This is a genomic window from bacterium, from assembly GCA_030647555.1.
Lineage (GTDB): Bacteria > Patescibacteriota > Andersenbacteria > UBA10190 > CAIZMI01 > CAIZMI01.
Genome location: JAUSJG010000013.1, coordinates 1 through 57,671, shown reverse-complemented (window position 1 = coordinate 57,671; position 57,671 = coordinate 1). Strand labels below are relative to the sequence as shown.

The following is a 57,671-nucleotide window of genomic DNA, read 5'->3' as shown; positions in this document are numbered from 1 at the left end:
GCCACAAAAGCAGAGAAAGTTTTTTCGACACTGCTCATTGGCGACTGGTTCTCATACAACCTTGCATTGCAATTAGGCATCAACCCGTCCCCGGTAGACATGGTGGAAGAATTTAAGAAACTTTTAAAGCAATAAACAAAATAGGGAAAAATTAGGGATTTTCCTTTCGCAGGAGAATCTCTAATTTTATTTTCCTTTGTTTACGTAAGACCAACTCTGTAGTAAAAATATGGCAAGCCGGGGTGGTGAAATTGGCAAACACGCTACGTTCAGGTCGTAGTGCTCGTAAGGGCTTGCGGGTTCAAATCCCGCCCTCGGCACCATTAAAAGGCTTTTCTGAGCCTTTTAATGGTGCTAAACCGCAACACAACTGCTTGTGTTGCGGGGGATTTGAAACGCGCAGCGATGTTTTTGTTTGCCCCGCAGGGCAAGGCAAAAACCGCGAGCGGGGGTCGCGAAAAATTTTCGTCAGAAAATTTATTTGTGACCAACTCCCGCCCTCGGCACTCGAGATTTGTTTCGCTTTGCGAAACTATAAAATGTACACAAAACGATTCAACATCCTGTTGAGTCGTTTTGCACAAGAATCGAAGAACTCCGAGACTCTAGGCGCTCGAAAGCGCCGAGTCTCGGAGCTTCTCACTGACTAATAAAAAATGATCATTTTTGACAAAATTATCGCGCCATGTTACACTATCAAAGTACTTAAGGAATTTATATTCCTTACGGCACGTGGTAACACTGCCTCACAGCTCTCTAGAGTTGTTTCACCCTTGCTTCTAGGGTAGATCAGTTTGGCGATAATTTTTTGCCTTACATCCACCGAAAAACCGTTTTGTACAGATTAATTTTTTTATTTTATAGATAGAATGTTTACAGCAAGTTTCGCACCCCCAGCAGTACCAAGTATTCCAGGGAAAAATAACGGGCCGGTGCCCCAAAAAAATCGTGACAATCGTGGTCCCAAGAATTTTAACCGACCACACAAACCGCAACACACCCAACGCGGACCGGTGCGCCAAAATGCGACACCACATCAAAATACGGCCCCCGTCGGCAACGGCCCCCGCACACAACCAAATCGTACTAACTCCCGACGCCCGGAAAAGAATTTTAAGAAAAAAGGCGGGCCAACAATGTTGGTAACTCGCCGTGTCGAAAGCCCGTCATTGCCATTACGTGATGACAACGTTTTACGCGTTATCCCAATCGGCGGTTTTGATGAAACTGGTGCTCGCAATTGTATGGCCATTGAATACAAACGCGATATTATTATTGTCGACGCCGGTTTAATGTTTCCGGAAGAAGACATGCCGGGTATTGATTACATCATTCCCGATATTTCAATGTTAAGAGGACGCGAGCGCGATATCCGCGGTGTATTTATTACCCACGCCCACTTAGACCATATGGGAGCATTACCGCACATTCTTCCAAGAATTGGTAATCAACCGGTCTACAGTTCCATTTTTACATCAAAACTTATCCAAAAAAAGCACTTGGATTTCCCTTCACAAGCAAAACCAATTACGCAAGAAGTAAAAGCGGAAGACGTTTTACGTTTAGGTAATTTCGAAATCGAAGCATTTCACGCCCAACACAGTGTGCCCGACGCGATTGGACTCGTTGTCCGCACGCCTTCCGGTACATTGTTTATCACGGGCGATTGGAAATTCGATTCTAATCCGGTGCACGACGCGCCAACACCGCGTGGCCACATTGAATCAATTGGAAAACGTGGCGTAACGGTAATGTTTGGCGATTCTACAAACAGCAACGTCCCGGGCGGTACCATTCCGGAACAAACGGTAATGGACACCCTTGAAAAGATTTTCAAAGAGACGGAAGGTAGAATTATTGCCTCGACAACCGGCAGTAATGTTCGGAGAGTTCAACAACTAATGACACTGGCTGTTAATTATGGTCGTAAAGTGGCCGTGGAAGGTTTCAGCATGCGTACTGCGGTAGAAATTGCTCAAGAATTAAAATATATTGAGGTTCCAAAGGGCACGATTATTTCTTCGGAAGAAACGAACGGAATGTTGCCTTCCAAGGTCTTGATTATCTGCACCGGCGCGCAAGCCGAAGAACAGGCCGTACTAATGCGCATCGTTAACAAAGAACATCGCACTCTGGCCATTCAACAGGGCGATGCTGTTATCTTTTCCTCGTCCGCTATTCCCGGCAACGAACGGGCCGTGGGGCATCTGAAAGATTATCTTTCCCGTCAAGGAGCCGAAGTCTATCACAATCAAATGATGGACGTACACTCAAGCGGTCACGGCAAACAAGAAGATTTGAAAGAAATGCTCGCTATGGTAAAACCGGAATTCTTCGTTCCCGCTTACGGCGATTACTATCATCGCAAAGTACATGGTCGTTTAGCACAAGACGTTGGTGTCGCAAAAGAACGAATTCTTTATCCGGATAACGGACAAGTAATCGAAGTACGTCAGCATGAAGCCAAAGTGATGGAAGAACGTTATCCAATTAACTATATTATGGTCGATGGATTAGGTGTCGGTGATTTGGCCGATGTGGTATTACGTGATCGTCAAATTCTCGCCTCCGATGGAATTATCGTCGCGATTATCAAGATGGCGCACGCCAATGGTGAAATGCTCGGTAAGGCCGATATTGTTTCCCGCGGCTTCGTTTATATGAAAGAGCAAAAAGCGCTTATCGACGAAACCCAAAAGAAAATCAAGGAGATTATGGAAAAAACCTGCAGTAAGGATCAAAACCCTACTCCCCCAAATGAGGCCTATGTGAAATCCAAACTCCGCGATGATCTAGGACAATTCTTGTTCAACAAGACGCAACGCCGTCCAATGATTATTCCACTATTAATTGAAGTATAATAAATATTAAGAACAAAACAGCCCCTGCAAAACAGGAGCTGTTTTGTGACCCCTGTACCCTGACCCCTGTACCCTGCTATCCTATTCCTATGCCATACCCTTCCAACAAACGTGTTTTTTCGGGAATTCAGCCCACTGGTGTTCCCCACATCGGCAACTACCTTGGTGCACTAAAACAATGGGTTAATTTGCAAAAATCGAGCAACACCTGTTTTTGGTCGATTGTCGACATGCACGGCATTACTATGCCATACGACGTTGCGAGTTATAAAACAAAAGTTTTAACAACTGCCGCAACACTGCTGGCAATCGGTATTGATCCGGAAAAAAGTATTTTATTTGTGCAATCACACGTTCCCGCGCACACGGAAGCAACATGGCTTATGGCCTGTCAAACAAAATATGGGGAACTCCAACGCATGACACAATTTAAAGAGAAGGGTGAGAACCAACCATCAGTCAGCGCAGGCTTATTTGTTTACCCTGTTTTCATGGCAGTAGATATTTTGCTTTACCAAACTGATCTCGTGCCGGTGGGCGATGATCAAATCCAACACCTGGAATTAACCCGCACCCTCGCAACACGTTTTAACAATACCTACAACCACCTTTTCACTGTTCCCGAGCCATACGTGATTAAAGAAGTGGCGCGCGTAATGTCGCTCAAGGACCCGACAAAAAAGATGAGTAAATCCGGCAACCCTAACGACGCGATTTTCTTGACCGACTCCCAAGACGAAATTCAAAAGAAAATTCGCACCGCGGTCACGGATTCCGGTTCCACGTTTGATCCGGAAAATATCGGGCCAGCTCTAAAAAACCTCCTCTCTATTTACATTGCTTTTTCTGGGTTTAGTGTTGACGAAACAATGGTTAAATTTGGCGGAAAAGGCTACGCCGTAATCAAAAACGATATTGCGGAAATGTTAATCGAAAAATTAACCCCAATCCGCAATAAAGTACGCACGCTTTTGGATAATGAATCTTCTCTGATGGCCAACTTGCAACTCGGGGCGCGCCGTGCCAACGAAGTAGCCCAAAAGAATTTACGCGAGATGAAATCGCGCATGGGCTTTACGCAGATTTCGTAACGTCGTCGTGTCATTCCTGCCGAAAGCAGGAATCCGTCTTTGCGAGGCGCATCTGCGCCGACGCAATCTCGTGATAGTTATATTTTGGAGATTGCCACGCCTCGCCCATTCTAAGGAATGGTCGATGGCTCGCAAAGACAAACGCTTTACACAAAATCCCTAGAGGCGCCAATCTGATTACGAACATCATCGATGATCTCTTTGGCTTTCTTGAGTAATGCCACGCGTTTTTCGTTCACATTTCCTTCGTTGAGTTCGCCTTTTTCTTGCAGCAAAACGTGCAACCGGATGGCATTGGCCGTGCCGGACGGACGCAAGATGAAGCTACTCATTTTTTCATCGTCAAAGTAGAAACGCAAACCTTCATCCGGAAAACCTACCCAGTTGGCTTTATCATACTTACCTGTCCAAAATGCGATACTGGATTTTACCGGCATACCGCCAAACACAACTGGTTTACCGGCCTGTACATCTTCGTGCAATTTTATCGCAGACATCAAAACATCTCGTTTGTGTGTATCACCACGAAGTCCAGGATAAGCACCATCCATCGGATCAGCTTCGTAATAATTTACAAACATCCCAATCGCCGGATCCAAATACATCTGGTTCATAATCTCCAAGAGATTCAAGCCTTTATCTTTGGCGTATGCCGCCAGTTCAGTTAATAAGAGCGACGCAAAAGTACCATCTTTATCACGCACATGACCGCCTTCGCCCAAATCGCGATTCGATTTTGGCACACCACCAAAAATCGACATCCCCGCGCTTTGTTCAGCGGCCGCGACATTAAAGACGCGTTTTCCTGTCGCCATATCCGTCGCTTTGTAGAAAAACGAATGACACTTTGGATTATTCACATCCAAGCGACCCTCTTCGATTGGTGGTACGGACTTATTATCCCAAACGTAGCGAGCGGCACTTCCCAACATCACAAAACCCACCCAAGTATAAACAACTCCCAGTCCATATTTTCGTGCCACCCGCGCAATCATCTCGTTGGTGGTGTGCGTGAGACTAACATATTTTGTTTCCGCGTCGCGCACCGCGCCATATTTAAGTTTTTCCTGTTCCAACATATACCAAATTACCAATAGCCACGCGTCATCCGCCGGCAATAATACATAATCTTTTCCATCATAGTATTTCTGCAAATGCTCCGGTACTTTTACCACCAATCCGCTACGATCGGCATCAGGATCGGTAGAAATTAAAATATCCAAATCTTTCCAAGCGTCCGGATATTCATCTTTAAAAGCGTCGACCGCGACTTTTGCCGCACGATCGTCACCCGGGTCGGGTTGTTGTTCCTTACCAGGATCACTGCAAAACGCCGGGAACAATCCATTTAAATCACTGAAACGATGAATTACCTTTAGATCAACCACGCCCACTTCTTGCAAAAGCCAGGGCACAATGCGCCGTCCCGACCCATGATTAGCGCTATAGGCGACGGAAAGTCTGCGCGGATTGTCTTTTTGATTTTTTAACAAATCAATATTCTGCATAAACTTTTTCACTTGTGCAACGTGCAAGAGGTGGATGTTGAGAATCTGATCTTCGCGCCCAAGATAGTTAATACCTTCGCGCGGTTTTCCAACTGGAAAGCCTTTATTTTCACCGTCGGCAAAAACTTGCTCTGTTGTTTCACCACCAAGAAACCAAAGTTTCTCTTTCGGCACTTGTTTTAACTCCGCCAATTTAATATCGGCCGGAACGGTTTTATTGATAAAATTATCAAACATTTCGTCGCGCACGGTCATTTCTAACGAAGCGCCATGCGGGGCCGTAATTTTGAAACCGTTATAGCGATAATCGTTGTGACTGGCGGAAATAAATATTCCCACATCCGCTTTTAGAGTCGGCACGGCATAACAAATGTTTGGATACATGCAAGGCTCATCAAAAATATAGACTTCGTAGTCATGCGCTAAAAATACCTTTGCTACCAACCAGGCAAAATCTTCACCACGCACCCGACTATCACAACCGACAATCAATTTTTTAAAACCTTTGGTTTTGCCATAACGCGCGGCACCCAGTGCCGTCAATGCCACAACCACATCGTTAATCGTGGCCGGACCTTTCAAATAATCCGCTTCCAAGCCGTCTTTTTGCAAAGCCAAAATCGAGTCTTTATCGGACGCCATCAAAGCCCGTAATCCACCGGTCGCACTAAAAGAAGCCCGACGAATATAAGTATTTACCAGCTCTTCCCATTTGGCCGATTCAATCGCTTTTGTAACACCGTTGCGCAAATTTCGATCAGCCAAATCTAATGAATTATCCAAATACCAAGCGCGTAAATTCGGCAAGACACCGTCCAGAGCAATCTTGTAGTAATTTTCTGCAATATTTCCTTTATCCTTTTGTTCCGTTAAATAAGCTCTAATTCCTTGTTCGGCCTTGGCCAACAAAAATTCACGATCGACTTGGCCCGCGCCGGCCTCTTCTATATAGGCTTCGTTTTCTCTTGGTAAAATACTCATAAGCGTGATTAATAATTTATGAATAAAGGTTGAAGACGAATGATGAAGTTAGCAAATATCCCCGAGAAATACGCTCGACTTATTAGTATTTAATTAAAGGGGACTTACTCACAGTATTTGCAATAATACGCCCAAATACCCCAAAAGAAAAACCCGGCACGAGATGCACCGGGGTGTAAGAGGATTGCGAGAGTTTTTAGCTCGCGGAGATAACGAGGTGAGTCGCAAGTTTAACAATTCTCTGTTTGGCGATTCTTCGTCTCGCCAACCTCCTTCCTGGCGACCAACTCGCTTTGATTTGGTCCCGTTTCAATTCAATTTCTTTCTCGCTGTTCCGATCCTCTGTGTTGCTTTTCATTTTCATCATCCCTTTTGAAATTACTTCTGAAACATTCCATCACTTCAGGCACTCCTTTGATTTATAGATCGTCTCCTTTTCTAATACCAAAAAACATTTCTAGCAACTAATTAAAGATAGCACTAAAGCAACACAAAATCAAGGTTTTATCTGGGACCGTGCCCGCACGCCGGGGACGGTCCCTGATAAAACTTTTTATCTCCCCTTCACTGAAATTTCTTGCCACTGCTCGGCTTTGTCGCCATTACTGTGGACAGATGTTTGTTGTTCATTGGAGGTTAACACGCCATTAACATAAACCCGGACTTTTTGTTCCAAAGTGACACTCTTGAAGTCACCGGTCACTTCTTGATGTTGACGCACATTAACATTGTTATTTCCACCATAATTAACATTCACGTTTTGGCGATGATCATTATTGTTGTCGTGATGATGATTTTTGTCCGATTTATTCCAACGCTGTTGCACATCCGAAAGCCAATTTTCCAACTGCCACATTCCTTTTGCTTGCGCTTGTGTTCGATTCCAATTCAAATTACCCCAACCGTCATTGCTCGCCATCGCTAAACCGGGCGTCAGCAAAGAAAAAGCACCTAGGCCAAAAATCGATAATGTCAAAATTTTGCTTGTAATTGATTTCATATAGTCTTTCCTTCTTAATAATGTAACACTACCAGACGACAATTACAAGGGTTGTGACGTAGGGTACATGACGCTGATTGATGAAGAAACATCCCCCGTCGCTCTGATGAGCTATGGGGGATTGATTTTCTTCGCGAAGAAAATCAAAAAAAACCGTTGAACCTCGGGTGAGATTCAACGGCTGAACGAATAAACTTGGCGCACTGACGATCAGCGCGCGACTCCATGGCGCGAATGCCGTGGCGAATCAACGTGATTCGCCAGCAGATTAGGGTGAAACTTCTTCTTCCCATTCTGCTTAACCGGTTCGGCCTTCTGTACCACCGGTTCCGGCTCGGTCTGATTGGCCTCACCGAACTCCGTCCGCATCGCCTCGACCGCTTCGCGCGCCGGTCGGAGTAACTCGCGGTGGAACGCCGCGGCCTTGGTCTTCTCGACCGCCTTGTCGACTACCATGGCCATCGCCTCGACGTCGCGAAGCATCCGCGAGACGAAACTCTTCTCACCGCCCTGGTCGGCAATGAGTCCCTCGAGTAAACCGTAGTGCACTTCCGTGCGCTGGGCCTCCTCGAGAATCTCCTCGGCCTTCTTAAGCAGCGTCGGTCCCATAACCGAGAATTCCGCCGCCTGATCGCCGATCTTGATGACACGGCCGACCAGTTCGGCCACCTTCGCCACCGCGACGTCGGTTTCGGTCAATCTGGCGACCTGCTCGCGGGCACGCGCCAGCTTTTCTAGCTGATAAATCCGATGATTGATCAGCCCTTTCACCCAGCCGTGCACATTCCGCGCCCTCAACGCGTCATGCAACACTCCGGGATCTGCCTCGTCGTCATAGAGCGCTTCGGCCGCACGATCATGGCCGACGGTCTCGAGCATTTCGCCCGCATTCGTGCGGGCTCGCAAGTAGCACGGCTCGATCTCGTCGCGGATCTTTTTGATCAGGTCCGCCAGTTCATCGCGCTGCGCGACGGTCAACTTGGTCTCGGCGACATGAAAGTCGCCGTTGCAGAAGTGACCGTGCTCCATACGATCCAGCATCTGCTCGAACTGCTTCCGCAGTCCGGGCAACGGATCGGCGGGCACAGCCGACTTCGGCGGTACGGGAGGCAACTTTGCCCTCTCGATCATCGCCTTGACAGCACCCAAGCGGACGTTCAGTGCCCCCCGAATCCATTCGGGCAGAGCGTTGTTGCCGGCCACGAACGGTTCAAACATTGCGATGGCCTGCACGTTGGTGAGGACTACCTCACCTTTCAACGCGAACGCTAACGAATATTCGCCAAGGTCTTCCAAAACCCGGGCGGCGTTATCAATCCGCATCCGCGCCGTCTCCGGCTTGATACCGACCAAAAACTGCTGGAGTTCGGCCTGGGTGTCGGCGTCGAGGGCACCCACGACGCCCTGAATGGCGTCGTAGCACTCCTGCCAGCCGATCTGATCGGCCGTTTTCATAATCTTCAAAAACTCGGCGCGAGCGGTGGTGGCCTTAGCGGACAACGTGGCAGTGATGGAGGTCTTCATCGGAAGGTCCTTTCGTTGTGACGGTTCGTATCTCGCCCCGAAGGGTTCGACGTCACGCAGGGTAAATTAGACACGGGTACGAACTACACCGCATCTCTTCGTAAATCCCCACAAGGGGAGTTTGTTAATTGCGAATGATGTCCGCCAGCTGGCGGAGATGATTTCTGAATGATGAAACGCTGAACGACCGAATTCATTCTTCTTAAATCATAAATCATTAATCACAACCAAAAAACTCCCGATATGAAGGACTTACGCCAAATTGTGAAATGGCAGAGAAAATGAGTAACAGGCAATTTTACACCCACTGGAGAATTTTGTCAATAGGAGGGTATTTACCCGCTCTATTTATGGCTCATATTAGCCATTTTATGTAATACAACTTTGTTGTCAGATAAAGACAACCCAATTTTTAATTTGAAATTTGAAATTTTTAATCAATTTGAAATAATTTAATATCATAATTTGAAAACGCTGTTTTCGGTATTTCAAATTTATATCTTTCAAATTGATTTCAAATTAAAAATTTCAAATTTCAAATTAATTATCTTAATATATCAATAACAGTCTATTTTATCGAACTGATTCATAACCCCCCACCACACCTTTTTTTGACAAAACTATCTGCCACAACTGTATCCCCCGCGCGCGGAAACCACCGGCACAAGATAACAGGTAATAACGCCACATGCGATAAAATCTTTCGCTGTATTTGGTCTTGAGTTCCGGCCAATGTTGTTCAAAATTTTTGTACCAGGCCATCAGTGTTTTGTCGTAATCAGCACTAAAGTTGTGCCAATCTTCTACAATAAAATGCCTTTCAACAGCACCAGTAATTTGGTGCATGGAAGGCAATGCAGAATTTGGAAAAATATATTTACTGATCCAGGCGTCAGGTTGCCCTTTCGTTTCATTGCGACCAATCGTGTGTAATAAGAACAGTCCATCATCTTTAAGACACCGCTCCACCACCGCGAAATAATCTTTGTAGTAACGCGGACCGACGTGTTCAAACATTCCCAACGAAACAATTGCATCAAACTTTTCATTCACATCACGATAATCCTGCAAACGATTTTCGACGGTTAGGCCTTTACATAATTTGTTGGCCAATTCGACCTGTTCTTTAGAAACCGTAACGTTTACAACCGACGCCCCATATTTTTCCGCGGCAAACTTTGCAAAACTTCCCCACCCGCCACCGATATCCAAGACGCGCATTCCTTGTTTCAAACCAATCTTTCGGCAAACCAAATCCAGTTTTGCTTCTTGCGCTTCGTCTAAGGTTTGGGCGTCGCGCCAATAACCACAGGTATAGACCATGCGTTTATCAAGCATCGCCTGAAACAAATCATTCCCGGTATTGTAGTGTTTTTCGGCAATTTCAAAAGCCTTATTTTTATGACCGGCCGGGTTAAAATGCAATAAAGTATAAATAACCAAATCCATGCCGATATCCTGACGAACCTTTTTTGCCAAATCACCGCGCAAAATACGATTGATTAGTTCATCTATGGCCTCGCAGTCCCACCAACCATCCATATATGCTTCTCCAAGCCCCAAATTTCCCGACGACGCAACGCGTCGATAAAGACGCTCGTCATGCACCCGTATATCCCATGGTCGATCACCGTCAATTTTTACATCCACACTAGCCAATAATTCTGCTACAAAACCTTTGAGTTTATTTTGTGCCATATGGATTTTATACGCTTAAATTATGCTTTTGCCAAAGTGGCTTGCGGTAACCGCTCACCGGTCGATGGATTGCTGTCGTGATCACTTCCAAGGTGGCCATTTCCCCCTTCGCACAAGGCTACGGAGGACAGGCATGGCTTCCTTGGAAGTGGTTATGGTTCGCGTAACGTTACTACGATTATCAAACCCTAACCCACACCACTTCCGATGAAGTGCCTCCCCCGTTGCCAAGGCTATGGGGGACAGGTCGGCACCACATCGGAAGTGAGAGCGACGACTCAAATTTCTCCTTAACCGGTGAGCGGTTACCTTTACATAATCAATTTTATTAGCGTGATTTTTATTTAATTTCTACAGAAACGCCATACTTACGAATTTCGTTCGCAAGCGTGCTGAATTTGTCTTCAAGATCATCCAAGCCGAAAGGAATCGGCTCAACGGGAAATGGCGATTTTAATTGTACGGTAAGACGCAACAACATGCCCATTTCTTCCGAAACATTCTTGCCAAATTGAGGCGAGATAACGCAAATATCGACATCGCTCCATGGTTTCCAGCCACCGCGCGCGCGAGATCCAAACAACAAGACCTTTCGCACATCAACGCCCTGTTTTTTTACCAAATCACCAAACCTTTGTGCGATTTGAATCGCTTCTTGGTCGGGTTTATTTTCTATAATCATATTATTCGGCCAATAAAACATCCATCAGCCTTTTTGTTTCACCCACCCAGCGACTGACGTATTCAAAAGTAGCCTCTTCGTGCAAACGCAATTTATAATCTTCATAACGCCCGGCGATATTAAATTTTGATATTTCCGCAAGTATATTTTTATCATCATCACTCACACTAACTTTTGCCTCTTCCGCCAACCAGTTTAAATCATGTACTGGTGGAGAGGGAACCTTGTTCACATCGACATAACAAGCTTTTAACGCCTTTTCTAGTGTTAAATGGCAAAAGAAAAGAGTATGCACATAACGTTTTGATGCCATTAAAGCCTCCGCGGTTTTCCACGCTTCTCGCGCCCCTTCTTGCCAATAAATCACTAAATTTTCTTCCGTCATGCGCCAATAATATCGCAAATTAACCCATTAAACAATAGCAAAAAAACCTCAACATTCCGTTGAAGCTTCGACTTCTAATAATGACGAGCAAAAGAATAACGAGAAATTGTATCATAAATCCAAGCTCTTGTCAAGGTTGCGTCGCGATGTTACTTTGTTTTCGTTATGGCTCTCAAAATCGGTATTGTTGGACTTCCCAACGTCGGAAAATCTACTCTATTTAACGCGCTAACTAAGCAGCACGCGCCGGCGGCGAATTTCCCTTTTACCACTGTTGATCCTAATGTTGGCGTGGTCACTGTCCCAGATGAACGGGTTGATAAATTAGCTTCTTTTTTCAAATCGGAAAAAGTTGTTCCGACTGCTATTGAGTTTGTCGATATTGCCGGTCTTGTTAAAGGTGCCTCGGAAGGCGAAGGTTTGGGTAATAAATTTTTATCCCACATTCGGGAAGTGGATGCAATTGTGGAAGTAATCAGATTTTTCCCCGACCCGAATGTTATTCACGTTGCCGGCGGAGTTAATCCGCTAGAAGACGCGGAAACAATTAACACCGAACTCGCATTGGCTGATTTAAAGACTTGCGAAAGTATGTTGGACAAGGCAAAGAAAGATGCCAAAGGCGGAAAAACAGAAGATGTGTTACGCGTCTCCGCACTTCAAAAATTTTACGATGCCCTGTCGGCAGGCGACCCGGCGCGCAGTGTTGAATTAACCCGCGCAGAAATCGACGTCACCAAAGATATAAAACTACTGACGCAAAAACCAATTTTGTACGTAGCTAATTTAGACGAAGAACAAATCAAAGACGCGAACAATATTATTGTTCAGTTCAAACAAAAACATAACGATGTCGTTCCCCTTTCAGTAAAAATTGAACAAGAATTGGCGGAACTACCAGCCGAAGAACAAAAAATATTTTTATCCGAATACGGCCTAACTCATTCCGGAATGGACGATTTAATTACGGCCGGCTATAAACTGCTTGGACTAATCACTTTTCTTACAACCGGCTCGGATGAAACCCGCGCCTGGACAATTATCGATGGTTCAACGGCTCCCGTTGCCGCCGGAAAAATTCATACCGATTTTGAAAAGAGTTTCATTTTTGCCGAAACAATCAACTGGCAAGATTTACTTACGCAGGGCGGATACGGCCCAGCCCGCGAAAAAGGATTAGTAAGAAACGAAGGGAAAGAATATGTCGTCAAGGATGGGGATGTAATTGTGTTTAAGACAGGGCTGTAGAAAAACTCCAAACTCCAAATCCCAATGACCCAGCCTTCGCTAAAGCTTCGGCCGGCAGGCAACAAAATTCTAATTTCTAAAATCCCAAAGAAGTGTCATTTTGGTCATTAAGATTTTGAAGTTTTGTTGGACATTGGGGTTTGGTCATTGGGATTTAAAAGGTTGAGTTACCACTAATCAAGCTTTAATTCCGAATAAATCCCCAAGTCACAATATCCAAGCCCCCTCGTGCTTGCACAATTTAGCCCCTCGTGTTACATTCTAGCGAGTTATGAATCAACTCAAACCATATCTTTTAACGTTGTTAATCCACCCGCAAGCAGACGCGGATGAGAAGCATGAAATCGAAAAATTAGTAAAGTCCTGGCTAGCCGAAAAAGGTGGCGAAATTAAGGATGTAAAAGTGGAAGAAAAACGTCGCGTCGCCTACACCATTGGTCACACCCAACAGGTCGCCTTAATGACCATTATGTTCGAATTTTCCGGTGAAAAACTTAACGATTTGATCGCCAAACTCGGTCGTCAAAAGAAAGTTTTGCGTTTCAGAATGTACCAACGTCCATTTAGAGGCGAAGGTAAAACAATCAAAGATATCCCAACCCGTTCCATGTTACAACAAGCAAGTAAAGAAGCGGCGGCTCAATCCACTCTTCCTCCTGCCGAAAAAGCCCCATTGGCGAAACTTGATGAAAAGATTGAAGAAATCCTGGAAGAAAAGGTACTATAAAATCTAATCATCTTATGTCAAAAGACCTCAACAAAGTTCAGCTTATCGGTCGCCTCACGCAAGACCCGGAAGTCCGTACTACCCCGACAGGATTAACTGTCGCTACTTTTAGCGTTGCTACAAACCGCCAATGGAAAGATGCCGCCGGCGCAACGCAATCGCAAACCGAATATCACAATATTGTCGCTTGGCGGAAATTGGCGGACATTATAAAACAATATCTTACTAAGGGTAAACAAATTTACGTCGAAGGTTATTTGCAAACCCGCAGTTGGGTCGGCACGCAAGACAATCTCAAGCGCTACCGTACGGAAATTATCGCCGATAATATCATTTTTCTCGGTTCTCCAGCGGGTAGCGCGCAAGGACAAAACGCGGCAATCACGGCACCGCATGAAATGAACAACGAAGTTCCCGCGGCACCGACAGAGGTCCCCGTTACGCCGGCACAACCAACAGTTCCCCCGGCAGCCCCGGCAGAAGAAGAAATACGAATCGAAGATATCCCTTTTTAATTAGCACTTAGAATTTTATGAAACCACAAGCACAAGAAAAACCAACCCCGCGAAGATGCGTGTTTTGCGCGGAAGAAATTGCGGCACCGAGTGTAGAGGATGCGGAAAACTTACGCCGTTTTACCAGTAGTCACAGCAAGATTTTACCAAGAAAGAAAACTGGTATTTGCGCCAAACACCAACGCCATTTGGCTCGCGCGATCAAGCAAGCACGGGAACTAGGGTATCTGTCTTATACGGGCCAATAAAGTTTTATCGGTTATTGCTGTAAAGCGAAGCAATAATGTTTTTTGTATATAGTATATTGTATTTAGTATATGGGTTTATTCAGTCTCGATAAATCAATATACTAAATACCAGATACAATATACCTCATACTAGATACGATGACACTTCAAACTCGCAAATTTACCGCAATAAACGAAGCCTTTGCTTGTTTGAATTGCGGTAAGCAAGTCGAAAAAACTAAAAGCAGTTACCGCAACCACTGCCCTTTTTGTTTATGCTCCCAGCACGTCGATGTTTTTCCCGGTGACCGTTTAGAAAATTGTCACGGCATTATGACTGCGGTGGGTTTAACCCAAAAGCACAATGAATGGATTATCACGCACCGTTGTCGAACCTGCGACAAAGAACAAAACAATAAGGTTGCAATCGATGACAGTAAAGACGAGTTACTAAGACTTTTCGCGCCAAACAAGCGCAACTAAACATAGAAAAAGTATATGATATATGGGGTCAACAAGATTTTCTAAATCCATATACTATATACCAAATACAATATACAAGTCTGAAAACAGTTCAGCTAAAAAATTAAACCAAACTCAATTAGAAAAGCTTTTGCTAATTTACCAATGCCCGCACAAACGCCGCTTGGCTCACCGCGTTCCAATTCAACAGCACCATCGCCGATACAAATCCGAGCAACACAAACGCACCCACCCAATACTTCCACGTGTTTGATTTAGGCAACATCACCGTCTCGCGCCGTGGTCCGGGCAAATCAATCCCTTCCAGATCAATTTTTTTATAAGTCCTCCGTTTGTCCATTAGGGCTTGGTAATTAATAAACGCTTTAAGATTATGTTCAATGCGCTTCAAAGACAACTGTCTTTGATTGAACAAAATCTTGAGACGTATTTGACATACGTTGAAAGATTTTTGATTGAGAAGCGGTTGTATTTGGAGATGGATTGGACATAAGATAAGGCGTTTATTAATTATCAAGCCCTTTATTAGACCGGTGCCGGTGTTTCGTCCTCATCTTCGTCTTCCGGACGAGCGGATGCTTGCGTAGCTTGCTCTTCTTGCGCCGCGGCGGCCGTCATAATCGCGCCTTCAATTTCTTTGGCTAATTCCGGATTTTCTCGCAAAAATTGCTTGGCTTGCTCGCGCCCTTGGCCCATTTTTACTTCATGATACAAAACCCAAGAACCGGATTTCTGCAAAACATTAAACCGAACACCCGTGTCCACAATATCCCCTTGGCGACTGATTCCCTCGTTGTACATAATATCGAATTCCGTGGATTGGAACGGCGCCGCCACTTTATTTTTTACAACCTTCACCACAGTACGACTACCGATAATTTTTTCGTCTTTTTTAATTTGCGCGCGACGACGTACTTCCAAACGCACGGAGGAATAAAACTTCAACGCCTTACCACCCGTTGTCGTTTCCGGATTGCCAAACATCACCCCGATATTCATCCGAATCTGATTAATAAAAATAACCGTTGTTTTTGATTTGGCAACAATAGCGGTAATTTTGCGTAACGCTTGACTCATCAAGCGAGCATGTAGGCCCATGTGAGAATCACCCATTTCTCCTTCAATTTCCGCGCGCGGGGTTAAGGCTGCGACCGAGTCGACAACGATAATATCAACAGCATTACTCGAAATTAGCGTCTCTACAATTTCCAGGGCTTGCTCACCATTATCCGGCTGAGAGATTAATAACTCATCCATTTTAACGCCGATTTTACCGGCATAGTTTGGATCCATCGCGTGTTCCGCGTCCACAATGGCCGCAATCCCACCCTTCTTTTGGGCTTCGGCAATCATATGTAGCGCCAGCGTGGTTTTACCGGAGCTTTCCGGACCATAGACCTCGATAATACGGCCACGAGGAATACCGCCGACGCCTAGCGCCAAATCAAGCGAAATTGAGCCCGTTGGAATAACATCAACATCTACTTTTCGTGCTTCCGAAAGAAGCATAATCGAACCATCGCCAAAACGCTCTTTAATCTGCTCGACAGCCAAAGCTGCCGCCTTTGCTCGTTCTGTTTGTAAAGATTTTTTTACCATGTTTTCAATATTTAGCAGTAATTTCCCTCCAATATTCTCCTCTTTTCAGTCCTTCCAAAGTAGCAAAATGATGGAGGATAGTAAAGGATCCGACTTGTATTGAATTTATCCGCTATTCTCCTATACTGACGCCATGGAAACGACCCAAGATCAAAAAACGAAGATCACTGAACTCACCAAAAAATTTCAACTGAAATTGGTGGTTGTTTTTGGTTCTTTTGCGACTGGAAAACAAAGAAAGGACAGCGATTTAGACATTGCCGTTTTAGGCATGAAAGACGTTTTTTTTAAGGAACATGTTGATTTAATCAATGAACTTTCCGCAATCTTCAACAAAGAAGTCGATCTAACAATTTTAAACAAAGCCAATCCGCTTTTGTCGTTCCAAGTAAGCAAAAATCCAATCCTGCTCTATGGCGACAGGCGGGATTTATTAAAATTTAAACTAAATGCGTTCAAGATTTATCACAACTACGCCCCCTTTTTTGAAATGGAAAGAAAACTGAACAAAAAAATTATCTCCACATATGCACGGTAATACAACTTCCAATCAGGAGAATCCCTAATATATTTTAAAACTTCTTTACACCTACTCGTTTCAGTTTTTCTATCTTGTTATAGAAAAACTGAAACGACAATCGCATGAAAAAAATGTACTAAATTTCAGAAAACACCCCCCACTTCGCTAAAGCTTTGTTAATTGACACATCCCCCGTCGCTCTGATGAGCTATGGGGGATTGTTGTCCATTGCGATGGGCAACAAAAAAATCCCCGGGATCCATTGCTGGACCCGGGGACTGACTACTCTCGAAAGAACTGAACTTACCGCGACGCAGACTTACTTACCCGCGTTTCGTTTGGACAAGATCGTTTGAACCTCCTCGTCAGAGAGTTCACCGACTTTGGTCCGCGTTGTGGCCTTCTCTTGCACAACCGCGGCCTTGTCCAGCACATCCGCGCCAGCTTCGCGAACCTCCTTTTCACTGTCTGTTCCTTCGATTTTCAACGACGTGTTGTCGAAGGCATGCAGTGGTTCAATCCGTTCGCCAGAACCGTAATACTCAATCCGTACCGTGTCGCCTACTTCCGTAACGGGCAACTTTTCGGGACAGAGTGAGATACCGCAAGTGAACAGATGCGGGACGCTTTCCAGAACCATGTAGAACGTCGCGTCGCCATTTTGGTTAATCACCGCAACGCGCGACACTTTCCCTTCCAGCGTTTCCACTTTCCGAGAAAGTTCCGGCGCCACTTGCCGACCGGAAACGGGCAACGCTTTCTGAAATGCCCGCAAGGCTTCAAATTGATCCTTGCCAATTCCCATCACCTGGATGTTCGCGACATCCACGATTGCCACCCCTTGGAAGAGATGACTCTCGTTCAGTAATGGCACCACCGAGCACATCGTCCCGTAGATGTTGTAGATCTGCGGAACACTGCCGTGCAGGTGCTTAAACTGCACCTGTTCGTTCTTATTAACGGCATTCACGACTGCCGACTCGGTACTTCCGCTGGCCTTGTAGTACGTCGCCTTTCCAGTGCGAGTATTAAAGTAATACAAACCCACTTGCGACGCGTCTTTGTCATTTACCGACGTGACGCTGACCACAAAGTAGGGCACCCCATCTGAACCAAACACTAACAACGGGTAACCATCGGCCTTGGTTAAGTCCTTGTGACCCCAAATGTCGGCGTTGATCCAACCGAGCGAATACTTCCCGCGGAAATCAACGTACGACTTCGCAAACTTGCGTGGCATCGCACTGTCCACCCAATCGGGAATCTTTCCGACCGGATAGAATTCGGTCACACCGCTGACCGGATCAACGGCAACCACACCAGTCATCTTTTCGCCCCAACAGTAAATGGTCGGTTCAAAAACCGTCACCGTCCACCAGGGTTTGCCAGAGTCGTCGATCTCCAACGTGAAATCGTCCAATCCTTTCGTCGCGAAGCCGTTCCACCACAAGTGCCGCTCGAGGTTGTAACCCCAATAAGCACTGGGGGTGTAGACGAACTTCTTTTCGTCCGGCAACATAACCAGACTAGCTTCGGCGCGCGGATCTTCGTTGTCAACGACAACGTACCCGGGAACGCCTTTTGAGGAACTCCATGCCGAAAAACTGGCATAGTCCAACGGCACAACCGTCACAAACTTCCCGTTGACGAATTGCGCCGTAGCTCCACTTTTCAACAACTGAAACTGGCTCCCGATGGCTCCGCCTTTGCCAAGCTGTTGTTCGGCCAGGGCAATTGCATTTTCCAATGACGCCATCCTGATGTGACGAGGATCTTTCGGCTGGATATCTTGATTCCAAACCTTTTCATCCACGTCACCGATCAGGTTGGCGTACTCGCCAGCCGTAAACGCGGTGCAACCGCGAAAACCACTGAGCACCATCACAGAAACGAGCACGGCCGTCATGTATAGCGGTGCTGTCCGAATCTTTATTGGTTCATCCGGTTGGTCACTGTTACTGATAAGGATGTCAATAACCGGACAAATCACCCAAAGCAAGACAACCAGAATTCCTGGCATGCCCCACCAAGGCCAAACCAGCGATGGAACAGCAAGTGCGAGCATCGGCAGAATCGCAACAAACGCGACCGACGCCATTACACCAGCTGCTTGCAGGCGTTTGGCCGCCAAAAGCGGCAAAACACCGAGCACAGAAACAACGAGTGCCAGAAGCGTAAAGCTGGCCATGAAAACACCTACCCTTCTCTTCAGGTTTTGAAACGGGATGACGAAGTGTCAGAGCCCTAACACCCCTTATTCAGGGACTGAACATCGTTGCATAAATCCAGACACTTGTCAAACGCAAAATTTTCACACCGATTTTCGATAGTTCTATTTGAATGTGATATTTTTTGCGACACCTGGAGTTTCGGACAACACTTTCCAATCTTCACTACCTTGTTTTACCTGCACTTTATTTCCTTTGCCCGCCGTTATACTGATTTCTTTGCCTGCAAAGGTTTTTTCTGTTCCTTTATCAAGTGACCCGTTGAATGCGCTCTTGCCATCCACCGCAACGGAGACCCAAACTGCTTCATCTGTTTTTATTTGCAACTGAACTGTTCCCGCGCTTACCGTGGGACTGACACTACCTTCTGGTGATGCCGATGGACCTGGTGTCGGTTGGTTTTGTTCCACTAAAACCTCCCTCGTAACCGTACTTTCTTTGCCTCCAATACTTTTGGCACTGACACTAATTTTGTTTAAGCCGGGGCCAATTCCAATTGTTTCGGAAAAACTGCCGTCGCTTTGCACAAAAACTTTTTCCCCGTTTATTTTTACTTCCGCCGTCGGATCGGTCTTCCCTTTTACCGTAACATTATTTTCTTTTATTTTTGAATTATCAGCCGGAGAGGAAAGCGTTAATGCCGGGGCGCGCGTAAATCCACGCACCTCAAAGAAAAGATATGTTAAGGCAATTATCGCTACCAGCACACCTACGGTTACAGCGATCAAACGCGGTGAAATAATCAGTTTCGGACCATGAAATGATCTTAATTGGTGTGGGGTAATTTTTTGCTCTTTATGTACCCGCACGTTGGTCAGTTCGGTGGTAAAATCATTGACCGTTTGGTCGGCATCCAAACCCATAAATTCCGCGTATAATTTCACAAAACCACGCGCATAAACCTGAGCGGGTAGTTTTTCGACATCCAGCTCCTCAATCGCCTTGATGCTTTTTTCCTGAATTTTTAGCGCCCGAGAGACATCTAAAAGCGACTGGTGTTGCCACTCACGCTTCCGTTTCAATCTTTGACCAACCGGAACATATTCCAGACTATCCTCGGGAACGGGGTTCACCAAGTCTCCCGGATTACTGTAGGCACGGGGTTTTTTATCGGACATCATATGGATTTACTTTAGCATTACTAATTGATTTTCTCCTAGCCTTCACCGACACAAGTGCCTTTTAAACCCCAAATCCCAAACCCCAATGTCCAACAAAATTCCAAAATACTAATGACCAAATACGCGTTTTGGGATTTTAGTAATTATGGTTTTGTTGGACATTGGTCATTGGGATTTGGGGTTTAATAACCAAACCCACCCCCGCCCCGCTCTTCAGAGCGAGGCTCGCCCCGATGGGCGGCCTCCCTTGAATCCCACGTCACACAAGGTTATGTGGGACGCTGAAAGGGAGGGAATGACACGTCCAAAACCCACTACACTATCTCTCTATCACCTTCGTCTTGATATGTCTGATCTTCAAATTTCATTTCCGGTTCCGATTCGAAACTGTCTTCGCTTAAAATTTCATCACCACCGCCTAAAACTTCTCGCGGTTTCGCCCCATCCGCCGGACCAACAATTCCCTTTTGTTCCAGAACATCAATAATCCGCGCGGCTCTTGAATAGCCAATCCGCAGACGTCGTTGCAGGAGTGATGTAGAAGCTTTTTTGCTTTCACGCACAATTTTAATTGCATCATTGATAAGTGCATCATCAACATCGTCACCATCAAACCCTCCACTCATCCCGTTTGGCGACGATGGCTGGGTGGTAATCGAGAGATCATATTCCGGCGTACCGTTGCCGGCCAAAAATTCGGCGACGCGTTTCACTTCATCTTCCGAAATATAGGGGGCCTGTAGACGACGCGGTTTAGAAATATCTCCTCTTTGGAATAACATATCACCGTTGCCGAGTAATTTTTCCGCACCAGAGCCATCCAAAATAGTGCGTGAATCAATGGCCGAAGCAACATTGAAAGCGATGCGCGACGTGATGTTGGCCTTAATTAAACCGGTGATAACATCAACACTGGGGCGCTGTGTGGAAACAACTAGGTGAATACCAACGGCGCGCGCCATTTGCGCCAACCGTACAATCGCACTTTCCACCTCACGGCCGTATTTAACCATTATTTCCGCCAACTCATCGATAATAATGACAACAAAGGGCATTATTTCCCCTCCCGATCGACCGCGGTTGTATGACCCGATATCACGCTTCTTTACTTCCGCCAATTTTCGATAACGTGTTTCCATTTCTCCTACCGCCCACCGTAAACCCTGAATTGCTTTGTCCGACTCGGTAATGACAGGGGTTAAAAGATGCGGAATCCCGTTATACAAAGCCAGCTCAACACGTTTCGGATCAATCATAATAAACTTCAAAACAGCCGGGCCATTTTTATAAATTAAACTGGTAATTAAATCATTAATCATTACAGATTTCCCGGAGCCCGTTGCGCCGGCCACAAGCAAATGAGGCATCTTCGCCAAATCCGCAATGATACATTGGCCGGTAACATCTTTACCGACCGAAAATGGCAAAGCGTAATCTGTGCGTTGAAAATCCTTGCTTTCCAACATTTCTCTTAAACGAACAACGGCCACCGCCTTGTTTGGCACTTCAATACCGACTAAATTTTTCCCCGGAATTGGTGCTTCAATGCGAACAGGATGAGCCGAAAGCGCCATCGCCAAATCGTTATGCAAAGCGGTTAATTTCGCGAGTTTTACTCCTTCGTCCGGCTTCAATGTATATTGCGTTACCGTTGGTCCTACGTTTACTTCTGCCATTGCCACCGGAATACCAAAATTTTCCAACGTTTTTTGGATTATTATTTGCGATTTTTTTACATCACCACTAGCCGGTTTGGTTGTCACATTGGAAAGAAGTGATAATGGCGGGGGTTCATAAGGTGGTAACGAGGTTTTATTTTTGGGTGCTTCATCGCGCAAATCGACCGTTCGTTTGCCGGTAAGTTTCACGCTATCCAAAAGTCTGGTAGATAAAACGGGCAGCAAACGCTTTTCAAACACCACGTCACCATCTTCTTTTTCTGCGTCATTTTCTGTATCGCTTGCCGATTCTTCTTCCGTTTCCTCTTCCTCTTCCGATTCATCCGCATTGCGAAGCGACCGCAACCAGTCCAAAATATCGCCCGGAGTTTTATTGGTCGTCATCATTAAACCAACACCAAGAAATACCGCCAACAAAATAAACGAACCGACATTACCAATCCAAAGACGCAACCAATAGGACGCCATCCAGCCCAAGTAACCGCCACCTTGCCCGCGATCGATAAGCTCCAGCCCTTTTTCAATTGGCGCGAACATATGCAAAAGCCCGTGCGCGGAAAGCGCCAAAAGAATAATGCCGATATAGCGCCCGACGGAAAAATGAAATCGAGTTGGATCAAGACGCATCAGAGAGAACACGGCCAAGAAAGGCGGGAAAAGAAAAGCCCCCCAACCGAACAACGAGAAAAGTTGTGGCTTAATTACGTGCCCAACACTGCCCGCCAAATTAAACAGACTCAACGTACCCACCACGCCAATCAAAAACAAAATCAACGCGAAAATATTCTTCTTTGTTTCTGAACTCAATTCAAACCCACCCCAGTGTTTGGTAAAACGACTCAATAGTGGTTTTTTGTATTTCCTCCGTCGCATAGTGGACTGATTATAGCATATTTTGGCTTGTTTGTTCAGATTATTCTTGGTAACCGCTCACAGGTTAAGGAAAAAAAGATCATCGCTCCCACTTCCGATGTGGTGCCGAGGCACTTCATCGGAAGTGGTATTGGTTCGTCGTCAACGCTAACCTATACCACCTTCAAGGAAGAGCAAGCGTGCTCCACCTTGAAGGTAACTGACGCGTCTTTTCCTCGACCTGTGAGCGGTTACTTTCTTGAACACAAAATGTGTACGCCTACCCGATGCGTGTCGTTTTTACCGTCTTTTAATTCACTATCTTGTCGACAATCGACGGAACTTCTTTTGTAAAATATTCTTTAACTTTTTCCCATGTGGCATCAAAATAAACCTCCGGTTCGGGATCGCCTTCCGCATCGTCAAAATACACTAGACTTTTAAGAATGTGGTGATAATTATGCGCAATAAACGGATATTGTTCTTTAAGCCGTTTAACGATGTTTTCCAATGATTCGATGTTTGTCGCGCACCAATATAAATCAAAAAAATCTCTCTTCCTGCCCCGTTGAGAAATGGCCGTTATTTTCATCACCGCAACGTCAGTCTTATCAAGCACGCACACAGAACCATGTTGAATAAACCTTTGCTTTGGGATAAAAAACGGGTAAGCAATAAAACTTACTTTAGCCCCAAATAATTGCCCATAGATCGTATTTGTATCTTCAATATCTGTCTTCCAATTATCATTACCCAAAAAATTGGCAAGCAGTTTTTTACCATCAAAATCTTTTTGAACAGTAAAAAAATCTAAATCGAAAGATTTTCGATTCCCCGCCTGCAATGCCAAGGCTGTGCCTCCTGCCAAATACCAATCGGTTTTTTCCAACCAATTTTCCGCGGACAAAAAATCTAACGCTTTTTTTGTGTTAGCAGGCAGTGTTTGGTATTGCCAAACTATCTGTTGACCAAAAGCGTCCATAATTTTTTTGTGCGCGGCCTTAAACAGCGCGATTTAGAAATAATGTTTTGAAGCAGCGGTTTGTCATAAAAATCCAAGACCCAACGCGCTTCTTTATCGTTACCAAAATCCGCCACGCGCTCAATGATGTATTGCGCGTGTTTTTGCGGATCAATTTTCTTGGGATCGGTGTCCCAAAAGAGCGATTGTCTGAATTCCATATTGTAATTATAGCAAAAAAGAGGCCGTTTGGCAATGAATAATTTCACAAAATTTACTGTTCACAAATTAATGTTTTATCTGTGACCGACCCTGACTGCAGGGACGGTCCCAGATAAAAAAAACGCCTCGTGCAACAAAGCACGAGGCGTACTAACGCGACGACAACAGAATCAAGGTTGGGCGGGGACGGCGGCGGGTTCCTCGCAAGTCAAGTCGTCCGCAAGATAGTAGTAGTTCCAGATCCAGGACTCGCCACCCCAGTCGAGATAACGAACGCACACGCCATCGGCGTTGCGGTAGTGTGTACCCCAGAAGAAGACAGTCTTACCGTTCCAGTCTTTCGGAATCAAGAGGGGGTGAGCAATCAAGAAATCAAGCAGGTTGGCGTTAAAGCCCGCGTGAACTCTAAGCTCATTACCCAAATCGTACCCTCTGATCTGCCTGTCTCCCTTCTGATCCTCGGAGAGAAACAGCGCAATCTTCGCCGGCTCAAATTCGAACTGGCCACCCTTGTGATGCTCGAGAAGTTCCCAGCCATCTGGCATGAATGGATAGGCGTCGAGATCCACGATGTAAACGATCCTCGCTTGTCCAATGAAAAGGTCATAGCAATTCTGCAACATCGTGGGGTTTTCCGCGAGCGCATTGATCTTGGCCTTATTGAACCCTCTCTCTTCGGCCGCTGTGAAAAACTTGTGAGCCAAACCGAGAACACTGAATTCGGATTTTGTAGTCATTTGACCACTATCCTTTCTTTTGGGCGACTATCCTTGCGGATTTTGTCGCGATTTAGTGAAAACAACACACCGACACAGAACAGGCGATTATACTCCCAAAACAAGTTTTTGTCAATAATATAATATGAAAGTTAGTCTTTTGAGGCTTACTTTAGCCATTATTGGATATTTTTGTTTGGTTATTCATATTTAGGTTTCAAAATCCCAAACCCCAATGACCAATGCCCAACAAAATTCAAAAATTTTAATAACCAAAAAAAATCGCAACTTTGGAATTTTGATAATTGGGTTTTTGTTGGACATTGGGGTTTGGTCATTGGGATTTTTGGACTTAATACCAAAATTCCCGCACCTGCGGGAATTGGTTTCTAAGTCAGTTTTAACTAATCTTTTTTGCCCTTATACCCTGTTCCGACCGGGATTAATTTGCCGATGATGACGTTTTCTTTTAGACCCACTAAACGATCTTCACGACCGGTCACGGCGGCGTCGATTAAGACACGGGCGGTTTCTTGGAAGGAGGCGGAGGCGAGGAATGACGCGGTGGTCAACGAAACTTTAGTGATACCAAGCAACAATCTTTCACCAATTGCCGGACGGCTATCTTCTTTGGTAACGCGATTGTTTTCTTCAATAAAATCGGCAAGTTCATAAACACGACCAGGGAGTAGAGTTGTTTCACCACCGTCTTTGACGCGAACACGCGACATCATCTGACGCACCATAATTTCCAAGTGCTTGTCGTTGATGGCTTCACCTTGAATAGCGTACACGTCCATAACTTCTTTGATGATGTAATGTTGCACGGCGCCGGCGCCGGCAATTTTGTAGAGCTCCTGGACATTGACGTGACCTTCGGTAAGTTGTTGACCAAGAGACACGACGTCGCCAGTCTTTACCCAAACGGCCATATCCGGCGGGACCGGATATTCACGGGCGTCCGCTTCTGTTCCCTGCACCTTCAACTGTTTATCCGTGAGATGAATCAAACCCTTACGACGTGAGAATACTTCTTCACCTTCCATATCCATAAATAAGCGTTGGTTCGGTTCAATTTCCATGCCGTCTTCAATATTTTTGTCGATAATGAGTCCCGCGCGGTCATAGATTTCTTGTCCGGCAGATTGCGAAAGAACCGAAATCAACGGTTGGCCTTCGCGTTCGGACAAAGTGACCGTTCCACCGATTTCCGAAACCAAAGCTTTGTTTTTCGGCGCGCGTGCCTCAAACAATTCTTCGACACGCGGTAAACCTTGCGTGATATCCGTGCCACCCGACACACCACCATGGTGAAAAGTTCTCATTGTCAGCTGAGTGCCCGGTTCACCGATGGCTTGCGCGGCCACAATACCGGCGGCCTCACCCATATTGATCATCGCGTTGGAACCCAAATCCCAGCCATAACATTTTTGACAAATACCACGGAGCGTTTTGCAGGATAAGACGGAACGAATGATTACTTCAGGAACAGAAGCGGCATCAATCTGTTTGGCCTGTTCACGGTTGATAAGTGTGCCTTTTTTTACCAACACTTCCCCGGTTTTTTCATCTACAACGTCTTTGGCGACGAAACGACCGCGAATTCTGCGAAGTAAAGTTGTGCCCATATCTTGAGAATGTTTCTTGGAAATGATGCGACCAACCGTATCACCACAATCCTTTTCACGAATCACGATATCCTGGGCGACGTTTACCAAGCGACGAGTAAGGTAGCCGGCCGTTGCGGTACGAAGCGCGGTATCAGCCATACCTTTGCGAGTGCCGTGCGTACTGGTGAAATACTCCAAAACGTTAAACCCTTCTTTGAAGGAAGACTTGATTGGCAATTCGTTGGTACGACCGGTAGGAGAAATAACCAAACCTTTCATACCCATCATCTGCGTAACCTGACCAACTGATCCACGGGCGCCGGAGAACACCATCTGATAAACACTCTGGGAGGGCTGTAAAGATTTTTGCACCAATTCGGTAATTTTATTCTTGGCACTTTCCCAAATTTCAATGGTCTTTACATAGCGTTCTTCGTCGGTAAGCAAACCTGTTTCAAATTGTTCACGAATCTGTTCAATTTCTTTTTCCGAACTTTCGATAATGGCGTGCTTGCCTTCCGGCGTGTGCAAATCGTTCATTCCCCAAGAAGAACCGGAACGAGTGGCAAAACTAAAGCCAAGATCTTTCATCCGATCGATAAACTCGGCGGCTTGCTCGGTACCGAAAGTGGCAAGAATTTCACCCAACAATGCTTTGAGACGCTTCTTGTCGAATACTTCATTCACAAACTCGGCACCTTTTGGCAAAATTTCGTTAAACAAAATTCTACCGGCAGTTGTTTCGGTTAATTCATTGCTCTTGGCATTCAAACGAACCTTAATTTTGGCGTTAATGGCAATATAATTGGAATCGTAAGAGAAAATTGCTTCGGCCGGAGAACCAAACACATGACCTTCGCCTTTCGCGCCATCGGAAATACGGGAACCATAGTAGAGACCCAAAACCACGTCCTGTGAAGCGCCTGTTACCGGCTCACCATCGGACGGCTTAAGTAAGTTCTTGGAAGCCAACATAATGTCGTTCGCTTCTTTTCGCGCCGGAGTAGAAAGCGGAACGTGCACGGCCATTTGATCACCGTCGAAATCAGCATTGAATGGCGGACAAACCATCGGATGAATCTGAATGGCTTTACCTTCAATCAAAACCGGCTGGAAAGCCTGAATACCCAGGCGATGCAAGGTTGGCGCACGATTCAACATTACTTTGTGTGTTCGCGTCACGTCTTCCAGTGAATCCCACACTTCCGGAATTCCCTGTTCGATAAGACGCGATGCCGAACGAATATTGTGCGCCAATCCGCGCTTTACCAATTCATGAATAACAAACGGTTTGAAAAGCTCGAGTGCCATTAATTTCGGCAAACCACATTGATGCAAACGCAAGTGCGGACCGACAACAATGACGGAACGACCGGAATAATCAACACGCTTTCCAAGCAGGTTCTGACGGAAACGACCTTGTTTACCTTTCAACATATCGGCCAATGACTTTAATTGACGACGTTGACCAACGGCGGCGGCGGTGGTTGAACCGCGACGCGCATTGTTATCAATCAAAGCATCAACCGCTTCCTGAAGCATACGCTTTTCATTGCGCATAATTACTTCCGGCGCACCCATCTCAATAAGGCGACGCAAGCGATTATTGCGGTTGATTACGCGACGATACAAATCATTCAAATCGGAGGCGGCAAAACGACCACCATCCAACTGCACCATTGGGCGCAAATCCGGTGGGATAACAGGGATTGCCGTTAAGAACATCCATTCGGGACGAATTTTGCCACGAGAGAAACTGCGCACCAAAGACAAACGTTTTACCGCGCGCTTGCGCTTGGCCGCACCGGCGTCCGCCAAATCGCCTTCCAATTGTTTGGCCAATTTTCCAAGATCAATATGTTCACAAATTTGACGCAACACTTCGGCACCGATACCGGCGGAGAAAACATGGCCGTATTTCATCGATAAACTGCGATATTCCACTTCGGAAACAATTTGCAACGGCTTTAACACGCTTAATTCTTCACGCGCCCGTTGACCGGCTTTTTCGAGTTTTTGCAGTTCTTCTTCGCGTTCCAGTTCTTTCGCTTTCAATTCTTTATCCAGTTTCGTTTCGGTTTCTTTGCGAATTTTTTCGTCGGAAATATCTTTCAATTTCGTAGCCGCAGTTTGACGAATAACGTCTTCGGATTGTTTGTAAACTCTGGTTACTTCTTCACGCTTGGTCTTAATTTCCCGTTCGATGCGATTGCCAATTTCCTTACGAGCGTCTTCATCAACGGAGGTGATAATATAAGAAGCAAAATAAACAACTTTTTCCAATTGTTGAACATTAATATCCAAAAGCAAACCAACCTTAGACGGAATACCGCGCAAGAACCAGATGTGAGCAACAGGAGAGGCCAAATCAATGTGACCCATGCGCTCACGACGAACAATGGAACGAGTAACTTCAACACCACATTTGTCACAAATAATTCCCTTGTAACGAATGCGACGATATTTACCGCAATAACATTCCCAGTCTTTTACCGGCCCAAAAATGCGTTCATCAAACAAGCCATCGCGTTCCGGTTTTTGCGTGCGATAATTAATGGTTTCCGGCTTGGTAACTTCGCCGTGGGACCACTCGTGCATAACTTCCGGGCTGGCAAGCTTAAGCTTTACCGCCTCGAAATCCAACGCTTCTTGTTCTTGAAATTGGGCCATTTAGATAATAAGATAGTTAACAAATTTACTTATTCGCCTGAGTTATCGGTGCGAATGGTGCGGGTCGGCGTTTTTGTCCGCGCGTCCCCTTCACCATCAACATCGTTGTCACTTTCTTTTACGGCTGGCGTGCTGGTTTCGATTTCAACATCCAGTGCCAAACCTTTCAATTCACGCACCAATACATCAAAGGAAGCGGGAATATTTGGTGGACGAATTTCTTCACCCTTCACGATTGCTTCGTATGTTCGGGAACGACCTAACACGTCATCAGATTTAATCGTCAACATTTCTTGCAGGGTGTAAGCGGCACCATAAGCTTCGAGTGCCCACACTTCCATTTCTCCAAAACGCTGACCACCGCTCTGTGCTTTACCACCCAACGGCTGTTGTGTAACCAACGAGTACGGACCGGTGGAACGCATATGAATCTTATCTTCCACCAAATGATGCAGTTTCAAGATGTACATAATACCGACCGTGACCGGACGATCAAAAGGTTCGCCGGTTACGCCGTCCATTAACTTAACCTGTCCACTTTCCGGTAACCCGGCTTTGACCAATTCTTGCTTGATAATTTCTTCCGAAACACCGTTAAACGGAGGCGATGCGACCTTGTAGCCGAGTTTCTGCGCGGCCCAACCCAAGTGGGTTTCCAAAATCTGACCGAGATTCATACGGGAAGCCACACCCATCGGATTCAAAACAATATCAACCGGCGTACCGTCTTCGAGATACGGCATATCTTCTTCCGGCACAATGCGAGAAATAACACCCTTGTTTCCGTGACGACCGGCCAACTTGTCACCGACCTGTAATTTGCGGAGTTGCGCGACGCTTACCTGCACTTGTTGAATGGCGCCGGATGGCAATTTGTCACCCTTGTCGCGATCGAAAATTCTAATGCCAACGACTTTGCCGTGTTCACCGTGTTGCAAGTAGAGAGAAGTGTCTTTCACGTCGCGTGCTTTTTCGCCGAAGATGGCTCTTAACAATCTTTCTTCGGCCGTCAAATCGGTTTCACCCTTTGGCGTAATTTTGCCGACCAAGATATCACCGGAAGACACTTCCGCGCCGATGCGGATAATGCCGTCTTCATCCAAATTGCGGAGTTTTTCTTCACCGACGTTTGGAATATCGCGCGTTACCACTTCCGGACCGAGTTTTGTGTCGCGCACTTCAATCGTAAAATCTTCAATGTGAATAGAGGTAAACCAATCATCTTCAACAACGCGACTGGAAATCAAGATGGCATCTTCGAAATTACCACCACGCCACGGCACAAGCGCCACCAATAGGTTTTGACCTAAGGCCAATTCTCCGCCCTCAATTGAAGCACCGTCGGCTAATGCGTCACCACGCTTAACTTTGTCACCCTTGTTAATTCGCGGGTGTTGGGTCATCGAGGTGGACGTATTTGATCTTACAAAAGCCTGCAAAGGATAGGTGCGAACATTACCACCATCTTCTAAAACGCTAATGTGAGCGCCGTCCACTTCGGCGACTGTGCCATCGGCCTGACAGATTACCACGTGACCGGAATCAAAAGCCGCGCGACGTTCCATACCGGTACCAACAACAGGAGAACTTGGTTTGATACAAGACACAGCCTGACGTTGCATGTTTGATCCCATGAGTGCGCGCTGGGCATCATCGTGTTCAATAAACGGAATCAAAGCGGAAGCGACGGAAATTGGTTGGATCGCGGAAATATCAACGTAATCAACTTTATCGATGGCCACTTCTCTAAATTGTCCATGATCACGCGCTTCCACGCGATCGTTTACAAAGTGACCATCGGCACCAACCGGTTCGGCGGCGTGCGCGATCGCTGTGCGATCTTCTTTGTTAGCATCAATATATTCAACTTCTTTCGTAACCCGTGGTTTCACGCGAACATCAGTCATTCCTGCCGTTTCCAAAGCTTTGATATGGACGGCGGTAATTTTCGTCCTCCCTGGGATAATTACTTTTTCGTCTTTGCTAACAATATCAACCCAAGCCTCTTCCCCTTCCGCTTTGTCGAGTGGCAAAACGTGAGAAACTTTTTGGTACGGGGTTTCTAAGAAACCATAATCATTCACGCGGGCAAACGAGGCCATGTGACCGACCAAACCAATGTTTGGACCTTCTGGAGTTTCAATTGGACAAATACGACCGTAGTGAGAATAGTGGACGTCACGAACTTCAAAACCGGCGCGTTCGCGAGCCAAACCACCGGGACCCATCGCGGACAAACGACGCTTATGTTCCAATTCGGACAATGGGTTGGTTTGATCCATGAACTGTGACAACTGCGAGCTCGTGAAGAACTCCTTAATTGCCGCAATAATCGGACGAGCATTGATCAGTTGAGAAGGTGTAACGGTGTTTGGATCCATCGTACTCATACGGTCTTGCGCGATACGCTTCATGCGCTGGAGTCCAACACGGAATTTGTTTTGAATCAATTCGCCTACAGCGCGCACGCGACGATTGCCCAAATGATCGATATCATCGGCAATTTCTTGCGTCACGTTCAAACGAATCACTTCTTTCAAGATCGCCACCAAATCTTCTTTTTGGAGCGTGCGAGTTTCTTGCGCTTCGGAAAAATTCAAACCCAAACGATTATTCATTCTGTAACGACCGACACGTCCAAAATCGTAACGGTCGAAACGGAAGAACATATCTTCCACCATTTGACGGGCATTATCAGTGGTGGCCAAATCACCCGGACGAATCTTCTTATAAACTTCTTTCAAACCTTCCGCTTCGTTGTGGGAAGGATCTTTCGCCAACGACGCATCCACAAACGACATGTCCGGATCGGTGTCGGTTTCTTTTAAAGCATTACGAATTGAATCATCATCACCATAACCAAACGCGCGCATCAAAGCAGTCGCCACCACTTTGCGACGGCGATCAATTTTTACATACAACACGCCATCCGCGCCGGTTTCAATTTCCAACCAAGCCCCGCGATTTGGGATCACTTTCGCGCCATACCAATTACGACCGCGCGTAAAATTAGAGGTAAAAAATACGCCCGGAGAGCGTATTAATTGTGAAACTACGACACGTTCGACACCATTTACAATAAAAGTACCGCGATTGGTCATCACCGGAAATTCTCCGAGATAAACTTCTTGTTCTTTTACTTCACCGGTCTTTTTATTGGTCAAACGCACCGCCACGCGAATTGGCGCTTCCAATGTAGAGTTGCGATCCTTGGAAGTTTTTTCCGTATGTTTCGGTTCATCCAAATAGTAGTCCAAAAATTCCAAAGACATCGCACCGGCGTGCGCTTCGATTGGATTAAATTCTTCAAACAGTTCCGGCAAACCCGCTTCCAAAAACCAACGATATGAATTGAGTTGCGTTTCAATCAGTTGGGGGGCGGACGCGACATCATAGGTCTTCGTGAAAAACTTGCGGGACATCATGTTTCCCGAATCTACTGGTGACGAAGAAACCTGCCATTTCTTATGGTGTTCTTTTCGATCTTCTAGTTTTTGCTTTGAGGATTTTGCCACTTATTATTTTGTACAAGACTTAGGAGAACCTCGGGAGAGGAAATCTTGAAGATTTTGGTGGTGTAAATAAGAACCCGCAGATTGTGGATATCTTTCCTGACAGTTCATCATATTTAACGAAAAACGTCAACAAAGATACACCAGCACCGCATATTTTAATTTTCGCGGGCTATTTTATGCGAGATTCTATAGTGGACACCCCAAGATCTTGAAACACTGCTATCTTTATAAATCAACCCTGAAATCCTGTCAACAGGTGTGGACAAGTATCCCGGGAATAGATGCTTTGAGCCCCCCCCCCACCACCAGAGCAATCAGAAACGTTGTTGATATAAGCTTCAGAAAAAAATATTATTCTAGATAATATTTCTTATGTGCTGGATCCATCTGCACATGACGAACTAAAAAGGCAAAACCGATGCCAAATATTGCGCTTAGGCAACCAATAAATACCCCCATTAATATGGCAAATTTCCATGATCCGAGAGAATACCAAAACAATACGAACACATATAAAGCAATTGGAATACCGACCATTAATGATAGTTGGATAATTTTTTTTGCTGTGATTTTGACCGAGGGAGGATAAAGACCAAAAAGAACTATTGAAAAAAACCAGACCCATGCTCCAAACAACAAACCATCAATCCAGGCCCCAACCAAACCAATCTCCCGCACAAGGTTCCAACCAATCAAAACGCCAAAAAAAACACTAATAACCGCTCGCACAATTACCCGTTTCTTAATCATGGGTTGCATTATATCACAAATGAGCGAAGGCCTATTTCCTGCCGTATTCTCCAGAAATCATCACACAATGCCACTTCTATACAACAAATCCACAGGGTTATCCCCAGAGTTACACACAGGGCTTGTTTACCCTATTTTTGCAGTTCTTGAATCTTTTTCTTTAGCGGTGGAATGTCTTTTTGAACGGTTTCCCAGACTAACTCAATATCGACGCCAAAATATTCGTGAATCAGCAGATTGCGCATGTCCGCTATATCGCGCCATGGAATTTCAGAATTATCTGCTTTTAATTTATCCGGAAGATTATTAACCGCTTCGCCGATAATTTCCAACCGACGCATCACTGCGTCTTGTACAAGTGTTGATTGCAAAAAATCTTCGTGACTCAAATCAGTCACATGTTTTTCCAATTCCTCAACACTGTCCAAGATATAACCAAGGAGAATTTGTATATCCTTTGCCATCTTACAATATATCTACCGCTTCTTTTTCGACTTTTTTTCGCAATCGAGAATTAAGCGAACGAAAGGTCAGCAAATCCACCGACATATTTAGTTTCGCTTCCAAATTTCTTTTTAATGAAGACAAATCCAAGAGAGTTTTTTTTGAGCCAAATTCCACCAACAAATCCAAATCACTATCCTTGTAAACATTCCCTGTTGCGCGAGAACCAAAAATCGCCGACCGAATTACCCCGGCATTTTTTAGCAACGGCGTTATCTGCGCCGATATGTTTTTAATCTCGTCAGTCATGTCCCTATTATAATCTATTTCCGCACTCCAATCAACGGTGGATGACTATATTTTGGTAACACGGTTGACCCTTCATTACTACGACTTTTCCCCAACATATCCACTAACTCTGAAAATTCTCCTTCGATTCCCCACACAGGGACACCCAGCCCGAACGCCAACACATTGGCTTCGGTTACTCCAATCCGTAACGAAGAAAATCCACCCGGACCACTGTGCACCAGAATTTTTTCCAGTTGTTGTAAAGTTTTCCCGTTATTTTTTAAAAGTGCTTCAATTTTTTCCGTCAGATTTTCCGCGAGCTCTTGCAGAGCAAACCAAGAATCGGACGCGAAAACTACACCATTTTCAGCAAGACCAATTTTTACTGTCTTTGTTGTTGTGTCGATCAAAAGATAAAACATAAAATGAATTATGAGCTTTTAATTGCAAAAAGATAATCCGTATGAGGGAAGATAAAAGTATATAGTATATTGTATGTAGTATATGGGAAAACCAAGCCCCGTGACATTCATATACTATATACCAAATACAATATACAAATCTGTTTCTAGACGAACTACTTTTTTACTTACTAACATTAAGTACCTTGCGAATTTCCTCTTCGAAGATTTGTCTCTCGTTCCAAGGAATATTTTTGTCGCCCAAGTGCATCACTTCTTCCGAACCCTTCCCTGTTGCCACAATGCAGTCACCCACTTGCGCGGCTTTCACCGCCGTCGCAATCGCTTCACGACGATCGACAATTTTTACATACACATGTTGCCCTGGGGCAATATTATTTAATTTGTTAACATCAACGCGCACGGCGCCACCTTCCAACAAACCTTTTTCCAATTCATAAAAAATTTGTTCCGGATCTTCCGAGAATGGATCTTCATTGGTTAAAAAAGTAACATCCGCGTGCTTTGCAACAATCTTTGCCATCCCCGCGCGTTTTCCGCGATCCCTATTTCCACAAGCGCCAAAAATCGCAAAAACCCGACGGGCGCGGATTGTTGTAATGGCACTGTAAAGTGCTTGCAAGGCCGATTCCGTCACGGCGTAATCAATGATCACCTGAAACGACTGCCCTAGCGCCACTTTTTCAAAACGTCCGGGAATTGATTCCACACTATATAATTCTCGTGAAATTCTTTCAACGGGAATATTTTGCGAAACACCGACAGCAACCGCCAACAATGCGTTGCGCACATTAAACGCGCCGGCAAGTTTGAGATACAAAAGACAATTATGCCCACGCGCCAAAACCATCGCCGTGGTGCGATCCGGTAAAACTCGTATCGCGTAAAGTAAAACCGGCTCGGTTCGTGGTGGAGTTGGAATTCTAGAATCCAAAAGCGACATCCCGTAACGAAAATCCGCGTCTTCGTTCAAAAAACCAACGGTTTTAGGGTCATCGAGCGAAGCAATCAAAACGCGTGGCACATATTCCCCATTCTTTAGACGTTTTTCCCGCCGATTAGCCACCGCCTGAAACAGACGGCGTTTGGCCATAGCGTAATCTTCCACCGTGTGATGATAGTCCAGATGGTCACGCGACAAATTAGTAATGGCCGCGACGTCAAAATCGACACCCCAAAAACGGAATTGGTCCAAGGCATGCGAAGAGACTTCGATTACGGCATAGTGACAACCGGCCGAGACCATGCGGGACAAAAGTTTTTGCAATTGCCACGGACCAAGCGAGGTTAAACCACTTTCATTCTTTTCAATCTTTGTGCCTATTTGCACCTTAATAGAAGATATTAAACCAACCGTATAACCCGCCGATTCCAATGCCTTACCTGTTAAATGAATAGAAGTTGTTTTACCGGTGGTTCCCGTAATCCCCACAATTAACAATTTTCTGGAAGGAAAACCAAAAGCCACATTCGCAATCATCGCCTGAAACACTTTCCAAGGCCGACGCAAGGTGCGGACGAAATTCGAGGTGGTGAGTTTATAGGGAAGCATGATGAATCTTTATATTATTATTGGTGTTTATCGTCAACAACTTGTTGTTGTATTGACTGCATCGTACCCAGTGGTTGATAAATTTTCAATTTTCAATTCCCAATTTTCAATTAATGATCAATGTTCAATGATTAAATTATCAAAACGTTGGCGTGATTTGAAAATTTAAAATTTGATAATTAATTGATAATTGATCATTGAAAATTGATAATTCAATATCCTATTTCTTCACCATAAAGATATTCTTAAGCGCCCTTGCACTGTTAAGCACTCTATATCCTATTACATCAAACACCGCGTCCCACGCACCCAAGTAGTGTTGCTCCGCCCCGCCAAATCCGCGCTTGAACCTGCTAATCCCCGCCCATGAATGTTTTGGATTTTCATTTGGCGCGATGCCGAAAAAATCATAACTTTGAAAACCCTGCTTCTTTGCCTGCACAATCGCTTCCCAGTGTAAAAGATGCGGCGCCATCACATGCGCCTTCTTTTTATAGGACGCACCGTGCGCATAGGTAAAAGTTTTTCCGGACTTAATAAAAATTCCGGCCGCCAAAGGTTCACCATCGTGTCGCGCTACGATTATAGATACTCCCCGTTCTTTTCCTAAAACTTCCAACATTTTCATGTAATATTTTTCTTTGTGATAATGAAACTCACCCTTACTTTCAATCTCGCGCGCCATTGCATAAAAAACCTTTAATCCCTCGACGCTGGTTTCTTCTGCAACCGTCACACCGTGCCGGATCGCAATCCGAATGTTGTAGCGCGTCTTGGAGTGCATCTGCCGAAGCAAGTCATCCTCGCTTTGTGTGAGATCTAAGAGCAACGTGTCTTTCGGTTGGACACTTTTTTCCAACGGATTAAATTTCGTCTCACTCAACAAAATTTTTCCAACTTCGCTTGTGTGCAGATGCGGTTCGATACGCAAAAACATTTCACTACCATTTCGGTTTGTTGTGAAATGCGCGCGCAACGCCTGCAAAACTAGTTTATACTGACTATCATTAAGACCGTCTTTGGTAACCGGCCCCCATGGCGCATACCAATAACTTCTTCCAAAAGACAACCGCCGTTCAACCAACAAACAGACCGCGAGCCAGTTATTACGCTCGTCATGTAGGGGCAATTCATGAATTGCCCCAATTGCGTCCACCGAAACAATAATTAAGCGTTTTATTCGAAAATCCGCCGCGTTTTGAAAATCTCCCCAAAGCCAGGACTGGAGGAAGGAACCACTTTGTTGACCTGAAACAAACGTGTCCCAATTTACTCTGTCTGTAATTGTAGCTTCAATAATCTTCATTATTTCATCAATTTTTAATTTGAAATTTGAAATTTTTAATCAATTTGAAATAACTAAATGTTTTAATTTGAAAACGCTGTTTTAGATATTTCAAATTTAATCCTTTCAAATTGATTTCAAATTAAAAATTTCAAATTTCAAATTCATTTCTTATTGCTTCCCAAAATCTTCAACGCCGCTCTAATGCCCGCTTCCGCATCCTTCAATTCTTCCGGCAACTGCCGCACCACTTCCCGCGCCTGAATTGGGCTGTAGCCCAAACTTGAAAGCGCCGATATAACATCCGAGTGAACACTCGGCCCCTTCCCTGAAAGTTCCGGATGTTCTTTTTCCAGTTTTGTTTTTAATTCAACCACAATTCTTTCCGCCGTTTTTTTGCCGATTCCGGAAACTTTTGTCAGAAGCGTCACATCACCGGAAGCGACAGCGCGAATCAAAGTATCGACCGTTGCAATTGCCATCACGTTCAAGGCGGTCTTGGGCCCAATCCCCGGCGCCTGCAAAAGCAATTTAAAGAAAGCCAGCTCACGCGGATTCTGAAACCCATAAAGCGATAAATCATTTTCCCGTACACTTAAATATGTTTTCATCGTAATTTTCTCGCCAACCTTCAGCACACTCAAAACCGAAGCCAGAGTATAAACACGATAACCAATCCCATTCACCTGCATAACAACAGAGTCCATTGATACGTGTTCAATTGTGCCAGTGAGAGAGGCGATCATAAGGTGATTATGAATGATGATTGATGAAATAGGAATACGCGAACAAATCAGGGACCGTCCCCGCACGCCGGGGTCGGTCACTGATTTAAAAAAATAAATCATCCCCCTTCACCAAGACTATGGGGGATTGTTTTCGCGAGCGCGCGAAAACAAAAAAACTCCACGGGATTCCGTGGAGCAGAAAAACTGCGTACGCTATTTACCAGACACCGGTGTCAATCATTGGAGCGTTGACATAAAGCGCAACATATTCGCGCTGTGGCACAGTACTCCGCAAGCTGTCGATGGGGAAATCTCGCAGATAAATGTCCGCTCGCTTTCGAGACAACCCTTTTACTGTTGGAATCCCATTTACATCGCGAAAGATCGTACCCCAGAATAAGATGCTACCTTGATCGGGAATGAGCCCGTAGAAAATCCCGTGCTGCCAAAGAAGATCGTGATCGAGAACGCTCAACGGAAGTACCGCTGATTCATTTTGTTGAAGCTCCTCAAGCAATGCGGCTCTGCTGTATATTCCCGGCATCCTGGCTTCCGGAATCCAAAGCTCCATAAAACGAACACTCAGGATCATCTCGTCTTTCTTTCTTCCCGGTAACTGATCTTCTTCAAGAATCAAACATCCATCAGGGATAGACGCCCCCTTAGAACAATCCACCAAGCGGTGTTTTTTCAACGCCTTAATACGGTAATGCAACACTTCGAAAGCATCTTGAACCTCTTTTCGAGCACCGCGAAATCCTTGTCGCGCTAACTTTCTCTCCATCTCCCGAATAGCCATGACTTGATCAATCGTAAAATCTGTTCCCGCGTTCGCATGTCCCATCACACACCTCCCGTTCGCGGTCTGGTCAGAGAAAAACCCTCGCTTGCAGGGCCCGGCTCGACGTACGACCGACGAAAAAGACGTTAATGTTGTTCAAAGTCCAGCCAAACGCTTGGCAAAAATGACAAAGAACAACGGTTCATTTAAGCATTATTATAATATTGTGTCAACAAGTTTTAGTTTAAAAAAATTCACTCAACCGCATCACGCAATGATGTATCGATATGTCGATACATAAAAATATCAACCAACACGGTGACTTGTATCGATATGTCGATACAAATTAGCTTTGCCAAATAAAATACGGATTGGGACCAGTTGAATAAGAAAGAAAAAGCTGGATACCGCTACGTCTTGAATAGCCACGTGTTTTCTTCTGCTTCTTGTCGCGTTTTCCAGGTGGCGCGTATTTGTAATCTTCAACTGTCACCCTCAACCACTTATCAACCAGCTGAACTGTACTCATTCCAATCCCGTATTTTTCGTGCAATTCGCGGTACCCTTTTCCTTTTATAAGGCCATCGGCAATTTGGATTCTTCTTGCCAACATAATAATTTCACTTGGCGTAAGAAAATCACGCAAAAACTTTTCCATTTTATCTGGTTTATCATATTTCAGAATTGTCGCACCAAGATTTTTCACAAACTTTTCTTTTTCTTCCGCTGTAAATTTTTGCGTTTTTACTTTTGCCATGCCTCAATTGTATCGACATATCGATACAAGAGCAACTCGTTTACAACAATACAAACATCTGTGTATCGATATATCGATACAGGCGCAACATGATTTAATTAACGCAAAAAAATATATCGCCTTTGCCTGTTTGTGTATCGATATATCGATACAAGAGCAAGGTTGGATTTTTAAAAATCAGTAAAAACAAACAATCAGTGTTCTTTTGTATCGACATATCGATACAAATTGCGCGTACAAATTTCTCGAATAAAAAAATCCCGGGCAGAAAACCGCACGGGAAACTAATACGCCACTATCAAATCGCTGGCTCGAGCAGGCACCAAGACCGCACCTTGCGCGTCCACAATCTTTTGGAAGCACAACTTCCCTTGTTGCAAACCGGGTACATACAGTTCCCCTTCCAGCAGACTTCGCAACGGCGTCCAGAAAAACAAATCAGAGAATGCATACTCCTCCGGCATCTGGTCGGGATTATCAACTAGAAATCGCAACACATGCGCCGGTACCAGATCCTGAATTTCGGCCACCTTGTCGCAAAGCTTCACGCTGGAAAAAACGTAACGGCTAAACGCGAACGGGTCCCAAAAAATCTTGTGGCGAATTCTGTTCAAGGGCTGATCATCCTTACGATATTCGTAACCCTCAAATTCCAACATCGCGTCACAGTCAATTACTGGACGAAACCCCAGCACCGTCCTTAACTCATGCTGAACGAGTGGTAAAGACAACCGTCCTGGACTCCTTTTGGCTGCTAATAAAAGTTGATCGAGCATACCCGATTCACGCAAAGCCACGATCGCCTCGTGTGACAAGGTCGGAGAAGCAATCGAACGGACAAGATCAACGAGTTCATTATTTTCGTCACACATCTGTGAACCTCTCTTCGAATGAGAAAAAAAGATCAATAACAATATTGTTTTATGCCACTTTTATATTTTAAGCAAATAAATTTTTCGTCACCCACGTGGGAACGATTCGTGTTTATTGGGTGTTTCCTTTTATGGAGACTCCTAATAAACACCCGCGCGCGCTGATGAGCTATGGGGGATTATTTTTCTCTGATGAGAAAAATAAAAAAACCGCGTCTCGATGACGCGGATGACTTCTACTTGCGAAGAATATTGTGACTACGAAAAATACTCAAGTGGTAACCGGTGTGCATTGCTTCCTGCGCAGTTACCTCTAATTCCCTTAGACCATCTTGAAAAACTTTTGTGTAACGTTTCCAACCAAAGCCCAAGTGAAATCTATCTTTCTCCACCTTTATTCGAACTTGTTTTGCCTCTAAAAAATCTGCGCCACCCCGCACGATTTTAAACTCAAGCCTTTCAGCGAGACTGGTTACTACTCGTCTCAAGTAATGCATTGACGGGATGAGAACAAAACTTTCAGGTACGATTCCATAATAGACATTTTTGGCCGTCTTTTCCCCAGTCCAAAAACACGCTAAACGGAAATTACCCCAGGTTTTCCAAGCACGCTCGACAAAACACGCTTGGCCACAATAATACCCGTGTGGCAAATACTTTGACGTACCCACGGCCAGCGTGTGGGTCCAACAAAATGCTTTGTGGCGCCCGCCACGATCGAAAGTCTTTCGGAAGACTGCCTCATGCCCCTTCAACGCCTGGGAGAAATCGAAATCAGCCATGCCACACCACCATTTGGCGGGCGGAGGAAATACTAGATCGACCACAATGTTCCCCTTTACTCTTGTGAATGTTCAGACAAAGAACAACGCCTCAGCCTTGCACTATTTAAATATGTTGTCAAAAACTAATAAAATCCGCCCCGCCCTCGCCCAATCAGTCTTCGATGATATATTATTTCAGTATGCCCCTTCTTAATAAATTCGATGTTTATGTGGACGAATCTGGACAAGATACGCTTGGCAACATATTTTTCGTTGCCATCGTCGTAGTTTCTGAAAAAAGAGAGGAATTGCGCGAATTACTTCGCGATATCGAAAAAAGTTCAAGAAAAACAAAAAAGTGGACAAAAACCACCAGTGACCGACGCGTTCAATACATCAACCGAATTCTTAAGGAAAAGAAGTTTTTGGGAAAAATATATTTCTCATATTATTTCAATTCGCGTGAATACGTAGATTTAACAATTCTCTCTACTGCAAAAGCAATTCTGGATTTTGGCGATGAAGAGTATCTTGCCACAGTTTATGTCGATGGTTTGAGCAAAAATGAAAGACAGCGGTTTGCAGCAGGTCTTCGAAAACTTCGAGTCAAAACAAAATTGACACGCGGCGCAAGAGACGAATCAGAGGAATTTATCCGTTTAGCGGACGCAATAGCGGGTTTTGTACGAGACGGAACAGAAAAAGACAAAACAATGAAACCGCTTTTTGACAAAGCGTGTGGCAAGGGAATTATTAAGGAAATTTAAAAAGCAACCTAGACCTTTCGGCCACAACCCTTTCAGGAAGTTTTCGGTTGCTTCTTACGTCCAACCTACCCCCAAAACAGACAAAAGTCAATGGTGCATCCGACAAATCAGGGACCGTCCCCGCACGCCGGGGTCGGTCACTGATTTCGCTAACTTTATTTTCAGAACGACCAGTTCCACTCCAGGAGCGGAGCAACCTTGCTCCGCTCCTGGAGTGGATGCAGGTTTGCGTTTCGATTGATCGAAACAAGAAGCTCTAAACCCTTCGACAGGCTCAGGGTTGTTTTTGCACCCGCGCAAAAAAACCCGGGCGGAAAACCGCACGGGGGGGTCTCAATCTAATTTCTACTTTTTCCAAACAAGAACTGCTTCCTTTTCGGGCTCCCAAACCCCATCCTCAACAGAAAACAACTCTGGATCCGCAATGAGGACAGCGCCTTTGGGGTTTGGTTATTCGACGCCTGATGCCTCATAAGCCTGCATGACTTTGAGCCATTTTTGCCTTTCTGCTTTTGGTAATTCAACCCAGCAGATAAATATTTTGGCGCCCAATGACATCCTTTCTGAACCCGCGACTTTTGGATGGCTTTTAGAAAGGAGTTTGTTTGTTGGGTTTCGTAAGAACTGAGAGATTATGCCTTTTTCAGTGGCGTCTAGGACGTAAGCTTGGGAAACTGCTTCGAATTTCTCTACGGGGAATATGCACTTATTCGTTTCCCAACGCGAGACCGTCGAAGCCTTCACACCTAGTTCATCAGCCATCTGTGCAGCGTTTTTGCTCAATCTCTTTCTCGCGATTCTTAAGATTTCGCCGAAATCAACAGGTTCTTGTTCGCTGATCATTAGCGTACTCCATGAGGGGTTGAAAACAATTTCTGAAACTCTTAGGCCCGAAGCGTTATGGATTTTACAGAACAATGCATCATATAACCACCGTTTTTATTCCTTGTCAATGATAATTTTGGCGAGTAAGCTTTGTTGGATGAAGAAGAAGACTACTAACGAAACCCACCCTCACCCTCTCCCCGATCAGGTCGGGGACAAGCTCTTGTCAGGGAGAGAAACATCGCTATTCAAACTCCATTCCCCGTTTCCTCCGGCTGGGGATCAACCGCGCGCTATTGAACAACTAACCAAAGGACTGCAAGACGGTTTGAAATACCAAACACTTTTGGGTGTAACCGGCAGTGGAAAAACTTATGTGATGGCCAATGTGATTAATAAATTGCAGCGCCCGGCCCTGGTTTTGTCGCACAACAAAACTTTGGCCGCGCAGTTGGCCAGCGAGTTCCAAGAATTCTTTCCGGAAAATGCGGTACATTATTTTGTTTCGTACTACGACTACTACCAACCGGAGGCCTACGTTGCCCGCACCGACACCTACATTCAAAAAGACGCGGACATTAACGATGAAATTGATCGTCTCCGCCACGCCGCCACCCAAGCCCTCCTCACCCGTCGCGATGTGATTATTGTCGCGTCCGTTTCTTGTATCTACGGTCTCGGCAGTCCGGAAGAATACATCAAGGAAGCGGCGAATTTTAAAGTGGGACAAGAAATTCGGCGTAACGATCTATTGTTAAAACTCACGCACACCCTTTACGAACGAAACGATATTGATTTCAAACGGGGAACTTTCCGGGTACAAGGCGACACGGTTGATATTCACCCCGTCAGTGATGACATGGTTTTGCGCGTAAGTTTCAACGGCGACAAAATTGAAAAAATAAAACGCATGGATCCCTTGACCGGTGAAATTTTGCAAATTATGGATGAAGCCACTGTTTATCCGGCGAAACTTTATTTGGCCGAACGCGAGAGACAAAAAACAGCCCTGGTAGAAATTAGGAAAGAACTGGAAGAACGTTTAACCGAACTGCGCGAACGCGGAAAAATTGTGGAAGCGCAACGTTTGGAACAACGTGTGAACTACGACTTGGAAATGATTGAAACAATCGGTTATGTTTCCGGCATCGAAAATTATTCCCGCCATATCGATCAACGTAAACCGGGCACCCCGCCGGGTGTGTTGTTGGATTTTTTCCCAAAAGATTTCTTAGGTTTTGTTGATGAATCGCACATTACTTTGTCGCAAGTACGGGGAATGAGTTCCGGTGACCAAGCCCGCAAAGAAACTTTGGTCGCCCACGGTTTTCGCCTCCCTTCCGCTTTGGATAATCGCCCACTGCGTTACGACGAATTTGAAAAACGTCTCGGCCAAACGGTTTATGTTTCCGCCACGCCCGGGCCGGAAGAAAGAAACAAAAGTGACAAAATAATTGAACTCATTGTCCGCCCCACCGGTCTCATCGACCCGCAAATTGAAATTCATCCCACAGAAAATCAGATCGACCACTTAATGGAACAAATTCAGGAGCGCATTAAAAAACACGAACGTGTTTTGGTGACCACACTAACGAAACGAATGGCGGAGGATTTAACGACTTACCTCCAAGATCTCAATATCAAAGTGCAATATCTACATTCCGACGTGGATACTTTGGAACGCGTGGATATTCTGCGTGATTTACGCTTAGGTGTTTACGACGTGTTGGTTGGCATCAATCTTTTGCGTGAAGGCTTGGATTTGCCGGAAGTTTCGTTGGTCGCTATTTTAGATGCCGATAAAGAAGGATTTTTACGCAGTGATCACGCGCTTATTCAAGTGATGGGACGCGCTGCCCGCCATGCTAACGGAAAAGTGGTGATGTATGCCGATAAAATTACCGGCTCGATGCAACGCGCCATTGACGAAACGGATCGTCGTCGCACCATTCAAGTGGCTTACAACAAAAAACACGGCATTACGCCAACAACAATTATTAAATCCGTACGTGACGACCGATTAGCTGGCAAAAAAGAAGACCAAGCGAATGTGGTCGCGCGCGAGTTACATGTTGCGCCGGAAGAAGTGCCACACATATTAAAGGAATTGACTTCCAAAATGCATTTAGCCGCCGCCAATTTGGATTTCGAAGAAGCAGCAAAACTCCGCGACACAATCAAAAAACTAAAGGGCGAAAAACCGCGTTCCAAACGCTGGCGGAAAAAGTGACCGCAGTCATTGCGCCTGCCGGCCATAACCTTGGTGACGGCTGGAGCCATCGCGCATTTTTTAAAATGCGCGAGGCGCGGCAATCCCCAAAAATTACAACGTGAGATTGCTTCGGCCGCCTCATAGGTGGCCTCGCAAGGACGCGCTTTTTTATTCTACGAGCGTAAATCTCTGCACTTCTTTTCCATCGACAACCACCATCTCCAAAAACATCCTTTTGGGACGCACCCAGATGGAATTTTTACCAAATTCTTCTGAATCATACAATGCTCGATAAACAACTAACTCTTCAAGAGTTTCACTGTGACGCGCGAGCCCAATTACTTCATAGAAATTTCCTTAGGGCTTGGTAATAAATAAACGCTCCATATTCTGTTCAATACGCCTCAAATATGGCCGCTTTGATTGAACAAAATCTTGAGACGTACTAAACGTACGTTGAAAGATTTTTGATTGAGAAGTGGTTGTAGTTGAGGATGGAGTGAACATAAGATGGAGTGTTTATTTATTACCAAGCCCTTATAGTGCTGATATTTTCCCGGCCGTACTTCTTCGCCCATAAATCTATGTGCCCCGACTGCGAAAATACTCAATAATATCTTTTAGAGTTTTGTCGAGTGGAATTTCCGGCACCCAGCCGGTCACTTCTTTTAACTTAGAACCATCACCTTTCAAAACAGGGATATCAATTGGTCTTTCTTTTTCCGGATCATGTTCAAACTTCACCGGAAATTTCGACAAGGCAATCATTTTGCGCAATAACTCTTCAATTGACATCGCTGTACCGGAACAAACATTATAAACTTCACCTACAACACCTTTTTCCAACAAAAGATAATAGGCGCGCACCACATCGCGAACATCTGTAAAATCACGCACCGCGGAAAGATTACCGATCCCAATCACCGGACGTTGTTGTCCGCGTTCAATGCGCACGATTTGTGTTGCCACCTCCGGAACAAAAAATTGCCCTTGCTGGCCGGGACCGATGTGCGGAAACGAACGCGTGCGAATAGAGTGTTTCAAATAGGTCGCGTTATTCTCTACCATCACTTCCACCGCTTTTTTGCTTTGCGCATAAGGAGAAAGTGGATTCAAAGCGCCCAAAAGACCCTCGCGAATCGGATTGCCGTCATTCATACCGTATTCATCACTGGAGCCGATCAGCAAAGTCAGAGGCGGATTTTTTAACATCGCGCCGGACGCCAAAATATTTTCCGTGCCTTTCACGTTCACATCATCCGCCTGATTGGGATCGAAAAAAGATTGCATTACCGAGCTAACCCCTGCCAAATGAATAATGTGCGTCGGCTCAATATGTTTAATGAGACTGGCCACCTCTTCCGTTTTTGTAATGTTCAAGGGCCGAACAGGTACAACCAAGTCGCTCGCCGCTTTTGCGTCTAATGCCGTACCGATAGTTTCGATTCCTTTTTGCTTAAGTAGTGTCACCATGTGGTGACCAACAAAACCATCTGCGCCTGTAACCAAGACTCTCATCATACCATTGTTTATACCATGTATTTACTAAAAACTCATATACAACATACTTATGCTATGGACGACAAACTAAACTCAATGAACGGTTTCCTCTTGGTTGATAAACCCGGCGGATTTACTTCCCACGACGTGGTGGCGGTTGCGCGTCGAATGTTAAAGATCAAAAAAATAGGCCACGCCGGAACACTGGACCCAATGGCGACAGGCCTGCTTATTTTGGGTGTTGGTAGTGCAACAAAGAAATTAGGAAACATTATTGGCCTGCCGAAAACATACACCGCGGAAATCACCTTAAGCGCAACAAGCACGACGGATGATAGGGAGGGCGTGATTAACGAATTACAAATGATGAATGATGAATTACGAATACCGACGAACGAGGAAATCACAATGACTATCAAAAAATTTATAGGTGAACAACAACAAGTTCCGCCGCAATTTTCGGCAATCAAAATCAATGGCCAATGTGCTTATAAAAAAGCACGTCAAGGCGAAACGGTAGAATTAAAACCGCGAACAATTACGATTTACGATATCAAACTTATTTCGTATGAATATCCGTTAATCAACATCGAAACCGGTGTCAGCTCGGGAACATATATCCGCTCTCTCGCCCGTGATATTGGACAGACATTGAAAACCGGTGCATATCTTTCAAAACTTGAACGTACGAGTATCGGTGAGTTTAAATTAAATGACGCGGTGATACTGGAGGAAATAAATGAGTCACGATTATTTCAAATAAAATAGTCAAGGCAATCACTTCCGAAGGGATCGAACCCAGACTTGGACGTAGGGGCGGACTCCTCAAGGGGTCCGCCCCTCATTGGCCGACGACGTGATGCGACCAATCAAGGTCGGACCGCTCGGCAGTCCGACCTTAACCCATCACCAAGCCTTGACCGAAATATAAAGTGTCTGTAGTATGCCCTCATGCCAAATGTTGAATCAGCGAAAAAATATATGCGCGTAAGCGCGAAGAAAAAAGCACAAAATGACGTGTGGCGTTCTCTCCTTGCCAATCTGGAACGAAAATTCCACAAGGCTTTAAAAGACAAGAACAAAACCGACGCCGAAAAGCTAGTTAAAGAATTACAAAAGACGCTCGATAAATCTGCGAAGTTAAACGTTGTTCACAAAAACAACGCCTCTCGTAGCAAGTCACGGTTTGTGAAAGCGCTGAATAAGATTAAGTAGTAACTACTTCATAGAACAGACAACACCTACGCGAGTGGGTGTTTTGATGATCAGCTCTCTTAAACCCCAATGACCAAATCCCAAACCCCAACAAAATCCTAATTATTAAAATCCCAAAATCGCCGTTTGGTCATTTTTATTTTTTTCGGTTTTGTTGGTCATTGGGATTTGGGTTTTGGGATTTAAAAGGTCAACAAAACCACAATGCCAAAGTTTTATCGTGAAGCAAATTATTTACTGCTGACTAATCGACTGCAGTGCAATACTATCCAGCACGTCATCTGCTTCCGCCCGCCCACTGTTGAGGGCGTAGAGCGAAACCACTAACTGATCGAAAAGCCGACGCAACTTTACCGTTGTTGTTTTTTGAGCGGGACCAACCAAACCCTCAACCACAAAATCTCGCACACCAACTTGCACCGCCAATTGGGTGGAGTTTACTCTTTGGTGTCGGTCCAGCAGATCACGAATTGCCAATAGCGCTCGCACCTCACGAACTGCCTGTGACAAAATAAAACGCGGGTCTTCCCCTTGATTACGACTCTGCACCAAATTTTTTATCGCGTTGCGTCCGTCACCAATACTCAATGCGCGCACCACACTAAAAACATTAATTTCCGTTTCCACCGGTGTGATTGCCAAAACATCAGCGCGAGTAATTTCGCGATTTGACGCATAAAGCAAAAGCTTGTCGATTTCGTTTTGCAACTGCCACAAGTTTGTTCCGCAGGCTTGTACTAATAATTGCAACCCCGCATCGACAATTTTACCGCCCCTTTCCTGAATTTTATCAATAGCAATTTTCCGTATTTCCTGCGGCATCAGTGGCGCGAATAAATTAAATGCCGTGGCGTGTTTCCTTAAGTAGCCCCAGATTTTTAAACGCACATCGGGTTTCGCCCCCTCCCAAATATACATTTCTATCGAGATAGGCGCGGTTTCTAAAATACCTAAAATATTATCGGCACGATCACCCGTAAAACGCGCCAATCCTTCAACTGCCAGTGAAGGCGATGTTCCAAAAAGCGTTTGACCGGCCAACGCATTACTCAACGTTTCTTCCGTTAATTGTTCATCACGTAAAATAACCAGCCCACTCTTTATCCTTGCTTCCTCACGTGCCTTTAAATAAGCCTCGCGGGAGCGGAAGGTGTCCTCACCGGCGAAAACATACAAATTCATAGTGGAATCATCATAACGTAAATGGCATACAGAGCAATAAAGCTGGTGAATTATCAATTTTCAATGACCAATTATCAATTAATGATCAATTTTTAAATTATCAAAAGACGACGTAATTGATAATTGAGTCATTGATAATTAATTGAAAATTGGGAATTGATAATTGAAAATTCGATTGCAAAATAACAAGATCCCCGCTTGCGCGGGGATGCTTTGTTTTATTTATTCTTTAATGCTATGAATTTATCCTCCCAAATTTGCCGGCGTGGTACCTGTGCTCAACTCCGCCGGTGCCGCCACTCCCGGTGTCCAGCGCACTTGCGTGTCTTGATCCACAACACTAATCCAAAGTTGTCCTCTTACAAATGGAATTTCATTTCCCGAAGCGTCTTTGAAATGTAAAGGATCTTGTTTATCAATGATGCTCTTTGACCATGTCGCCGGAATAACTTGGCCATTCTGATATATTTCTGCCTTTTGCTGACTTTGATCAAGCCCCGGCCGATTTTCAATATCCACATCATTATAACCGCCGGGACCATTCGCCAAACGCTGTTGTGTGTAGACAACGGCCAAAACCTTCGGTTCAACTTGTTGATTATTAATGCCGTCAACATGTTTCACGCCACCCCAGAAACGTTCGTAGGTGTTATTGGTCGGATTATAAACATAGCGCGTACGCATACTGCCCGGCCAACCAATATCCAGTGTTCCTCCCGTGCCACGTTGCGCCACTGCCGTATCATCCGTGTGCGGGTAGGCCGGCGCACGATCGGTCGTGTGATAACCCGCTTTAATCAAAGCATCCCAAACATTGGCATATGACGTGTAACCGTTGTAAGGCGGCTGATAACGCGAAACACGGAAAAACGCGCCATTACCCGTACCCAAAGCACTAATTGAATCGTAAACATGGCTCTCGTTTTTTATCATATTCAACGCCCAGTAAGAACCACCCCAGTGTGTAATCACCGCGTCCATTCCTTTGGCAAGAAATAAAAAGTCGTGACGCGCACTTCTCACCGAACCGATCTCTTTTGGTTCGTTACATTGAAACACCGCCATTAAACGCGTGACATTACTGGTAAGCGCCGGCATTTCCACCACCGCGTCCGCCAGAGAAAAACCGGAATCCGGACGATTGATTGGATCAGAACCAATCATAACGGCGATTGGACGACGATTGGCATTCGGGCAAATTAGACCGGAAAGCGGGCTTTGATTGCTAGCAGGAACCGGTGTTTGCGATTGAAACGACAAACCATTACCTTGTTGCGTTTGACGCATATTCCTGTTTCCCGCTGTGGGCAATTTCCCGATTGAGCGCTTCACACCTTCCGACGCGCCCGGCGCGCCAAGAACATACCAAGCTCCGCCAATGATAATGATAAAAACAATGACAACCGCGAAAATTATCAACCGTATTTTATTTTCATTTGGCCCCGCCGGCGAAGAATCATTTTTTGAAAAACTATCTCTAAGCGGATTCGGCCGTATGTCCATCGCCATAATCTTTTATTGAAGAGTGAGTGTTTTTTGTTTCTGGCAGACCGGGCAAAAACATGTACCCCGTCCGTTAACCTTTATTCTAACGATTTTTTCGCCACAACGGAAGCACGGCAAATTTTTGCGCTGGTAAACCCTGTGAAATTTGCTGTAATCTCCCGCTTTTCCGGAAACGTCGCGATAATCGTCTACTGAACTACCACGGTGTTTTACCGCTGATTTAAGCACTTTTTTCATTGCCAGAATAATCTTTTCACTTTCTTCGACCGAAACAGTGTTTGTTTTTCGAAGCGGATGCAGTTTTGCCGTCCACAAAATCTCATCGGCATAAATGTTGCCGATGCCGGCGATGACCGTTTGATCGAGTAAAACTTGTTTAAGAGCGACATTTTTCCTTTTCAACAATTCTTGCAACTCAACTGGCTTCCATGGATGTTCCAACGCATCAGGTCCCAAAGTAGCTATTCCTTTACATTTACCGATTTCGTCACCCTCAAAAAGGTGTAATGTTCCGAATTTTCGCAGATCGGAAAAATCAAGATGCGTCTTGTCGGAAAAGATAATACTAAAACGGATGTATTGGTTGCGTCGGTCAGAGAAATATTCTTTTGCAATTTTACCCTCTTTCTTTTCATTTCTAAACAAAAGATGCCCCGTCATGCGCATATGCAACACGAGAATTTGAAATTTGAAATTTGAAATTTTTAATACCTCGTCAATCGAATCTTCAAGATCCATTTTCTTAATCTTTTTTTCGGAAAGATATCCTAATACATATTTTCCCCGTCGCTTAAAACCAACAAAAGACCGCCCCCCAACCTTCTTCTTGAATTCGGCGAAAGAATAGGGTTGAATCAATTTTGACGTATCGCCTTTTATTGCAATAATTTTCTTACCGCGTGCGAATTTATTAAGGTCACTAACAATGGTGGTGACTTCGGGGAGTTCGGGCATTGGCTGATAATATCAAACTGGGTTAAAAAATAAAGCATCAAAAATCCCAATGACCAAATTCCAAATCCCAACAAAACCCCAAATCAAAATGACCAAAACGTCGACATTTTAGGATTTAGAACTTTAGGGTTTTGTTGGTCATTGGGTTTTGGGATTTGGGGTTTTAAAAAAATCCCCGCCGTGGAAGTAGCGGGGGTTTCCGAATGGAAAAAAAATGTGCAAAACGGGCGGAGGACTGGCGAGAATCAGTTTTCGACGGCCGGCGTGGGCGTTTCGACCGGATTTTCCTGTTCAGACCGCTTGATGGCCAGATGAACCTCCATGCGGTGTACCGGCACTTCCTTCGGCGCTTCCACGCCGAGGCGCACCTTATCACCGCGGATTTCAACAACGACAATTGTGATGTCGTTGTTGATAACGATACTTTCGTTCTTTTTTCGGGAAAGAACCAGCATTTGGACCTCCTTGTGCACCATGGGGGATGCAGAAAAACGGGGGCGGGAGAACAGCGGAACTGATAACGCCCCCTATGTTAAACAAAAAGATTATCCTGTCAAGCCACCGGGGGGGGGTATTTTTCTACAACTAATACCTGTATGACTATAATTAATCGGTATTTAGATTTGTATATGGTATTTAGTATATAGTATATGGATTTATTTACTTCGTTCTAAATTTGTTTTCCATCGCAATTATATTTTGTTTCGGTAAACCGTAGGGGCAATTCATGTTTGCCCACCATAGCCTTGGCGACGGAGGGAATTGCCCCTACGGTGAACGAATATACTACGTATTTCACTCTAGTTTCGGGTGAAATATATGGTTCTTAAGTCCATATACTATATACCAAATACAATATACAAATCTTGGTACGACAAAAGATAGGAATAAAGAGGATGTTTATAGGAACCTACACACTACCCGCTGTCCCCTCACGCCATCTCTCCCCAGTTTTTGCCGATTTTTAGATCAACCGTTAGTGGCACTGCAAGTTTTTCCAAATTCTCAAGTAACGGCTTTATTTCCTTGGCAAATTTCTCAGCGTTTTCTTTTGGCACTTCAAAAATTAATTCATCGTGGACTTGCAAAAGCATTTTTGATCCGTTAAACACACCCTGGCCTTCATCAATCTTTTCCTGAACAGCCACCATCGCCCTTTTAATAATATCCCCTTCTGAACCTTGGATCGGGTGATTAATTGATGCACGTTCCGCCGCACTACGAATCATGGAATTACCGGAATTAATATCGGGAAGATAACTGCGTCTGCCATAAATAGTTTCTACGAAACCTTGCGAAGAGGCCAACGCTTTCGCTTCCTGCATATATTCCGCGATCCCACGATAAGTGCGCATGTACTCTGCAATAAATGCTTGCGCCTCACCAAGAGACACACCCGACGCCCGCGCAAAAGAAGAAGCGCCCATGCCATATAAAACACCGAAATTTAACTCTTTTGCCTGACTTCTTTGTTTTCTTGTGATTTGTTCTTTCGGAATTCTTAACGCAAATGATGCCGTTTCGGTGTGAATATCTTTGCCGTCTTTAAACACCTGTTGCATTACCTTGTCGCGCGCCACGTGCGCCGCGATGCGTAATTCCACTTGCGAATAATCCGCCGCTACCAATAATTTTCCCCGCTCCGCCACAAATGCTTTGCGAATCTCCGCGCCAATTTCCGTGCGAATGGGAATATTTTGCAGATTGGGATCAGAACTGCTCAACCGTCCCGTAGTTGTACCAATTTGGTTATAACTGGTGTGTAGGCGTCCCGTTTCTTTATCGAGCAGTTTCGGCAACGTGTCCAAATAGGTATTTTTAAGTTTGGCGAGTTCACGGTATTCCTGAATCTTGGCAATAATCGGATGCTTATCAACCAGTTTTTCTAGTTCATCGGCGGCAGTAGAAAGACCACTTTGAATGCGACCAATACCCACCGTCGGTAACTGCAGTTTTTTAAACAAAATATCTTGCAATTGAGCGGGAGAGTTGACATTAAAATCCTCGCCAGCCAGTTCGCAAATTTGTTTTTCCAAAATTTTAACGCGTCGTCCCAGCTTGGTCGACAATTCTTTCAATATTTTTACATCTATCTTTATTCCGGCCGTTTCCATTTCCACCAAGACCGGCACAAGTGGCATTTCAATTTCTTCAAACACGCGCTTTGGTCCTTCAACCTCTTTCAGTCTTGATCGCAACAGATTAATTAAACGCAAAGTATAATCCGCGTCCTCGCAAGAATATTCCGCCACATCCGCCAAATCAATTTCTGACATCACTTTTTGGTTTGGGCCCGCCCATCTGGGCGAGGCTCGCCTTGCGGGGCGGCCATTTCGACCGATCAATGCCTCAATGGGTATCATCTCGTGACCAAGTAAAGTGAAAGCCAAATTATCCAAGCCGTGATTGCGTGTGTTGGCAGATAAACAATATGACGCCAACATACTATCAAAAGCTATCGGCGAAACCTTAATTCCCGCAAACAACAAAACCTCAACATCATATTTAAGATTGTGGCCCATTTTGCCGATTTTTTCGTCTTCCAAAACGTCTTTAAAAAATGGAACCAACTCTTTCGTTACATACCAAGCCTTCCCCTCTTCAATTGCCAAAGAAATTCCGCAAAGTGGCGCCGTGCGTGCCTCCAAACTATCCGTTTCGGTATCCACGACGAATTCTTTGCTTTTTTTAAGCAATACCACCACTTCGCGAGCGCGTTTTTCCGTGGTTACCAATTCGTACCCTGACGTTCGCCTGCTTGCCCGTGGATCTTTTACCGTACCCAAAAGAGACCCTTGGCTCTTTTTCGTTTCTTTAATTGTTTCCGTATCCGCTTCCGGAATTTTCGTGAGAAGCGATGAAAAACCCAAATTGCGCAATAATTCCACCGCTTGCTCGCGCGAATAATTCTGCCAAAGCAAATCCACAATGTTTTCTTTGAGTGGAACAGAAAGATGAATTTGCGCCAACCTCTTGCTCATCTGCCCTTTTTCTTTACCTTCATTCAGTTTTGCCCGCAGTTTTTCCGGCAATTCTTCGAGGTGTGAATAAACACCTTCAAGTGTTTCATATTTTTGCAATAGTTGGGTGGCGGTTTTTTCCCCAATGCCGGGCACACCGGGAATATTATCCGATGGATCGCCACGCAAAGCCTTGTAGTCCACAATTTGTTCCGGCGTCAGACCGTATTTCTCAATTACATCCGAAACTCCCATCGTCACTGTATCTTTGATCCCCCGCTTCAGCATGAACACCTTTACATTCTCATCGACCAACTGCATCGAATCTTGATCGCCGGTAACAATAATCGCTTCTATTTTTTCTTTCGTCGCTTTTACGGAAAGTGTGCCAATAATGTCATCCGCTTCGTAGCCGGCAAGTTCAATCACCGGTACACCAAAAGCCATAAATACTTCGCGGGCTCTGATAATTTGTTCAATCAATTCCGGTTCCGCCTTTTTTCTAGTACCTTTATATTCCTTAAATTCCTCGTGCCGAAAAGTCTTTTCCGGTCGATCAAAAGCCGCCACGATGTGCGTTGGTTTGAATGTTTTGAGGACATTCATCAGTGTTAAGCAAAGACCATACAAAGCCCCAACCGGTGCCCCGTCAGATGAAGTCAAGGGCGGTAAAGCATGATAAGCACGATGAATAAGCGCGTTGGCATCGAGGAGTAAGATCCGTTCCTTTTTCATATTCAAAGCTTACAACGACACGAGATACACGGGTAGCCACATTCAAGCCAACAACTATCCCGACCTTTTTTCAACCTCCTCGAATCGTCGCGTCCACATCCGATGTGGTGCTTAAGGCACTTCATCGGAAGTGGTGTTGGTTAGCGTTAATGACGAACCGAGGTACCACATCGGAAGAGATGCTGAAGCACCACTTCCGATGTGACGACTACGCCAAATATCTTAACCTGTGAGTTCTTACCCCCCCCCCGCAACACCTTTTAGCAATAACAAAATTTGGCAAAAGTGGGAGTAGCTTTTTTATAATTTTTTGTTCTTTAGATTTATCGCAAATAGCCAAAACGGCATAAATTCGACAGCTGTTTTGTTGATGTTAATATTATAACTAAAATCTTTGGTTATAATTAAAGCCCTATCAGGATTATATTTTTCAATAAAACTCCTCAAAGACCGCGCAATAACAGGAGTTGAAAATTCTTTATATTTTACCTCAATTGGCACAATTCTTTCTGTATAATTAATTACAAAATCAACTTCAGTTTTATCGGTTGTGCGCCAAAAGTTTATTCTTGGATTTAAAAATTTAAAATGACTAAATAATGTGTTAAAAGTAAGATTTTGAAACAAAAATCCAAAATCATCCGGGCGCGTTAAGTTTCCCAACGCCCCTAAAGCATAATTTCTAAGGCCTAAATCAAGAAAGTATACAATGGGTGATTTTGATATTTCTTTTCTTGTGTTCCTGAAAAAAGGTGATATTCTTCTGACAATATAAGTTTTTTCCAAATAATCAATATAATTTTTAACAGTAGGCAAAGAAATCCCAAGCGTGTTGGCGATCTCTGTGTAATTAAGGATTCCGCCAATTTGAGATGCCAATATTTTAATAAGCGAAGAAAATGCATCTGTTTTTTCAACCTTAAGAAGCATGGCGATGTCTTTTTCAATATAGCTTCTAAATATTTCGTCCAATTCTCGTTTTTTTTCTTCAAGAGTTTCTGCAAGTATGACTCTCGGATACCCACCAAAATTCAAATATTCATTCAAAAAACTAAACGACTTATCTTTTTCAACTAAAAAATATTTTTCTAAATTGTTTTCGTACTTATAATCGGTTTTATAATTGAAAAATTCAAAAAAAGAAACTGGTTCCACTTCAAATGTCATTTTTCTGCCAGCCAAAGATTCATGCACCTTTTCTTTTAATTCAACCGACCCGGAACCCGAAACAATAAACTTATAAGGCAAATCCATATCATAAATTCCCTTTAAGAAAATCCCCGCGTTTTCTTTTCTTTGGATTTCATCTATAAATACAAAACCTTTTTTATCCCCCAGATCCAATCTAATTTTTTCTATCAAACTTATTTGCGAATCAAAATATTTACGATCTGTCTCAAAATCTAAACTTAGATATAGAGATTTTTCGTTCTTGCCGGTTAAATAGTCACGCAAAAAAGTCATTAGCGTTGTTTTACCAACTTGTCTGGGCCCAATTATTAGAGAAATTTGCTTTTTGTCAAGATGTTTAATTAGATCTTCGAGTATATCTCTTTTTATAAATTTTGATGTATTTGTTTCCATATATCCATTATACTCCGATAAATTACTAAGTCAAGTTATAGTATTACCGGGTTAATTTAACGGCTATCTGTCCTACTCCTTTATAATACTCTCCCCCGACACACGGCTGGCCTGTTCTACCTCGTTTCTCGTCTTTGCGAGCCATCGCTCGAGGCGAGGCAGACCCTGCGAGGGTTGTCAATAAAGCAATCTCCCGCATATTTCAATCTTGCGGATAGTTAAGATTGCCACGCCTTGTCCATTCTCACGAATGGCCAATGGCTCGCAAAGACGTTCTTTAAAATCGCCCTAATACTTGGCTAGAACCATAATTTGTATGATCCGATTCCTTCTTCTTGCATCGTCCATCATTACAATTACACGATACAGCACCCCTACCTCCCCGATTGCATCTTTGCCTGCAATTTTTCTTTAGTAATACCAACTAGTACTTCTTTCGCCCATTTGAGCCATTCCGTGAAGGTGGGTGTTCTTTTGTAGACTGCTCGGAAGTTTTGGTTGACGTCTTGCAACTGAACAAAGTTATTTGGGGCGGTGATACTGATGACTCCTTTCTCTTTGACTTGGGTGGAACCGTAGTCGGCGAAGAGCGTATAAGGATATTTGCCTATTTTGTGTCTGAAATCAGTGAGAATGACATAGAAGATTACTTTGCCGTTTCTTGTTTCTCTTTTTAATGTGTATGTTTTTTTGTTGATCAAAATAGTTGCTTTCCTTAGTTGATCCGGATCGGGAAGGATAACATTAAGACGCAAGGTGCCGTCTTGAGAGATATTAATGGTACGGATCTTTGTTTTGGGGTCATATGTGCCACCTTCCAGTTTTATTGAAGTGACGGGAGAGGTGGAAGTGGAGGAAGCAGTAGAAGAGGGTTCTGTTATTGTATAAACTGATTCTGCCACAGCCGATGAAGCGCTTTCGCCGTAGGCGTTGTAGGCTTTTACGTATCTACCTGAATATTG

Annotated in this window: 49 protein-coding genes, 1 tRNA gene and 1 pseudogene (1 of these 51 running past the window's edge); 14 read left to right on the top strand and 37 right to left on the bottom strand. The window is 44.7% G+C overall.

All coding sequences use genetic code 11. The annotated features are described in order from the left end of the window. From Q7S57_03770 to trpS, 4 genes are all read left to right on the top strand, one after another. A protein-coding gene (locus Q7S57_03770; GenBank protein MDO8512365.1) for a bifunctional phosphoglucose/phosphomannose isomerase crosses the window boundary here: on the top strand, window positions 1-135 show its 3' end. The gene continues 876 nt to the left of window position 1, outside the view; only the last 135 of its 1,011 coding nucleotides appear in the window; its start codon lies off the left edge, out of view; it ends in the stop codon at window positions 133-135. A 101-nt stretch (window positions 136-236) separates the two neighbouring features. Beyond that, window positions 237-323: transfer RNA gene (locus Q7S57_03765), tRNA-Leu, on the top strand. A gap of 546 nt (window positions 324-869) precedes the next feature. Continuing rightward, window positions 870-2,861, top strand: coding sequence for an RNase J family beta-CASP ribonuclease (locus Q7S57_03760; protein ID MDO8512364.1), 1,992 nt, complete (start codon window positions 870-872; stop codon window positions 2,859-2,861). An 89-nt stretch (window positions 2,862-2,950) separates the two neighbouring features. Next, window positions 2,951-3,952: a tryptophan--tRNA ligase gene (trpS, locus tag Q7S57_03755; GenBank protein MDO8512363.1), complete on the top strand. Its 1,002-nt coding sequence runs from the start codon at window positions 2,951-2,953 to the stop codon at window positions 3,950-3,952. Between the two features lie 146 nt (window positions 3,953-4,098). On the opposite strand, the gene Q7S57_03750 is transcribed toward trpS, so the two are convergent. From Q7S57_03750 to Q7S57_03725, 6 genes are all read right to left on the bottom strand, one after another. After that, a complete protein-coding gene (locus tag Q7S57_03750) occupies window positions 4,099-6,441 on the bottom strand; it encodes a hypothetical protein (GenBank protein ID MDO8512362.1) in 2,343 nt (780 codons plus the stop codon). Between the two features lie 553 nt (window positions 6,442-6,994). Continuing rightward, window positions 6,995-7,441, bottom strand: a complete 447-nt coding sequence (locus tag Q7S57_03745; GenBank protein MDO8512361.1) for a hypothetical protein — start codon at window positions 7,439-7,441, stop codon at window positions 6,995-6,997. Window positions 7,442-7,651: 210 nt separating this feature from the next. Then, window positions 7,652-8,965: a hypothetical protein gene (locus Q7S57_03740; GenBank protein MDO8512360.1), complete on the bottom strand. Its 1,314-nt coding sequence runs from the start codon at window positions 8,963-8,965 to the stop codon at window positions 7,652-7,654. A gap of 573 nt (window positions 8,966-9,538) precedes the next feature. Beyond that, window positions 9,539-10,663 carry a cyclopropane fatty acyl phospholipid synthase gene (gene cfa, locus Q7S57_03735; protein MDO8512359.1) on the bottom strand — a complete coding sequence of 375 codons (1,125 nt, stop codon included), beginning with the start codon at window positions 10,661-10,663 and terminating at the stop codon, window positions 9,539-9,541. Between the two features lie 340 nt (window positions 10,664-11,003). After that, on the bottom strand, window positions 11,004-11,345 hold the full coding sequence (locus Q7S57_03730; protein ID MDO8512358.1) for a nucleotidyltransferase domain-containing protein: 342 nt from the start codon (window positions 11,343-11,345) through the stop codon (window positions 11,004-11,006). A 1-nt stretch (window position 11,346) separates the two neighbouring features. Continuing rightward, window positions 11,347-11,730: a HEPN domain-containing protein gene (locus tag Q7S57_03725; protein MDO8512357.1), complete on the bottom strand. Its 384-nt coding sequence runs from the start codon at window positions 11,728-11,730 to the stop codon at window positions 11,347-11,349. Window positions 11,731-11,895: 165 nt separating this feature from the next. Here Q7S57_03725 and ychF point away from each other — a divergent pair, with 165 nt between their 5' ends. The 5 genes from ychF (at window position 11,896) to Q7S57_03700 (ending at window position 14,930) form a co-directional block, all read left to right on the top strand. Next, on the top strand, window positions 11,896-12,978 hold the full coding sequence (gene ychF, locus Q7S57_03720) for a redox-regulated ATPase YchF (GenBank protein ID MDO8512356.1): 1,083 nt from the start codon (window positions 11,896-11,898) through the stop codon (window positions 12,976-12,978). A 271-nt stretch (window positions 12,979-13,249) separates the two neighbouring features. Beyond that, window positions 13,250-13,705 carry a 30S ribosomal protein S6 gene (locus Q7S57_03715; protein MDO8512355.1) on the top strand — a complete coding sequence of 152 codons (456 nt, stop codon included), beginning with the start codon at window positions 13,250-13,252 and terminating at the stop codon, window positions 13,703-13,705. Window positions 13,706-13,719: 14 nt separating this feature from the next. Next, window positions 13,720-14,220, top strand: coding sequence for a single-stranded DNA-binding protein (locus Q7S57_03710; GenBank protein MDO8512354.1), 501 nt, complete (start codon window positions 13,720-13,722; stop codon window positions 14,218-14,220). Window positions 14,221-14,237: 17 nt separating this feature from the next. Beyond that, on the top strand, window positions 14,238-14,468 hold the full coding sequence (rpsR, locus tag Q7S57_03705; GenBank protein MDO8512353.1) for a 30S ribosomal protein S18: 231 nt from the start codon (window positions 14,238-14,240) through the stop codon (window positions 14,466-14,468). Window positions 14,469-14,606: 138 nt separating this feature from the next. Beyond that, window positions 14,607-14,930, top strand: a complete 324-nt coding sequence (locus tag Q7S57_03700; protein MDO8512352.1) for an RNHCP domain-containing protein — start codon at window positions 14,607-14,609, stop codon at window positions 14,928-14,930. Window positions 14,931-15,063: 133 nt separating this feature from the next. Here Q7S57_03700 and Q7S57_03695 read toward each other — a convergent pair whose 3' ends face one another. Together Q7S57_03695 and recA are read right to left on the bottom strand one after the other, a co-directional pair. Beyond that, window positions 15,064-15,270 (bottom strand): hypothetical protein, encoded by a 207-nt coding sequence (locus tag Q7S57_03695; protein ID MDO8512351.1) that lies wholly within the window; start codon window positions 15,268-15,270, stop codon window positions 15,064-15,066. A 185-nt stretch (window positions 15,271-15,455) separates the two neighbouring features. Next, window positions 15,456-16,529, bottom strand: a complete 1,074-nt coding sequence (gene recA / locus Q7S57_03690) for a recombinase RecA (GenBank protein ID MDO8512350.1) — start codon at window positions 16,527-16,529, stop codon at window positions 15,456-15,458. Between the two features lie 133 nt (window positions 16,530-16,662). Here recA and Q7S57_03685 point away from each other — a divergent pair, with 133 nt between their 5' ends. Further along, on the top strand, window positions 16,663-17,067 hold the full coding sequence (locus tag Q7S57_03685; GenBank protein ID MDO8512349.1) for a nucleotidyltransferase domain-containing protein: 405 nt from the start codon (window positions 16,663-16,665) through the stop codon (window positions 17,065-17,067). 301 nt (window positions 17,068-17,368) lie between these two features. Here the strand turns inward: Q7S57_03685 and Q7S57_03680 are convergent, their stop codons facing one another. From Q7S57_03680 to Q7S57_03590, 19 genes are all read right to left on the bottom strand, one after another. Beyond that, a complete protein-coding gene (locus Q7S57_03680; protein ID MDO8512348.1) occupies window positions 17,369-19,237 on the bottom strand; it encodes a hypothetical protein in 1,869 nt (622 codons plus the stop codon). Between the two features lie 144 nt (window positions 19,238-19,381). Beyond that, a complete protein-coding gene (locus Q7S57_03675; protein MDO8512347.1) occupies window positions 19,382-20,398 on the bottom strand; it encodes a DUF4115 domain-containing protein in 1,017 nt (338 codons plus the stop codon). 314 nt (window positions 20,399-20,712) lie between these two features. Further along, complete coding sequence (locus Q7S57_03670) at window positions 20,713-22,950, bottom strand: DNA translocase FtsK 4TM domain-containing protein (protein MDO8512346.1); 2,238 nt, start codon at window positions 22,948-22,950, stop codon at window positions 20,713-20,715. A gap of 289 nt (window positions 22,951-23,239) precedes the next feature. Beyond that, a complete protein-coding gene (locus Q7S57_03665) occupies window positions 23,240-23,911 on the bottom strand; it encodes a nucleotidyl transferase AbiEii/AbiGii toxin family protein (protein MDO8512345.1) in 672 nt (223 codons plus the stop codon). Beyond that, window positions 23,887-24,111, bottom strand: a complete 225-nt coding sequence (locus tag Q7S57_03660) for a hypothetical protein (GenBank protein ID MDO8512344.1) — start codon at window positions 24,109-24,111, stop codon at window positions 23,887-23,889. Before Q7S57_03660 ends, Q7S57_03665 begins: the two co-directional genes overlap by 25 nt. 171 nt (window positions 24,112-24,282) lie before the next feature. Beyond that, the gene (locus Q7S57_03655) at window positions 24,283-24,849 is read right to left on the bottom strand and encodes a hypothetical protein (GenBank protein ID MDO8512343.1); all 567 of its coding nucleotides are present in this window, start codon (window positions 24,847-24,849) and stop codon (window positions 24,283-24,285) included. A gap of 383 nt (window positions 24,850-25,232) precedes the next feature. Next, complete coding sequence (gene rpoC / locus Q7S57_03650; protein MDO8512342.1) at window positions 25,233-29,108, bottom strand: DNA-directed RNA polymerase subunit beta'; 3,876 nt, start codon at window positions 29,106-29,108, stop codon at window positions 25,233-25,235. A 29-nt stretch (window positions 29,109-29,137) separates the two neighbouring features. Beyond that, window positions 29,138-32,623 (bottom strand): DNA-directed RNA polymerase subunit beta, encoded by a 3,486-nt coding sequence (locus tag Q7S57_03645; protein MDO8512341.1) that lies wholly within the window; start codon window positions 32,621-32,623, stop codon window positions 29,138-29,140. 351 nt (window positions 32,624-32,974) lie between these two features. Then, the gene (locus Q7S57_03640) at window positions 32,975-33,373 is read right to left on the bottom strand and encodes a hypothetical protein (protein ID MDO8512340.1); all 399 of its coding nucleotides are present in this window, start codon (window positions 33,371-33,373) and stop codon (window positions 32,975-32,977) included. A 131-nt stretch (window positions 33,374-33,504) separates the two neighbouring features. Beyond that, window positions 33,505-33,837 (bottom strand): DUF86 domain-containing protein, encoded by a 333-nt coding sequence (locus tag Q7S57_03635; protein ID MDO8512339.1) that lies wholly within the window; start codon window positions 33,835-33,837, stop codon window positions 33,505-33,507. A 1-nt stretch (window position 33,838) separates the two neighbouring features. Continuing rightward, on the bottom strand, window positions 33,839-34,126 hold the full coding sequence (locus Q7S57_03630; protein ID MDO8512338.1) for a nucleotidyltransferase family protein: 288 nt from the start codon (window positions 34,124-34,126) through the stop codon (window positions 33,839-33,841). 14 nt (window positions 34,127-34,140) lie between these two features. Further along, window positions 34,141-34,530: a tRNA (adenosine(37)-N6)-threonylcarbamoyltransferase complex dimerization subunit type 1 TsaB gene (gene tsaB, locus Q7S57_03625; GenBank protein ID MDO8512337.1), complete on the bottom strand. Its 390-nt coding sequence runs from the start codon at window positions 34,528-34,530 to the stop codon at window positions 34,141-34,143. Window positions 34,531-34,693: 163 nt separating this feature from the next. After that, a complete protein-coding gene (murE, locus tag Q7S57_03620; GenBank protein ID MDO8512336.1) occupies window positions 34,694-36,082 on the bottom strand; it encodes a UDP-N-acetylmuramyl-tripeptide synthetase in 1,389 nt (462 codons plus the stop codon). A 220-nt stretch (window positions 36,083-36,302) separates the two neighbouring features. After that, entirely contained in the window at window positions 36,303-37,388 is a 1,086-nt protein-coding gene (locus tag Q7S57_03615) for a peptidoglycan bridge formation glycyltransferase FemA/FemB family protein (GenBank protein ID MDO8512335.1), read from the bottom strand. A 143-nt stretch (window positions 37,389-37,531) separates the two neighbouring features. Next, window positions 37,532-38,215, bottom strand: a complete 684-nt coding sequence (ruvA, locus tag Q7S57_03610) for a Holliday junction branch migration protein RuvA (protein ID MDO8512334.1) — start codon at window positions 38,213-38,215, stop codon at window positions 37,532-37,534. Window positions 38,216-38,312: 97 nt separating this feature from the next. Continuing rightward, entirely contained in the window at window positions 38,313-38,939 is a 627-nt protein-coding gene (locus Q7S57_03605) for a hypothetical protein (protein ID MDO8512333.1), read from the bottom strand. A gap of 283 nt (window positions 38,940-39,222) precedes the next feature. Further along, the gene (locus Q7S57_03600) at window positions 39,223-39,633 is read right to left on the bottom strand and encodes a Trp family transcriptional regulator (protein ID MDO8512332.1); all 411 of its coding nucleotides are present in this window, start codon (window positions 39,631-39,633) and stop codon (window positions 39,223-39,225) included. Between the two features lie 284 nt (window positions 39,634-39,917). Next, a complete protein-coding gene (locus tag Q7S57_03595) occupies window positions 39,918-40,505 on the bottom strand; it encodes a hypothetical protein (protein MDO8512331.1) in 588 nt (195 codons plus the stop codon). A 236-nt stretch (window positions 40,506-40,741) separates the two neighbouring features. Then, window positions 40,742-41,287: a hypothetical protein gene (locus Q7S57_03590; protein MDO8512330.1), complete on the bottom strand. Its 546-nt coding sequence runs from the start codon at window positions 41,285-41,287 to the stop codon at window positions 40,742-40,744. Between the two features lie 182 nt (window positions 41,288-41,469). Between Q7S57_03590 and Q7S57_03585 the strand changes: the two genes are divergently transcribed. Beyond that, window positions 41,470-42,036, top strand: coding sequence for a DUF3800 domain-containing protein (locus Q7S57_03585; GenBank protein MDO8512329.1), 567 nt, complete (start codon window positions 41,470-41,472; stop codon window positions 42,034-42,036). 450 nt (window positions 42,037-42,486) lie between these two features. Here the strand turns inward: Q7S57_03585 and Q7S57_03580 are convergent, their stop codons facing one another. After that, on the bottom strand, window positions 42,487-42,879 hold the full coding sequence (locus Q7S57_03580; protein ID MDO8512328.1) for a helix-turn-helix transcriptional regulator: 393 nt from the start codon (window positions 42,877-42,879) through the stop codon (window positions 42,487-42,489). A gap of 109 nt (window positions 42,880-42,988) precedes the next feature. Between Q7S57_03580 and uvrB the strand changes: the two genes are divergently transcribed. Next, on the top strand, window positions 42,989-45,091 hold the full coding sequence (uvrB, locus tag Q7S57_03575) for an excinuclease ABC subunit UvrB (protein MDO8512327.1): 2,103 nt from the start codon (window positions 42,989-42,991) through the stop codon (window positions 45,089-45,091). A gap of 150 nt (window positions 45,092-45,241) precedes the next feature. Here the strand turns inward: uvrB and Q7S57_03570 are convergent. Next, window positions 45,242-45,421 (bottom strand): annotated as a pseudogene (locus tag Q7S57_03570) (DUF1653 domain-containing protein). A 234-nt stretch (window positions 45,422-45,655) separates the two neighbouring features. Continuing rightward, window positions 45,656-46,594, bottom strand: a complete 939-nt coding sequence (locus Q7S57_03565; GenBank protein MDO8512326.1) for a GDP-mannose 4,6-dehydratase — start codon at window positions 46,592-46,594, stop codon at window positions 45,656-45,658. 54 nt (window positions 46,595-46,648) lie between these two features. On the opposite strand from Q7S57_03565, the gene truB reads away from it, so the two are divergent. After that, entirely contained in the window at window positions 46,649-47,341 is a 693-nt protein-coding gene (truB, locus tag Q7S57_03560) for a tRNA pseudouridine(55) synthase TruB (protein ID MDO8512325.1), read from the top strand. A gap of 183 nt (window positions 47,342-47,524) precedes the next feature. After that, window positions 47,525-47,788: a 30S ribosomal protein S20 gene (gene rpsT / locus Q7S57_03555; GenBank protein ID MDO8512324.1), complete on the top strand. Its 264-nt coding sequence runs from the start codon at window positions 47,525-47,527 to the stop codon at window positions 47,786-47,788. Between the two features lie 234 nt (window positions 47,789-48,022). On the opposite strand, the gene Q7S57_03550 is transcribed toward rpsT, so the two are convergent. The 7 genes from Q7S57_03550 to Q7S57_03520 form a co-directional block, all read right to left on the bottom strand. Beyond that, entirely contained in the window at window positions 48,023-48,970 is a 948-nt protein-coding gene (locus Q7S57_03550; protein ID MDO8512323.1) for a hypothetical protein, read from the bottom strand. Window positions 48,971-49,213: 243 nt separating this feature from the next. Beyond that, entirely contained in the window at window positions 49,214-50,479 is a 1,266-nt protein-coding gene (locus tag Q7S57_03545) for a DUF3048 domain-containing protein (protein ID MDO8512322.1), read from the bottom strand. A 6-nt stretch (window positions 50,480-50,485) separates the two neighbouring features. Further along, window positions 50,486-51,430: a bifunctional DNA-formamidopyrimidine glycosylase/DNA-(apurinic or apyrimidinic site) lyase gene (mutM, locus tag Q7S57_03540; protein MDO8512321.1), complete on the bottom strand. Its 945-nt coding sequence runs from the start codon at window positions 51,428-51,430 to the stop codon at window positions 50,486-50,488. A 245-nt stretch (window positions 51,431-51,675) separates the two neighbouring features. Continuing rightward, window positions 51,676-51,885, bottom strand: coding sequence for a carbon storage regulator CsrA (csrA, locus tag Q7S57_03535; GenBank protein MDO8512320.1), 210 nt, complete (start codon window positions 51,883-51,885; stop codon window positions 51,676-51,678). 477 nt (window positions 51,886-52,362) lie between these two features. Beyond that, entirely contained in the window at window positions 52,363-55,125 is a 2,763-nt protein-coding gene (gene polA / locus Q7S57_03530; GenBank protein ID MDO8512319.1) for a DNA polymerase I, read from the bottom strand. A 300-nt stretch (window positions 55,126-55,425) separates the two neighbouring features. Beyond that, entirely contained in the window at window positions 55,426-56,709 is a 1,284-nt protein-coding gene (locus Q7S57_03525) for an ATP-binding protein (GenBank protein MDO8512318.1), read from the bottom strand. A gap of 374 nt (window positions 56,710-57,083) precedes the next feature. After that, window positions 57,084-57,671 (bottom strand): hypothetical protein (locus tag Q7S57_03520; protein ID MDO8512317.1); only part of this gene is annotated, 588 nt, incomplete at its 5' end.

What these genes read in the sequence shown, in the direction of transcription:
- Q7S57_03545 (MDO8512322.1), bottom strand. Translation starts at nt 50,479, where the DNA reads ATGGCGATGGACATACGGCCGAATCCGCTTAGAGATAGTTTTTCAAAA.
- Q7S57_03700 (MDO8512352.1), top strand. Translation starts at nt 14,607, where the DNA reads ATGACACTTCAAACTCGCAAATTTACCGCAATAAACGAAGCCTTTGCT.
- csrA (MDO8512320.1), bottom strand. Translation starts at nt 51,885, where the DNA reads ATGCTGGTTCTTTCCCGAAAAAAGAACGAAAGTATCGTTATCAACAAC.
- Q7S57_03760 (MDO8512364.1), top strand. Translation starts at nt 870, where the DNA reads ATGTTTACAGCAAGTTTCGCACCCCCAGCAGTACCAAGTATTCCAGGG.
- rpsT (MDO8512324.1), top strand. Translation starts at nt 47,525, where the DNA reads ATGCCAAATGTTGAATCAGCGAAAAAATATATGCGCGTAAGCGCGAAG.
- ychF (MDO8512356.1), top strand. Translation starts at nt 11,896, where the DNA reads ATGGCTCTCAAAATCGGTATTGTTGGACTTCCCAACGTCGGAAAATCT.
- tsaB (MDO8512337.1), bottom strand. Translation starts at nt 34,530, where the DNA reads ATGTTTTATCTTTTGATCGACACAACAACAAAGACAGTAAAAATTGGT.
- Q7S57_03670 (MDO8512346.1), bottom strand. Translation starts at nt 22,950, where the DNA reads ATGCGACGGAGGAAATACAAAAAACCACTATTGAGTCGTTTTACCAAA.
- Q7S57_03740 (MDO8512360.1), bottom strand. Translation starts at nt 8,965, where the DNA reads ATGAAGACCTCCATCACTGCCACGTTGTCCGCTAAGGCCACCACCGCT.
- Q7S57_03725 (MDO8512357.1), bottom strand. Translation starts at nt 11,730, where the DNA reads ATGACGGAAGAAAATTTAGTGATTTATTGGCAAGAAGGGGCGCGAGAA.
- Q7S57_03745 (MDO8512361.1), bottom strand. Translation starts at nt 7,441, where the DNA reads ATGAAATCAATTACAAGCAAAATTTTGACATTATCGATTTTTGGCCTA.
- mutM (MDO8512321.1), bottom strand. Translation starts at nt 51,430, where the DNA reads ATGCCCGAACTCCCCGAAGTCACCACCATTGTTAGTGACCTTAATAAA.
- trpS (MDO8512363.1), top strand. Translation starts at nt 2,951, where the DNA reads ATGCCATACCCTTCCAACAAACGTGTTTTTTCGGGAATTCAGCCCACT.
- Q7S57_03615 (MDO8512335.1), bottom strand. Translation starts at nt 37,388, where the DNA reads ATGAAGATTATTGAAGCTACAATTACAGACAGAGTAAATTGGGACACG.
- Q7S57_03665 (MDO8512345.1), bottom strand. Translation starts at nt 23,911, where the DNA reads ATGGACGCTTTTGGTCAACAGATAGTTTGGCAATACCAAACACTGCCT.
- Q7S57_03580 (MDO8512328.1), bottom strand. Translation starts at nt 42,879, where the DNA reads ATGATCAGCGAACAAGAACCTGTTGATTTCGGCGAAATCTTAAGAATC.
- rpsR (MDO8512353.1), top strand. Translation starts at nt 14,238, where the DNA reads ATGAAACCACAAGCACAAGAAAAACCAACCCCGCGAAGATGCGTGTTT.
- ruvA (MDO8512334.1), bottom strand. Translation starts at nt 38,215, where the DNA reads ATGATTTATTTTTTTAAATCAGTGACCGACCCCGGCGTGCGGGGACGG.
- Q7S57_03675 (MDO8512347.1), bottom strand. Translation starts at nt 20,398, where the DNA reads ATGATGTCCGATAAAAAACCCCGTGCCTACAGTAATCCGGGAGACTTG.
- Q7S57_03600 (MDO8512332.1), bottom strand. Translation starts at nt 39,633, where the DNA reads ATGGCAAAAGTAAAAACGCAAAAATTTACAGCGGAAGAAAAAGAAAAG.
- Q7S57_03640 (MDO8512340.1), bottom strand. Translation starts at nt 33,373, where the DNA reads ATGATTAAGAAACGGGTAATTGTGCGAGCGGTTATTAGTGTTTTTTTT.
- uvrB (MDO8512327.1), top strand. Translation starts at nt 42,989, where the DNA reads ATGATAATTTTGGCGAGTAAGCTTTGTTGGATGAAGAAGAAGACTACT.
- Q7S57_03730 (MDO8512358.1), bottom strand. Translation starts at nt 11,345, where the DNA reads ATGATTATAGAAAATAAACCCGACCAAGAAGCGATTCAAATCGCACAA.
- Q7S57_03595 (MDO8512331.1), bottom strand. Translation starts at nt 40,505, where the DNA reads ATGTGTGACGAAAATAATGAACTCGTTGATCTTGTCCGTTCGATTGCT.
- rpoC (MDO8512342.1), bottom strand. Translation starts at nt 29,108, where the DNA reads ATGGCCCAATTTCAAGAACAAGAAGCGTTGGATTTCGAGGCGGTAAAG.
- Q7S57_03605 (MDO8512333.1), bottom strand. Translation starts at nt 38,939, where the DNA reads ATGGGACATGCGAACGCGGGAACAGATTTTACGATTGATCAAGTCATG.
- truB (MDO8512325.1), top strand. Translation starts at nt 46,649, where the DNA reads ATGGACGACAAACTAAACTCAATGAACGGTTTCCTCTTGGTTGATAAA.
- Q7S57_03710 (MDO8512354.1), top strand. Translation starts at nt 13,720, where the DNA reads ATGTCAAAAGACCTCAACAAAGTTCAGCTTATCGGTCGCCTCACGCAA.
- Q7S57_03750 (MDO8512362.1), bottom strand. Translation starts at nt 6,441, where the DNA reads ATGAGTATTTTACCAAGAGAAAACGAAGCCTATATAGAAGAGGCCGGC.
- Q7S57_03525 (MDO8512318.1), bottom strand. Translation starts at nt 56,709, where the DNA reads ATGGAAACAAATACATCAAAATTTATAAAAAGAGATATACTCGAAGAT.
- Q7S57_03635 (MDO8512339.1), bottom strand. Translation starts at nt 33,837, where the DNA reads ATGGCAAAGGATATACAAATTCTCCTTGGTTATATCTTGGACAGTGTT.
- polA (MDO8512319.1), bottom strand. Translation starts at nt 55,125, where the DNA reads ATGAAAAAGGAACGGATCTTACTCCTCGATGCCAACGCGCTTATTCAT.
- Q7S57_03630 (MDO8512338.1), bottom strand. Translation starts at nt 34,126, where the DNA reads ATGACTGACGAGATTAAAAACATATCGGCGCAGATAACGCCGTTGCTA.
- Q7S57_03695 (MDO8512351.1), bottom strand. Translation starts at nt 15,270, where the DNA reads ATGGACAAACGGAGGACTTATAAAAAAATTGATCTGGAAGGGATTGAT.
- Q7S57_03550 (MDO8512323.1), bottom strand. Translation starts at nt 48,970, where the DNA reads ATGAATTTGTATGTTTTCGCCGGTGAGGACACCTTCCGCTCCCGCGAG.
- Q7S57_03680 (MDO8512348.1), bottom strand. Translation starts at nt 19,237, where the DNA reads ATGGCCAGCTTTACGCTTCTGGCACTCGTTGTTTCTGTGCTCGGTGTT.
- Q7S57_03590 (MDO8512330.1), bottom strand. Translation starts at nt 41,287, where the DNA reads ATGGCTGATTTCGATTTCTCCCAGGCGTTGAAGGGGCATGAGGCAGTC.
- Q7S57_03655 (MDO8512343.1), bottom strand. Translation starts at nt 24,849, where the DNA reads ATGACTACAAAATCCGAATTCAGTGTTCTCGGTTTGGCTCACAAGTTT.
- murE (MDO8512336.1), bottom strand. Translation starts at nt 36,082, where the DNA reads ATGCTTCCCTATAAACTCACCACCTCGAATTTCGTCCGCACCTTGCGT.
- Q7S57_03685 (MDO8512349.1), top strand. Translation starts at nt 16,663, where the DNA reads ATGGAAACGACCCAAGATCAAAAAACGAAGATCACTGAACTCACCAAA.
- Q7S57_03585 (MDO8512329.1), top strand. Translation starts at nt 41,470, where the DNA reads ATGCCCCTTCTTAATAAATTCGATGTTTATGTGGACGAATCTGGACAA.
- recA (MDO8512350.1), bottom strand. Translation starts at nt 16,529, where the DNA reads ATGGTAAAAAAATCTTTACAAACAGAACGAGCAAAGGCGGCAGCTTTG.
- Q7S57_03660 (MDO8512344.1), bottom strand. Translation starts at nt 24,111, where the DNA reads ATGGAATTCAGACAATCGCTCTTTTGGGACACCGATCCCAAGAAAATT.
- Q7S57_03565 (MDO8512326.1), bottom strand. Translation starts at nt 46,594, where the DNA reads ATGATGAGAGTCTTGGTTACAGGCGCAGATGGTTTTGTTGGTCACCAC.
- cfa (MDO8512359.1), bottom strand. Translation starts at nt 10,663, where the DNA reads ATGGCACAAAATAAACTCAAAGGTTTTGTAGCAGAATTATTGGCTAGT.
- Q7S57_03715 (MDO8512355.1), top strand. Translation starts at nt 13,250, where the DNA reads ATGAATCAACTCAAACCATATCTTTTAACGTTGTTAATCCACCCGCAA.